Here is a 41,716-nt window from a genome sequence, read left to right as displayed (position 1 = left end):
CACCGGCGTCCGCGCCTGGCGCGCCGCCGTCCACCGCCTCCCGCCCCGCGGATCGTGACGATCGCGAAACGCCCCTCTCATCGGGGCGGGATGCGGTGGGTATATGGTCCTATAGGAATTTTGTCAAGAGGCGCGCAGATTTGCGTTTGTGATTCCGGGCCGCAGCGCAGCGGCGAGCCCGGACCATAGCCCGAAGATTCTGTGAAGTAACAAGGGCTGCGGACGCAGTGCCTGATCGCGAGTGCCGCGGCTTTGAACTCCGGCTCTGCGCTGCTGCGCAGCGCATCCCGGAATGACGAACGATGAGAAGCGGTGGAGCGGGGACGCGACGCTGCCGTGCTAGAGCTGTTCCGGTTCTGATCAAATCAGAACCGGAGCTCTAACTTTTGGTCTGACGCGTTTTCTTCACGCGAACCGGTACCCACTTCGCTCGCAAACGCTCTTAACGCGGTCCACCCGTCACATGCAGCGTTTCGCCAGTGACGTAAGAGGCGCCTTCGCTCGCAAGGAACGTGACGACCGCGGCGATTTCCTCGGCCTTGCCGACGCGACCGAGCGGCGTCGTCGCTTCGACCCATTGCCGCATCTCGCCCTGGTCGTGCCCGGCCGCCTTGATGCCTTCGGTGACGACCATGCCGGGATTGACGGCGTTGACGCGGATCTTGCGCGGCGCCAGTTCCCGCGCCAGCACCGCGGTGATCGCATCCACCGCCGCCTTGGTCGCGGTGTAGACCGCGGAATTCGGCGGCGCCAGCGTCGAGACGCCGGAGGAGATGTTGACGATGCTGCCGCCATTCGAGTTGAACTGCCGGGCGGCTTCCTGCGTCACCAGCAGCAGGCCCAGCACGTTGAGATCGAACTGACGGTGGAAATGCTCCGGCGTGATCGCATCGAGCGGCAGCATCTCGTAGACGCCGGCATTGTTCACCAGCACGTCGATCGGGCCGAGCGCCTGCACGGTGGCGTCGACCACGGCCTTGGCGGCTTGCGGATCGACGAGGTTGCCATGCACCGCGACGGCCTTGCCGCCCGCGGCGGCGATCTTCGCCACCACCGCGTCGGCGCCGTCCTTGCTGGAGGCGTAGTTGACTGCGACGGCGGCGCCTTGGGCGGCGAGCTGCAGCGCGATCTCGGCGCCGATGCCTTTCGAGGCGCCGGTCACCAGCGCCACCTTGCCTTGCAGAGTCCTGGTCATTGTCGATTGTCCCTGGTTGCGAACTGGCCGGTTCCACGAACGGCTAGTTCAATAGTTCGGAAATATGGGACTATTGAACCATGTCAAGGGACGACCTATATCTTTTTCATGGTTCAGTTCGTTCACCCCGCGCGCGGAGACATCACGCTCGAAGGCGTGCTCGCCGCGCTGGCCGACCCGATGCGGCTGCGCATCGTCAAGGTGCTGCTGGGGCAGGCCGATTGCCTGTCCTGCACCGCGGCCGCGCCGTGCCCCGACATGGCGAAATCGACGCTGTCGAACCATTTCCGCGTGCTGCGCGAGGCCGGCCTGATCCGGACCACCAAGAAGGGCGTCGAAAACCGCAACACCGTGCGCGAGGCGGACATCAATGCGAGGTTTCCCGGGTTGCTGAAGGCGATTTTGAAGCACGCGGGGGAGTGAGGGGTCTCTTCCTTCAGCCCGGATAAGCGAAGCGCCATCCGGACAGCGCTGCAGCGAGGCAACCAGTCCCGGGTATCGCTGCGCTCACCCGGCTACGTTTACTGCTCCGCTGCGCGGCTTCCCGCTGGCGCTTCAGTTCGCTCCGCAGCAGCGCTTGTATTTCTTGCCCGAACCGCAGGGGCAGGGCTCGTTGCGGCCCACTTTGCGCGTCGCGGGTGGCGGTCCCCATGCGATTTTGCGTAGGGCCTGGTCGTTGGCGAGTCGCCATTTGTTCAGCGCGATGATCCAGCCAGCGATTTTGTCCGAGACCGTCGCCGAGAGGACTTGGAGTTCGGCTGGCGCGAGCTCGGTGCCGGCGGCCGAGAGCTCGACCAGACCCATCAGCCCTTCGAACGCAGCCGTCGTCGTTTCGTCGGCGTCCCGCAGGCCGTCCCAGGCGTCCGGCCAGATCTCCACCGCCGCCCCGAAACCGTCGATCCAGACCTCCCAGACGACGTCGTTCTCGTCTATGGACGGCAGCAGCGGCCGATAGGTCTCGGGACGTTCGAAAAGCGTCGTCGCGACGGAATTGTAGTGCTCCATGATCAGGGCAAACACCCGGTTGGCGTGCGCGAGATCGTCGAACGGCGACGACTCCTCGTCACCGGCATCGCAGACCACCGGCAGCCACTCTCCGGGCTTGATCAGCTCGGGGCAGACCAGCAGCGCGGCGACGAAGCCGTCGAGTTCCTCCACCAGCATGGCGTCGGGCCCGAGAGCGCACAACTCGTCCTCAAGCTGTGCGAGGTGGCGGGGAAGCTTCTTGGGCACGGCGCTGGTTCCGAGGGCTGTGTGGGACGCTGTCGGCATCATCTGTAGCCGAGACCGAGCGAAGCGCAATCCGGGGCGGGGAGGTGTCGGAGGCTATGCCACCGCCGGGGTGGGTACGTAGCCGGGGCATGATGGTCTCCCAAGTCGGTGCAGATTATCTATGATCCATTGAGCCCCGTCATTCCGGGGCGCGCGCCTCTTGGCGCGCGAGCCCGGAATCCATAACCCCTCGCGTCAGCTATGTCGTACTACGTCTACCTCCTCGCCAGCGGCAAACACGGAACGCTGTATCTGGGCGTGACGAACGACTTGGTGCGACGTTGCTACGAGCACCGCACCAAGGCCGCGCCGGGCTTCAGCTCCCGCTATGGTATCGACAAGCTGGTCTGGTTTGAAATTTACGACGATGTCGTCAGCGCCATCACCCGTGAAAAGCAGTTGAAGAAATGGCGCCGCGACTGGAAGGTTAGGCTGATCGAGGAGGAGAATCCAGATTGGGTCGACCTCACCCTCGGTATTTCACATTGAGGCCAGGGGCTATGGATTCCGGGCTCGCGCTTCGCGCGCCCCGGAATGACGAACGATAGGTTCGTGCACGACTGCCCAACAAAAAAGCCCGGGATTGCTCCCGGGCTTCGTTGTCTCTGCGAGTGATCGGCTGGATCAGAAATCCATACCGCCCATGCCGCCGCCCGGGGGTATGCCGCCGGCGCCGGCGCCACCCTTCTTCGGCAGTTTGGCGATCATGGCTTCGGTGGTGATCAGCAAGCCTGACCCGGACGAGCGGAGCGCAATCCGGGTTTGGCACCGAACTTCTCGGCGTGACTGCCCAACTGTGCTGCTCTACTTCAGCATCGCATCGTAGTCGGCATGCGACCCGATCCAGAACCACAGCACACCATCCTCGACGTCCACCGCTAACGCACGATAGCGCAGGCCGATGCGGACGCTGTGGGTGCGGCCGATGCGCTTGAAATGCAGCGAGGGATGGCGCGGGTCGGCCTTGAGCAGGGCGAAGTTCTTGTCGGCGAGGTCGCGGATCGGCGCGGCGAGGCGGCGATAGGCCGACCAGAATTCCGGACTGGCGTGGTGTTTCACAACTCGCTGGTGCGGCCGCCGCGATGAGCGGCCAGCGCGCGCTCCGCGAGCGCGTCGAGCTTGCCGGAGGTGGCGTCACGTTCGATCCGGGCGTCGAAATGGCTGGCGTCGAAGGCGTCGAACCAAGCGCGCAACCGCGCAAGATCGCCGGGGGCGAGGGCTGCGATGGCCTTCTCGATTTCTTCGACGTCACTCATCGGCGCAGACTAGCAGTTCTCCAGTCTATCGAGAAGTGCGGTCGCGCTGCCGGTCGCGATCCCGGGGCTGCGAAGCAGCACTACGTGCTGCATCGCGCCCGGGGTGATGGAGGAAGCCCGCAAACAAAAACCCCGGCGTTTCCGCCGGGGTTCTGGATTGCGTCGTTCGCGCAGTGCGAAGGGCTTGGACTTAGAAGTCCATGCCGCCCATGCCGCCGCCGCCCGGGGGCATGCCACCGGCAGCGCCACCCTTCTTCGGCAGCTCGGCCACCATCGCTTCGGTGGTGATCAGCAGCGCGGCAACGGAGGCTGCGTTCTGGATCGCGGTGCGGACCACCTTGGTCGGGTCGATGATGCCCTTCTTGACCAGGTCGCCGTATTCGCCAGTCTGGCTGTCGAAGCCGTAGTTGTACTGGTCCTTCTCGAGCACCTTGCCGACGATCACCGAGCCGTCTTCGCCGGCGTTGATGGCGATCTGGCGGGCCGGGGCGGAGAGCGCCTTGCGCACGATCTCGACGCCGGTCTTCTGGTCGTCGTTCTGGGTCTTGATGCGCTTGAGCTGCTCGGAGGCGCGCAGCAGAGCGACGCCGCCGCCCGGGACGATGCCTTCCTCGACCGCAGCGCGGGTGGCGTGCATCGCGTCATCAACGCGATCCTTGCGCTCCTTCACTTCGATCTCGGTCGCGCCGCCGACGCGGATCACCGCGACGCCGCCGGCGAGCTTGGCCAGACGCTCCTGCAGCTTCTCGCGGTCGTAGTCCGAGGTGGTTTCCTCGATCTGCGCCTTGATCTGCGCGACGCGGGCTTCGATGTCGGCCTTCTTGCCGGCGCCGTTGACGATCGTGGTGTTTTCCTTGTCGATCATCACCTTCTTGGCCTTGCCGAGCATCTGGAGCGTGACGTTCTCCATCTTGATGCCGAGGTCTTCCGAGATCGCCTGGCCGCCGGTCAGGATCGCGATGTCCTGCAGCATGGCCTTGCGGCGATCGCCGAAGCCCGGAGCCTTGACGGCCGCGACCTTGAGGCCGCCGCGCAGGCGGTTGACGACGAGGGTGGCGAGCGCTTCGCCTTCGACGTCCTCAGCGACGATCACCAGCGGCTTGCCGGTCTGGACGACGGCTTCCAGCAGCGGCAGCAGCTCGTTGAGGTTGGAGAGCTTCTTCTCGTTGATCAGGATGTAGGCGTCGTCGAACTCAACGCGCATCTTGTCGGCGTTGGTGACGAAGTAGGGCGAGATGTAGCCGCGATCGAACTGCATGCCCTCGACCACGTCGAGTTCGGTCTCGAGCGACTTGGCTTCCTCGACGGTGATGACACCCTCGTTGCCGACCTTCTTCATCGCGTCCGACAGGAACTTGCCGATCTCGACGTCGCCATTGGCCGAAATCGTGCCGACCTGAGCGATCTCCTCGTTCGAGGTGACCTTCTTGGAGTTCTTGACGAGATCCGCAACGACCGCTTCGACCGCGAGGTCGATGCCGCGCTTCAGATCCATCGGGTTCATGCCGGCGGCGACGGCCTTGCCGCCTTCGCGGACGATCGCCTGGGCCAGCACGGTCGCGGTGGTGGTGCCGTCACCGGCGGCGTCGGCCGACTTCGAGGCGACTTCGCGCACCATCTGCGCGCCCATGTTCTCGAACTTGTCGTCGAGCTCGATCTCCTTGGCGACGGTGACGCCGTCCTTGGTGATGCGCGGAGCGCCGAACGACTTGTCGAGCACGACGTTGCGGCCCTTCGGGCCGAGCGTGACCTTCACCGCATTGGCGAGAATGTCCACGCCGCGCATCATGCGGTCGCGGGCGTCGACGCCGAATTTCACTTCTTTAGCGGACATATGTGTTTTCCTTGAAAGCTGGTTGTGGCCTGATCCTGAGGAGCCGGCCCGGCCGAAAAGCGGGGCGGCGTCTCGAAGGATGAAATTGTGAACGTTGGGTGGCTCACCCTACGAGACGCCGGCTGCGCCGGCTCCCCAGGGTGAGGACTGGGCGAAGCGTTACGCCGCCTTCTTCTTGGCGCCGCCGACGTCGGTGATGACGCCCATGATGTCGCTTTCCTTCATGATCAGCAGCTCTTTGCCGTCGATCTTGACTTCGGTGCCCGACCATTTGCCGAACAGCACCCGGTCGCCGACCTTGAGGTCGATCGGGATCAGCTTGCCGGCTTCGTCGCGGCCACCCGGGCCAACGGCGACGATTTCGCCCTGCGAAGGCTTTTCCTTGGCCGAGTCAGGAATGATGATACCGCCAGCGGTCTTCTCTTCGGCGTCGATGCGCTTGACCACGACGCGGTCGTGAAGCGGACGGAAATTCATGCAAGTCCTCCTAAGTTTCTGAGAGTTTTCAGAATTTCTGGAAATTGGCAGTCGAGCCCGGCGAGTGCCAGGACGACACTCAGGAGATAATCCGGGGACCTCGGACAGACAAGGGTGGATAGCAGAAAATTTGGCACTCGACAGGAACTTCTGCCAATTCCGCCGACCAGGATTAACGCCGCCCCGCGGCGCGGCCTCAGGATTCAGCCCGGCGTCGCTGTTAGCACTTGACGTAAGTCGCTGCTAACGCTGACATTTTCAACATAACGTTAAACTTTTAGGCTTGAGATGGGTTGGCGTGTTGCGGCAGGATTCTCATGCAAGCAGAGGAGGGTCTGACATGGCTTCGGTGGGCGGCGTTTCCAGCGACTTTCGCAAACAGGTGTTGGGCTACGGACTGACCACGGCGGAGATCGTCTACCGCCGGCCGGATCGGCACTGGCTGCTGCAAAGCTACGTCTGGCAGGATTACGACCTGTTCCCGAATTTCCCGGCGCTGAAGGAGTTTTTGAGCTTCTGGGAAAAGACCCTGGAAGGCCCGCTGTTCGCGGTCACCGTGGCGCATTCCAAATTGATCAAGCCGGCCGAACTGCGGGCGGTTGATGGGGTGTTCCGGCTGCATTGAGCGGCGATAAGCCGACCGGACGATTCTTCATCAGTGACTGTCGTCGCGTGACGAGTCTTCTTCATGCGAATCGCTACCCACTTCACTCGAAAACGCTATAGCTGGCCGACGCTCCGGAATGTGTCCATCCAACTCTCCGGTGTTAGCTCATCACCCCCACCACCGCGCCGATCAGACAGGTGGTGAGGGTGCCGGAGACGATCGACCTCAGGCCGAGCGAGGCGATCTCCTCGCGGCGTTGCGGGGCCATCGCGGTGAGGCCGCCGAGCATGATGCCGAGGCTGCCGAAATTGGCGAAGCCGCACATCGCGTACAGCATGATCAGTTTCGAACGCGGATCCAGCGCGTCGGGCGCGAGCTTGGCGAGTTCGACATAGGCGATCAGCTCGTTGAGCACGGTCTTGATGCCCATCAGCGCGCCGGCGGTGACCGCCTGCGGCCACGGCAGGCCGAGCAGCCAGCAGATCGGCGCCATCGCATAGCCCAGCAATCGCTGCAGCGAGATCGGCGCGCCGCCGATCTGTGGCAGCAGGCCGAGAGCTGCGTTGGCGAGATAGACCAGCGCCACCAGCACGATCAGCATGGCGATGATGTTGAGCAGCAGTTCGAGGCCGGCAGCGGTGCCTTTGACCACGGCGTCCATGCCGCTCTTGGCGATCGCTTCGGGATCGGCGAGCGCGGCGCCGGTCGCGCGCGGTTCGGTTTCCGGCACCATGATCAGGCTGACGAGAATCGCCGCCGGCGCGCCGAGCACCGAGGCGATCACGAAATGCGCCGCGGCGTCGGGCAGGATCGGCGCGAGCAGGGTCGCGTACAGCACCAGCACGGTGCCGGCGATGCCGGCCATGCCGCCGGTCATCACCAGAAACAGTTCGCTGCGGGTGAGCTGCGCCAGATACGGCCTGATGAACAGCGGCGCCTCGACCATGCCGAGAAACACATTGGCCGCGGTCGACAGCCCGACCGCGCCGCCGACGCCGAGCGTGCGCTCCAGAATCCACGCCATGCCGTGCACGATCGGCGGCAGGATCTTCCAGTAGAACAGCAGCGTGGTGAGCACGCTCATCACCAGCACCACGGGCAGCGCCTGGAACGCCAGGATGAAATCGGCGCCGGGCGCCCTGATGTCGAACGGCGCCTGACCGCCGCCGAGATAGCCGAACGCGAACGAGGTGCCGGCGCGCGTCGCCGCGCCGATCACCCCGACCGCGTCGTTGACGGCGCCGAAGACGTGCACGGCGCCGGGCAGCTTCAACATCAGCGCGGCGGTTGCGAGCGTCACCGCTATTCCGATCGCCGTCGTCCGCACCGAGACGCGGTCGCGGTGCTCGCCGAACGCCCAGGCGAGCATCAGCAGCGCGAAGATTCCAAAAGCAGATTGCAGTTGCAGCATCAGTCCCCCGCGCCATTATGCCGATGCGGGGCGCGGTGACCAGCACAGCTGGGGCAAATTCGATCTGCGACTTTGTGCTCAGGCCGAACTGCGTGAGACGGCGTCGCTCAGCCGGCCGCATCGCGGCGTTGTCATGCGCGCCGTGCTAGAGAGGCCGGCGCGCCGGCGGGGCGCGGCGGGACGGCAGCGGATGACGGACGATCGCTTCATTGCGACCTATCAGGTGACGAGCGAACCCGCTCGGATCGCCGAGCGCGCGCAGGCGCTCGCGATCGAGCAGAGCGTCGAATGCCCGCTCGAGGCGATCGGCGATCTGTGGGTGCGCGACGCCGTTCTCGGACGGGTGGCAGGCATCGATGAGATCGCCGAGGGTCGCTACGCGGTGCGGATTGCGCTGGCGTCGGCGACCGCGCCGGCCGAGCCCGGGCAGTTGATCAACATGCTGTTCGGCAACGCCTCGATCCAGCCCGACGTCGCGCTGACCGATGTCGAACTGCCGCCGCTCTATCTGAAAGCGTTCGGCGGCCCCAAGCTCGGCAGCGACGGCATCCGGGCGCTGGCCGGCGCGCACGGCCGGGCGCTGACCGCCTCGGCGCTGAAGCCGCAGGGCCTGTCGCCGCAGTCGCTGGCTGCGATCGCGGGACGGCTCGCGGCGGGCGGCGTCGATCTGATCAAGGACGATCACGGTCTCGCCGATCAGGCCTACAGCCCGTTCGCGGCGCGGATCGCCGCGGTCTGGCGCGCTGTGCGCAACTCCAACGATTCGAGCGGGCGGCGGACGCTCTACGCGCCGCATGTCTCCGGCTCGCTGGACGATATGCGGCGGCAGCTCGATGGCATCCGCGCGGAAGGGATTCCCGCGCTGATGATGATGCCGATGATCGTCGGGCTGTCGAACTTCCACGCCATCGCCAAAGAGGCGGAGGGGCTGGTGGTGCTGGCGCATCCGGCGCTGTCGGGCGCGACCCGGATCGCACCGCCGTTGCTGCTCGGAAGACTGTTCCGGCTGTTCGGTGCCGACGCCACGGTGTTTCCGCATCATGGCGGGCGGTTCGCCTCCACGCCGCAGACCTGCCGCGCGCTGGCCGATGCTGCGCGTGGGGCGTGGGGCGGGTTGAAACCGTGCCTGCCGGCGCCGGCAGGCGGCATCGCGATCGACCGCGTCGCCGAGCTGTTGTCATTCTACGGCGAGGACGTGATGCTGCTGATCGGCGGCAGCCTGCTCGCCGCGCGCGAGCAACTCAGCGAGCAGGCGGCAAGGTTCGCCGCGGAGGTCGCAGCCCATGGCCGATGAGACAGCCGACAACGAGGCGCCCGGCGTCCGCAAACAGCGCGCGCCCGGCCGCTGGGACGGCGTCGAGGTGATGCAGTACAAGCAGGCCGACACCGCGCCGTTTCGCGCGGTGACGCGGCAGTTGCTGTTCGCCGATCCGCAGCTCGCTTGCGAGTGGCGCTATTTCGAGGTCGACGAAGGCGGCTACTCGACGCTGGAGCGGCACGCGCATGTTCATGCGGTGATGATCCATCGCGGCCGCGGGCAATGCCTGGTGGGCGACACCATCAGCGACGTTTCGGCAGGCGATCTGGTGTTCATCCCGCCGATGAGCTGGCACCAGTTCCGCGCCAATGCCGGCGACTGTCTCGGCTTCCTCTGCGTCGTGAATGCCGCGCGCGACCGGCCGCAACTGCCGGGGCCGGACGATCTCGCCGCGCTGCGGACCAACGCAGCGGTGGCGGCCTTCATTCGCACCGGGCAGGGCTGAGCGCGACCGGCGGCCGCGCGTGCTCAGCCGCGCCCGACGAACGGCATTTTGGTCGCCATCACCGTCATGAACAGCACGTTGGCGTCGAGCGGCAGGCCCGCCATGTAGGCCACCGCGTCGCCGACCGCTTTCGCGTCCATTCGCGGCTCCTGCTTGCTCGAGCCGTCGGGCTGCAGCACGCCGGGGCCACTGACCATGCGGTCGGTCATCGGCGTGGCGGCGTTGCCGATATCGATCTGGCCGACCGCGATATCATAGGCGCGGCCGTCGAGATTGGACGACTTGGTGAGCCCGGAGATGGCGTGCTTGGTCGAGGTGTAGGCCGCCGAGAACGGTCGCGGCGCGTGCGCCGAGATCGAGCCGTTGTTGATGATGCGGCCGCCGCGCGGCGACTGATCCTTCATGATGCGGAAGGCGTGCTGCGTGCATAGAAACGGCGCGGTGAGGTTGGTGTCGACCACGGCCTGCCACTGCGCCAGCGACAAATCCTCGAACGGCACCGGCGGCGCGCCCATGCCGGCGTTGTTGAACAACAGATCGAGCCGGCCGTAGCTCGCGACCGTTTTGTCGAACAGCGCTGCGATCGAGGCGGGATCGGCCATGTCGGCCTGCACGGGAAGGCTGTCGCCGATGCCGTCGCCGAGCTTCTGCGTCTCCTGCAGCAGTTCGAGCCTGCGGCCGGCGAGCACCACCGTGAAGCCGATCTGCATCAGCGCCAGCGATGCGGCGCGGCCGACGCCGGTGCCGGCCCCGGTGACGATTGCGATCTTCCTGGTGGCGTTGGCCATCTCGTTCCATCCCGTTTGCTGTTGCGGCGTAGCCCGCAAGACAGAGTCCGGCTCTGCGATCGGCGGGCGCGCAATCTTATCGATCGAGCTTGCGAACCATATAACACGCGTCCGCGTCGTAGCTCTTCAGTTTTGCATCGAGCTTCGGATCGCGGGCGATCACGAAGCCCTGACGCTGCCAGAACGGCAACGTTCCGCCGATCGCGACGATCGAGATGTTGTCGGCCAGCGTCGCTGCATGGCGCACCAGCGTCGCGAGAATCGCCGCCGCCGCGCCGCCGCGGCGCGCCGATGGCAACACCGCGATGTCGTGGATGTAATAGGTCGAGGCCGGGGCGGGGATGCTGCCGAGCAGCGTGTTGAGCGCCGGCGGTTCGGCGGTGCGCCACGGGTGGCTGACGATGTAGCCGGCGACGCCGTCATCGCCTTCGAGTACGGAGCAGCCGGCGGGATGCAGCGCGAGGCGCTCGGCGAAGACGGCGGCGTCTTCCGGATGCGCGAGATGGACCTGCGCGGCGACGGTGTTGACCGCGGCGAGGTCGGCGGGAGCCATCGGACGCCAGCGGATCGCGGCGTCATGTCGTCGAGGATCGGTAGAGCGGGGTGTTTCGGTCATCATCGCATACAGAAGTTGAGTTTGGATTCCGGGCTCGACTACGCGCGCCCCGGAATGAGGTGTGAGGTGGGCGCAGCGCTGCGTCCGCAGCGCGGCGTCAGGCCTGATTTTTGTACGGCGGTTTTGGGATGTTCTTGTGGGCGGCGCGAAGCGCGGCGGACCAGCGCGAGCGCAGGTCGTGGAAATACGGCTCGCCGGCCTCGATACGATGGTGGAGATCGGGGTCGCAGACGTCGGTGCGGACGACGAGTACGTCGATCGGCAGCCCGACGCCGAGATTCGAGCGCATCGTCGAATCCATCGAGATCAGGCTGGTCTTCAGCGCCTCGTAGAGTTCGACGTCGTAAGTAATCGCACGGTCGAGCACCGGCTTGCCGTATTTGTGCTCGCCGATCTGCAGATAGGGCGTGTCGATGGTGCATTCGATGAAATTGCCGGCCGGGTAGATCATGAACAGGCGCATCCGCTCGCCCTTGATCTGGCCGCCGAACAGGAACGACACCTCGTAGTTGATCTCCTCGGCCTTCAGCGCCTGCGCCTCGGTGGCGTTAACGTGGCGGATCACGCGGCCGATGCGCTGCGCCGCCTGAAACATCGTCGGCGAGTCGAGCAGCGTTTCACGGACGCCGGTCTCCGGATCCTCGAGGCCTTCGGTCAGCGTCGACAGCACCGACTGGCTGATCGAGAGATTGCCGGCGCTGGCGATCGCCATCACCCGGTCGCCCGGCCGGCTGAAGACGTGCAGCTTGCGGAAGGTCGAGATGTTGTCGAGCCCGGCATTGGTCCTGGTGTCGGCCACCATCACCAGGCCGTCCTGGACCAAAACTCCGCAGCAATAGGTCATCTCGTCCTCGAACCAAGTTGTCTGACAGGGGAATGCGGGCGCACGCGGCCGCTGATCGGCCGGACCGGGACAGTAGCGCTTTTCCGGTTCTGATAGAATCAGAACCGGAGCTCCAATTTTTTCTGACGCGTTTTCTTGACGCGAACCGGCATCCACTTCGCTCGAAAACGCTATAGCCGATTGACCGGCTCCGTCCAGCCCCTCCGGAACGCGCGCGGCGCGACCAAACCGCCGCAGACAGCGCCCACAGCGCTATTGCGACTGGAACTGCCGCCCGGCCTGATCGACCCTGACGGCGACCGTCAGCGTCTCGAGCCCACCGCCATAGCGGGTGCCGCGAACCGGCGCCGCGCCGAGATAATCCAGCCCGATCGCGACGCGGGCGTGGGCGTCGGTGGAGCAGATGCCGTTGGCGGGATCGAATCCGACCCAGCCGAGTGACGGGACATAGGCCTCCGCCCAGGCATGGCCGGCCCGCTGATGCACCTCGCCGTCTGCGCGCAGGAAGTGTCCGGAGACGAACCGCGCCGGCACGCCGGCGGCGCGCGCGCAGGCGATGAACACATGCGCGTAATCCTGACAGACGCCGCGGCGCAGCGCGAAGGCTTCCGCTGCGGTGGTGCCGGAATGGGTCGGATCGCCGTCGAACGTCATGTGGTCGTTCATCCGCGACATCAGCGCGTGCAGGAAGCTGATGACGTCGCCCTCGGCGCCGCCGGTCTCGCGGGTGAAGGCCGCCATCGCCGGGCTGAGCTCGGTGAGGTCGGTGGTGCGCAGGAACAGCTGCGGCGGAAACCGCTCGTCGGTGCCGCGCATCACGCCGCCGGTGTCGTTGGTCTCGATCAGGCCCTCGGCCGTGATGGTGAGGTCCTCGGTCGCCCCGATCGTCAGCACGTGGGTGATGTTGCCGAACGCGTCGTGATGCATGTCGAGCTTGGCGTCGGACGAGATGTCGATCTGCCAGTCCGCGACATACTGGCCGTCATGGCTGCCGGGCGTCATCCGCAGCACCTGGATCACACCGGTGGCGGCGGGCTCATAGCGATAGGTGGTGATATGGGAAATTCGCAGGCGCATAGGGCTGGCATTCCGGTCGTCGCGGCGCGGAGGCGCGGCGGACTATATCAGGCTCGGGCGCGACGGCGTTTGGTCGAATCGCGGTTGTGCGCGCATTTTTTGGGCGTGCATGATCCGCTCCGGAACCGGGAGTTGCGTGTCCGGGTCATGCTTTAGATCAGATATTGCTTGGCGACGATCTCGCCCAGGCGGGTGTTGTCGGCCAGGAACTCCTGGATGAATTCGTGCACGCCGCGCTGGAAGATGTCTTCCATGTCGGAATGCTCGAGCCGGTTGCGGATGCCCCGCGCATGGCGCTGCGCCGGACCCTGGCGGCCATAGGCGACGCCGATCTGATCCAGATTGCGGACCAGGTTGCCGTAGCAGGACGCCAGCGAGCGCGGCAGGCTGTCATTGAGGATCAACAGATCGGCGATCAGCCACGGCTTCAGCGTCTGGCGATACACCCAGTGATAGGCGGTCAGCGCCGAGACCGAGCGCAGGATCGACGACCACTGATAGTAATCGAGCGGGCCGCCGACATGCTCCTCCTCGGGCAGGAGCAAGTGATATTTGACGTCGAGGATCCGCGCGGTGTTGTCGGCGCGTTCGAGATGCACGCCGAGCCGCGAGAACCAATAGGCGTCGTTGCGCAGCATGGTGCGATAGGCCGAGCCGTCGAACCGCAGCGAGGTTTCCTGCACGAAGCGCAGGAAGCCGGAGAGCTGTTCGCGGGTCTTGGCGCCCTTGCCCCAGTTCTCCTGCAGCTCGATCCAGGCGCTGTTGATGGTCGCCCACATCTCGCTGGTCAGCGCGGTGCGCACCGAGCGCGCGTTGAGTCGCGCGGCCTCGATGCAGTTGAGGATCGACGACGGATTGGACGGCGCGAACGACAGAAACTCGACGACGTTGGTCTCGTTGGCCTCGTCGTAGTGATTGTAGAAGCTGGCGGCGACGCCGGCGGTCAGCAGCGCGGAGTCCCACTCGTTGCCCTGGCCCGAATAGGTGTTCGGCAATGCGGTGACGCGCAGCGTCGCATCGATGGTGCGCGCCAGATACTCCGCGCGTTCGACATAGCGGGCGAGCCAGAACAGGTTTTCAGCGGTGCGCGACAGCATGGCGGCTTTTCTCAGGCAGAATTCAATGCTTCGCCATCAAACCACAATCGTCATTCCGGGGCGCGCGCATCGCGCGTGAATCCGGAATGACGGCTGTGCTGGTGGCATGACGTACTTCAAGAATCGATCTCGTGGCAAAACTACTCATCCAGAATCCACGTGTCCTTGGTGCCGCCGCCCTGGCTGGAATTCACCACCAGCGAGCCTTCCTGCAGGGCGACGCGGGTGAGGCCGCCGGGGACGATGGTGACGCGGTCGCGGCCAGTGAGCACGAACGGCCGCAGGTCGACATGGCGGGGCGCGAGGCCGGCTTCGGTGCAGGTCGGGCAGGTCGACAGCGCCAGCGTCGGCTGGGCGATGAAGCCTTCCGGCTCGCGCTTCAACTTGTCGCGGAACGCCTCGATCGTCGCCTTGGTCGCGGCCGGGCCGATCAACATGCCGTAGCCGCCGGAGCCGTGGACTTCCTTGACCACCAACTCGGACAGATGATCGAGCACGTAAGCGAGGTCGGCCGGCTCGCGGCAGCGCCATGTCGGGACGTTCTTCAGGATCGGCTCCTCGCCGAGATAGAACCTCACGATGTCCGGCATGTAACTGTAGACCGCCTTGTCGTCGGCGATGCCGGTGCCGACGGCGTTGGCCAGCGTGACGTTGCCGGCGCGATAGGCCGACATCAGCCCCGGCACGCCGAGCGCGGAATCCGGCCGGAAGGTCAGAGGATCGATGAAATCGTCATCGACCCGGCGATAGATCACGTCGACCCGCTTCAGGCCCTCGGTGGTGCGCATGAACACCTCGTCGTTCTTGACGACGAGATCGCGACCCTCGACCAGTTCGACGCCGAGCTTGTCGGCCAGAAACGAATGCTCGTAATAGGCCGAGTTGTAGACGCCGGGCGTCATCAGCGCGACCGTGGGTTCCGACGAGGAGTGCGCCGGCGCGACCGAGCGCAGCGCCGTCAGCAGCTCGTCGGGATAGCGCTCGACCGGCGCGATGCGGTGTCGCGAGAACAGATCCGGAAACAGCCGCATCATGACTTCGCGGTTTTCCAGCATGTAGGACACGCCGGACGGCGTCCGGGCGTTGTCCTCGAGCACGTAGAAATTCTCGTCGTCGACCCGGACGATGTCGATGCCGGCGATGTGCACGTAAACGTCGTGCGGCACCGCCTGGCCGTTCATCTCGGGCCGGAACACCGGATTCTGAAAGATCAGGTCCTGCGGGATGATGCCGGCGCGCAGAATGTCGCGTCCGTGATAGATGTCGCGCAGGAACATGTTGAGGGCGCGCACCCGCTGCTTCAGCCCGAGTTCCATCAGCGCCCATTCGCGCGCGGAGAGAATGCGCGGGATCACGTCGAACGGGATCAGCCGCTCCTGGGCCTCGGCATCGCCATAGACCGCGAAGGTGATGCCGATCCGCCGGAACAGCAATTCGGCTTCCTGGCGCCGAAAGGTGAGGGCCTCGGGTGGCGTCTCGCTCAGCCACCGGGAAAGTTCCTGATAGGCCGGACGGAGCTCGCCGCCGGGCCCATTCATCTCATCGAACGCAACTGCCATGTAGCCAGACTGATTCCAGAGGTCTTTGCACGAGAGTGCAGCACGGAACACGGTGGTAGCAAGGGCCGGGCCAGCGCGATATGGATGGAGTGGACGGATTTATGCGGCCGGTCCGGTATGCTGCCCGAAAAACGGGCGGAGCGCTGCATATTTGAGCGTCAGTCAGCGACATCAGACGGCCGGGTCACCGGTCGGGAGGGACAAGGGAAGTCATGCGCGACATCGTTACGGCGGGTATCCTGGTGATCGGCGACGAGATCCTGTCCGGCCGCACCAAGGACAAGAACATCGGCTTCATAGCCGAATACCTTACCAATATCGCCATCGACCTGCGCGAAGTCCGCGTTGTCGCGGACGATGAGGATGCGATCATCGAGGCGCTCGACGCGCTGCGCAACCGCTACACTTATGTTTTCACGACCGGCGGGATCGGCCCGACCCATGACGACATCACCGCCGACTGCGTGGCGAAGGCGTTCGGCGTCGGCATCGGCTATCATCCGGAGGTGTTGGCTCGATTCCGCGAGCGGTTCTCCGAGGCCGAACTCAACGAGGCGCGGCTGCGGATGACGCGGATTCCCGACGGCGCCGAGCTGATCCAGAGCGCGACCATCATCGCGCCGGGCTTCAAGATCGGCAATGTCATCGTGATGGCCGGCGTACCGTCGATCATGCAGGCGATGATGGACATCGTCGCGCCGAAATTGAAGTCCGGAGTGAAGATGCTGTCCGAATCGATCCAGGCCAACGCGCGCGAAGGCGACATCGGCGGGCCGCTGCGGGCGATCGCGGAGGCGCATCCGGACACGATGATCGGCAGCTACCCGTTCCTCGACGAAGAGCGCAAGCCGAACACCAATCTGGTGGTCCGCTCGCGTGACTCGGAGAAGCTGCAGCAGGCGATGGGCGCGGTGAAGCAGATGCTGGCGGAGTTGAATCTGACCAAATAGCCGCGGTCCGGGGAGGGGCGATGGACAGGGAATCGGTGTTCTGGAGGATCGCGGATGGACGATTGCCTCCACCGCCCTGCGCCGAGACTCTGGGGATCGAGTTTCTCCGCGTCACCCCTGAATCCGGCAGTATCGAGGTGAAGTTCGAGGCGACGTCCGCGTTTCTCAACCTCGCGGGCCACGTCCAGGGCGGCTTTCTCGCCGCGATGCTCGACGACACGATGGGGCCGGCGCTGGTGGCCACGCTCGACCCCGGCGAATTCGCACCGACCGTCAGCCTGAATGTGCAATTTCACCGCCCGGCGCGGGTTGGGGCGTTGAAAGGGATTGGCCGCGTGCTATTGCGGGGCAAGGAAGTCTGTCAGCTCAGCGGCGAATTGCTGCAGGATGACAAAGTGGTGGCGACGGGGACCGCGACAGCGGTGATTCGCAGGATGGGGACACAGACGGCATGGGCAGCGGCGCAGAAGCCAGCGTAGCGGAGCGGCGGCCGTTTCCGGTCTCCTGGGATCAGTTTCACCGCGACTGCCGGGCGCTGACCTGGCGGCTGAACGCCGTCGGGCCGTTTCATGCGGTGGTCGCGATCACCCGCGGCGGACTGGTGCCGGCGGCGATCGTCGCGCGCGAACTCGGGCTGCGGGTGATCGATACGATCTGCGTGGCGAGCTACGCCCACGACAAGCAGGGCGAGCTGCAGGTGTTGAAGGGCGTCTCCGAACAGACCGCCGCGCTCGGCGGCGGCACCGGCAAGGGGTTGCTGATCGTCGACGATCTGGTCGACACCGGCAAGACCGGCCGGATGGTGCGCGACCTGCTGCCCGACGCGCATTTCGCCACCGTTTACGCCAAGCCCAAGGGCAAGCCGCTGGTCGACACCTTCATCACCGAAGTGTCGCAGGACACCTGGATCTTCTTCCCCTGGGATACCGGCCTGAGTTTTCAGCCGCCGCTGAAGGACGGCGCGGCGTAGACGCCCGCCATGCCGCTGCAGAACCGCGTGACGCCGTTCGGCGAGATCGTCGCGGCGCCGCAGCGGGGCCTGTTCACCGGCAATCGCGGCATCATTCATGATCCGGCGACCCGGACGCTGCTGAAGCGACGCTGGTCGAATCCGGCCTGGATCATCTGCGTCTGCGACTTCCGCGGTCGCCGCCGCGACGTGATGGCGACGCGGAGCTGGACCGAGCTGTTCTTTCTGGATGAAGCGACCGCTTTGGCGGCGGGACATCGGCCGTGCTTTTATTGCCGCCGCGACGACGCGCAGGCCTTTGCCGCGGCGTGGGCGAAGGGCAACGGACTTCCGCGCATCACCGCGAAGCAGATCGACGCGACGTTACATCACGAGCGGCTCGGCGCCCGCGCAAAGCGGCTGCATCCGTTGCCGTGTGCGGTCGAGCAGTTGCCGGACGGCGCGATGGTGGCGGCGCGCGGCGGCGCTGGATCACCTGCGGGCGGCGAGGGGCTGTCCGGCGGTCCGCCCGACTGCTGGTTGATCTGGCAGGGTCGAGCGCTGCGCTGGTCGTTGGAGGGCTATCAAGCCGTCCGCCAGCCGCTGGTCGATACCTTGTTACTTACTCCGCCATCGACCCTGTGCGCGCTCGACGCGGGCTATCGACCTGTGGTGCATCCGACGTCGCGCACAAACTGACCACGTCATTCCGGGATGCGCGCCTTGGCGCGCAGGCCCGGAATCCCGAGGTTCAGGGCATCTCGGGATTCCGGGTTCGCGCTGCGCGCGCCCCGGAATGACGGACGATCGGGGATGACGATGCTGGATGTTCGGCGCGCGACTACCCGAACTTCTTCCGCGCCAACTCCGCACCCGCGCCCAGCGCCGCCAGCTTGGCTTCGGCGATGTCGCGGCGCATCGGGGCCATGCCGCAGTTGGTGGTGGCGACGATGTTGCTCTTCGGCACGTGCTTCATCACCGCTTCGATGGTGGCGCAGACGTCGTCGGCGGTCTCGACCGCGTCGCTGGCGACGTCGATGACGCCGGCCTGCACGATCTTGCCCTTGAGCAGCGACAGCAATTCCAGCGGAACCTTGGAGTTGCGGCACTCGACCGCGACCTGCTGGATCGCGCTTCTGTCGATCGCCGGGAAGATGTCCTCGTATTGCCGCCACTCGGCCCCGAGGGTTTCCTTCCAGTCGGTATTGGCCTTGATACCGTAGCCGTAGCAGATGTGCACGGCGGTGGCGCAAGTGAGCCCTTCGGCGGCGCGCTCCAGCGCCTTGACGCCCCAGTCGGCCGCCTCGCTCATGTAGACGTTGAACGCCGGTTCGTCGAACTGGATCATGTCGATGCCGTCAGCGGCCAGCGCCTTGGCTTCCTCGTTCAGCAGCTCGGCGAAGGCGAACGCCATCTTGACGCGGTCGCCGTAGTATTGATCCGCGATGGTGTCGATGATGGTCATCGGACCGGGCAACGTGAATTTGATCCGATGCGTGGTGTGAGCGCGCGCAGCCTGCGCCTCGAAGGCGTGGACGCGGCCCTTCAGCCGCAAGGGCGCAACCACCTGCGGCACCATCGCCTTATAGCGATCGTTGCGGATGCCCATCTCGACCTTGTGGGCGAAATCGATGCCCTCGACCGCCTCGAGAAAGCCGTGGACGAAATGCTGCCGCGCCTGCTCGCCGTCGGTGACGATATCGACGCCGGAATCTTCCTGCAGCTTCAGCGCCAGGATGGTCGCGTCGCGCTTGGCGCGGGAGAGTTCGTCGCCGCTGGATTTCCATGGCGCCCATAATGTGTTGGGCTCGGCCAGCCATTCCGGCTTCGGCAAGGAGCCTGCGATCGTGGTCGGAAACAGCATCTGACCTCTCCCCGGGGCATGTCGTTGCAGTTCTGTCTGCCATGTCCGCGCTCCGGCGTACAGCAGCGCGACACCGAGGTGACAAGCCCGGCGCAGCCGGGCTAGGATGGGCAAAACAACCCGTGAAGGGAGTCCGCATGATCGAGCTGTATTACGCGCCGACGCCGAACGGCTGGAAAATCTCGATCATGCTGGAGGAATGCGGTCTGCCCTACAGGGTGGCGCCGATGCAACTCGGCCGCGGCGACCAGCACAAGCCGGACTATCTGAAGCTCAGCCCCAACGGGCGGATGCCGGCGATCGTCGACCACGCGCCGCAGGACGGCGGCGGGCCGCTGTCGATCTTCGAAAGCGGCGCGATCCTGATCTATCTCGCGGAGAAATCTGGCCGGTTCATGTCGGCCGCTGCACGGCCGCGGTCCGAGGTGACGCAGTGGCTGATGTGGCAGATGGCGGGCCTCGGTCCGATGCTCGGCCAAAACGGCCATTTCCTGCTGTATGCGCCGGAGAAGATCCCTTACGCGATCGAGCGCTACACCCGCGAGGCGAAGCGACTCTACGGCGTGCTCGACGCGCGGCTGGCCGAGCGCGACTATATCGCGGGGGACTATTCGATCGCCGACATGGCGTGCTTCCCCTGGATCATGACCCACAAGGCGCAGGGGCTGACGCTCGACGACTATCCGCATGTGAAACGCTGGTACGCGCTGCTCAGGGCGCGGCCGAAGCTGCAGGCCGGGCTGGCGCTCGGCAAGGAGGAGCGCAAGCCGATGGACGAACAGGCCCGCAAGCTGCTGTTCGGCGTCGACGCTCCGGCGCACGCGGACGCACAGGGTGCGCAGCAGCAGTGAGACATGCATGTACCTTACGTTCGTCATTCCGGGGCGCGCCGAAGGCGCGAACCCGGAATCCCGAGGTGTCCTGAACCTCTGGAGTCCGGGTTCGCCGCTGCGCGGCGCCCCGGAATGACGGGTCGAGAGTTTTGAACAAGTAACAACAACAAACGGAAACCCCGCCATGCTCGAATTCTTCTTCGACTGTTCCAGTCCCTGGACCTATCTCGCCTTTCACAACATCCAGCCGCTGGCCAAGGAGGCGGGGGTCGAGATCAGTTGGCGGCCGATCCTGGTCGGGGGCATCTTCAATTCGGTCAATCCGAGCGTCTATGAATCCCGCAAGACGCCGGTGCCGTTGAAGGCGCGCTACATGCTGAAGGATCTCGGCGACTGGTCGCGCTCGGCAGGTCTCGCGATCAAAATGCCGCCCTCGGTGTTTCCGGTGAACAGCGTCAAGGCGATGCGCGGCTGCCTGGCGCTGCTGCGCGACAGGCCGGACGCGATGGCGCCGTTCGCGACCGCGGTGTTCGAAGCCTATTGGGGCGATGATCAGGACATTTCCAACGACGAGGTCCTGAGCGCGATCTGCAAGCGCGTCGGCGTCGATTCGCAGGCGTTGTTCGCGGCGATTTCCGAGCCCGCGATCAAGGATCAGCTCAAGGCCAACACCGACGAGGTGATGGCGCGCGGCGGCTTCGGATCGCCGACCATCTTCGTCGACACCACCGACATGTATTTCGGCAACGACCGGCTGCCGCTGGTGCGCGAGGCCTTGGCGCGTCGCAAATCCAGCACATCGGCGAGCGCCGCCTGATGCCAAAGGCGGTGGTGTGCCGCGAACTCGGTCCGCCCGAGGTGTTGCGGTTGGAAGAGATCGAACGCAAGCCGTTGCAGGCGGGTGAGGCGCGGGTCGCGATCCGCGCCGCGGGCATCAACTTTCCCGACATTCTGATGTGCGCGGGCGAGTATCAGCTCAAGCCCGAACTGCCGTTCATTCCCGGCGTCGAGGCGGCCGGCGACGTGATCGAGATCGGCGAGGGCGTCACCAACGCCAAGGTCGGCGACCGGGTGATCGTCAAGCTGCGGTTCGGCGCCTATGCGGAGGAGGTCGCGGTGGCGGCGTCTCAACTGACGCCGATGCCGCCGAATTTCGACTACGCGGAGGCCGCGACGTTTCTCGCCGGCCACGGCACCGCCTGGCACGGGCTGGTGGATCGCGGACATCTGCAAAAGGGTGAAGTGCTGCTGGTGCATGGCGCCGGCGGCGGCGTCGGCCTTGCCGCGGTCGAACTCGGCAAATATCTCGGCGCCACCGTGATCGCGGCGGCGTCCTCCGAGGAGAAGCTCGAGGTGGCGCGCGCGCGCGGCGCCGATCATGGCGTCCTCTACAGCCGCGAGCCGTTTCGCGATGCCGTGAAGCGTATCACCGGTGGCCGCGGCGCCGATGTGGTGTTCGATCCGGTCGGGGGCGAAATCTTCGAGGACAGCGTGCGTTGTATCAATTGGGGCGCGCGGCTGCTGATCGTCGGCTTCACCGGCGGCATCGGGCTCGCGCGCACCAACCTGATCCTGATGAAGGGCGCGAGCGTCGTCGGCGTGCGCGCTGGCGAGGCGGTGCGGCGCGACCCCGCCCTCGGCGAGCGGCGCATCGCCGGACTGCTCGATCTCGCCGCGCAAGGCAAGATCCGTCCGAACGTGTCGCATCGGCTGCCGCTCGCGCAATGGGCGAGTGGGATGCGGCTGTTGATCGAACGCCGCGCCATTGGCCGGGTCGCGCTGCTGCCGTAGCGGCCCGATACCCCCAGGAAAATTTCGCTTGGCGCGCTGCCTCCTTTGTGGACTATGCGGCCTCAAAACCGCGAGGATTGAATGAGCGCTGAAGTCGAACGCGACGCGTATATGAAGATGGTCGGCACCGAGATCGGGGTGTCGGAATGGCATGTTCTCGACCAGAAGCGGATCGATGCATTCGCCGACTGCACCGAGGACTGGCAATTCATCCACGTCGATCCCGAGCGCGCGGCGCGCGAGACACCGTTCGGCGCCTCGATCGCGCACGGCTTTCTGACGCTGTCGATGCTGAGCGTGTTCTCCTACGAGGCGATGCCGCGCATCAAGGGCGTGACGATGGGCGTCAATTACGGCTTCGACCGGTTGCGGTTCATCTCGCCGGTGAAGGCCGGCTCGCGGGTTCGCGGCCGCTTCATGCTGGCGGAAGCTACTCTGCGCAAGCCGAACGAGTTGCTGTCGCGTACCAGCGTCAACGTCGAAATCGAGGGCGAGAAGCGCTCGGCGCTGGTCGCCGACTGGCTCGGCCTGATCTACTTCGCGTAACACTTCAGGACATCACATCATGACAATCAGGTTCGACGGACGCGTCGCCATCGTCACCGGCGCGGGCAACGGTTTGGGACGCGCACATGCGCTCGGCCTCGCGGCGCGCGGCGCCAAGGTGGTGGTCAACGATTTCGGCGGCGCGCGCGACGGCACCGGCGGCTCGATGACGGCGGCGGAGACCGTGGTCGAGGAGATCCGCAAGGCCGGCGGCGTCGCGATGGCCGACGGCGCCGACGTCTCGAATTACGAGCAAGTCCGGGCGATGGTCGAGAAGGCCACCAAGGAGTGGGGCAGCGTCGATCTGATGGTCGCCAATGCCGGCATCCTGCGCGACAAATCGTTCGGCAAGATGGAGCTGAGCGATTTCCAGAAGGTGATCGACGTGCATCTCGCCGGCACGTTCTACTGCTGCAAGGCGGTGTGGGACGGGATGCGCGAGCGCAACTACGGCCGCATCGTGCTGACGACGTCGTCGTCCGGCATGTTCGGCAATTTCGGTCAGGCCAATTATGGCGCGGCGAAAGCCGGCATCGTCGGGCTGATGAACGTGCTCGCCCAGGAAGGCCGCAAGACCGACATCCGCGTCAACACGGTGTCGCCGACCGCGGCCACGCGGATGACCGAGGAACTGCTGCCGCCGCAGGCGCTGGCGCTGATGAAGCCCGAGGCGATCACGCCGGCGGTGCTCTACATGCTCGGCGACAATGCGCCGACCCGCACCATCATGGGCGCGGGTGCGGGCTCGTTCGCGGTGATCAAGATCATCGAGACCGAAGGCGTCAATCTGGCTGAGGACGAGTGGACGCCCGACGCGATCGCCGCGCATTTCGCCGAGATCAGCGACGCCTCGAAGGCCCAGGCGCTCGAAGGCGCGTTCCAGCAGACGCAGAAATACGTCGCCCAGGCCGCGGCGCGGCTCGGTATCAAGATGTGAGGTGAGGGGGCGCGGCCGCGGCCGCGCTTCGCGTTCGGCCGCAGCTTCTCGCCTCGTCATTCCGGGGGGCGCCATCAGGCGCGAACCCGGAATCCAGAAGTTCAGGGCATCTCGGGATTCCGGGTTCGCGACCTGCGGTCGCGCCCCGGAATGACGTCGTTGCGGAGGGGGCATCTTTCGCAATGATGGGTTGCGCGGCAGGCCCGATTGGCCGATTGCTGAGAGCAATTCAATCGCGCCCGGGTGACTCGTGACCGACGCTTCCACCATCGACGTCGCCGTGATCGGCGCCGGACCTGCGGGCCTGATGGCGGCGGAGGTGGCGGCGCAAGGCGGCGCGCGCGTGACCGTGTTCGACGGCATGAGCTCGGCAGCGCGGAAATTCCTGCTCGCCGGCCGCGGCGGTCTCAATCTCACTCACAGCGAACCGCTGGCCGATGTCCTCGCACGCTACGGCGCTGCGCAGCAGCGGCTGCGGCCGGCGATCGAAGCGTTTCCGCCGGATGCGCTACGCGCCTGGGCGGAGGAGCTCGGTCAGCCGACTTTCGTCGGCTCCAGCGGCCGGGTGTTTCCGGTGGCGATGAAGGCCTCGCCGCTGCTGCGCGCCTGGCTGCGGCGGCTGGATGCGCAGGGCGTGCAACTGAAGCTGCGGCATCGCTGGACCGGCTGGGACGATCACGGCCGATTACTGTTCGACACGTTCGACGGGCCGCGCGCCATCGCAGCGCGTGCGACTGTGCTGGCGCTCGGCGGCGCGAGCTGGCCGAAGCTCGGCTCCGATGGCGGCTTCGTCGATCTGCTGGCGGCGAAAGGCATCGCGATCGCGCCGCTGAAGCCGGCAAATTGCGGCTTCACGGTCGATTGGTCGGAGCTGTTCGCCGAGAAGTATCAAGGAACGCCGCTGAAAAACATCGCCCTGTCATTCGGCGGGCGCGTCATTCGCGGTGAGGCGATTGTCACCAAGACCGGCCTCGAAGGCGGCGCGGTCTACGCGCTGTCGGCCGGCTTGCGCGATGCGATCCTCGCGGATGGCGAGGCGACGCTGATGATCGCGCTGCGGCCGGATCTTTCAGCCGACGAACTGGCGTTGCGACTGGCGAAGCCGAAGGGCAAGCAGTCGCTGTCGACGTTTCTGCGCAAGGCGGCGGGGCTTCCGCCGGCCGGGATCGGGGTGCTGCAGGAGGCCGCGCACCGGCAGGGATTGTCATTGGCGTCACTGCCGCCGGCCGAATGCGCCGCGCTGATCAACGCCGTGCCGGTGCGTCTCACCGGCGTCGCGCCGATCGCGCGGGCGATCTCGACGGCGGGCGGCGTCGCCTTCGCCGAATTGGACGACACCTCCATGCTGCGCAAATTGCCCGGCGTGTTCGCGGCGGGCGAGATGCTGGATTGGGAAGCGCCGACCGGCGGCTATCTGCTGACAGCCTGTTTCGCGACGGGGGCCGCAGCGGGCCGCGGCGCGCTGGCGTGTCTGGGGAGAAAATCTACTGACTAAGTGTTCGTCATTCCGGGTTCGCTTCCTGCACAAGCGCCCTGGAATGACGGACTGAAAGACTGTTACTTCAGTCTGCCCCGCGCTGCGACGGGCAGCGTTCCCAAAATTTCGTCGCCGCGGACCATCACCACCTCGTCGACCATGTTGACGACGACGCAGACGTGGTTCGGCACGATGCGGACGACGTCGCCGATGGCGGGGCGGGAGTTGCTGCGCGACAGATCGAGAAAGCCGTGCTCCTCGGCGAAGCGCGCGATCCGGGCTTCTGGATGGTCGAGGATCAGGCCGAAGCCGTCGAGGCCGCCGCCTGGGTCCGAGGTCAGCGTTTTCGAGCCGGCGTCGAGGATGCCGCGCTCAGGGGCGGCGCGGCTGACCACGGTGGAGTAGATCGTCAACGCGCAATCGTCCCAGCTCGCGACGCCGGCCGCAACCTGCATCCTGTCGTTGTAGATGTAAGTACCGGGACGATGCTCGGTCGCCCCCGCGAGCTGGCCGAGATTTCTCAGGTTCGGCGAGCCGCCGGTCGAGACCATCGCGGCTTCGAGGCCGTGCGCGCGGATTCCGGCCAGCGCCTCGTCGAAAAAGCGCTGCGCCTGCGGCCAGCCGGTCTCGGTCGGATACAGCATGAAGCCCTTGAAAATCAGCCCTTCGGACGCGGCGATGGATCGCGCCAGCGCGATCGCTTCGGCGGGCGTCTCGACTCCGGCGCGGGCGCGGCCGGTGTCGCATTCGACCACGACGCCGAGCGGGCGGCCGGCGCGCGCGGCCGCGGCCGGCAGGCCGGCGATCACCACCTCGTTGTCGGCGGCAACGACCATCTCGGCGCGCGCGTGCAGCGCGCCGAGCCGCGCCATCTTCTCCTCGCCGATCAGATTGTAGCTGATCAGGATATCGTCGATGCCGGCGTCGGCCATCACCTCGGCCTCGCTGATCTTCTGGCAGGTGATGCCTTTGGCGCCGGCGGCGATCTGCATCTGGGCGAGCAGCGGGGATTTGTGGGTCTTGATATGCGGCCGGTTGGCGACGCCGGCCGCATCGCAGAGCGCCTGCACCCGCGCGATATTGCGCTCGACGCGGTCCATGTCGATCACCAGCGCGGGCGTGCCGATGTCGCGGGCGATCCTGGCGGCGAGCGGCGTGGTCATCGGCAGGCTCCTTGCGTTCAGCTCACGCGCTTTCGATCTCGTCGCGCAGCATCTCCAACTCCAGCCAGCGGTGCTCGGCGTCGTGCAGGGCCTCGTGCGCCTTGGCCATCGCGGCGGAAGCCTTGTCGAACTTGGCGCGGTCGCGGGCGTAGAGTTGCGGGTCGTCGAGTTCGCCCTGCAATTTGGCGATTTCGGCTTCGAGCTTGGCGATGGTCTTCGGCAGAGTTTCGAGGGCGTGCTTCTCGTTGAAGCTGAGTTTTCGCTTGGGCGACGGCGATGCGGGTGCAGCGGGCGAGGGCGCGGCGGATTTCGCAGCGCTCGCCTCGGCCGCCGCCTTTGCCGGGGCACGGGTGAGGTCGGCGCCGCGCTGTTTCAGCATGTCCGAATAGCCGCCGGCATATTCGATCCAGCGGCCGTCGCCGTCCGGCGCGATCACAGAGGTCACGACGCGATCGAGGAAGTCGCGGTCATGGCTGATCAGGATGACGGTGCCGTCATAATCGCCGAGCATTTCCTCGAGCACGTCGAGCGTCTCGAGATCGAGGTCGTTGGTCGGCTCGTCCAGCACCAAGAGGTTCGACGGCTTCGCCAGCGCGCGCGCCAGCATCAGCCGGCCGCGCTCGCCGCCGGACAGCGCCTCCAGCGGCGTGCGCGCCTGCTCCTGCTTGAACAGGAAGTCCTTCATGTAGCCGATGACGTGGCGCGGCTTGCCGCCGACCATCACCTGATCGCCGCGGCCGCCGGTCAGCGCTTCGGCGAGCGAGGTTTTCGCGTCCAGGCTGTCGCGGTGCTGATCGAGCGTGGCGATTTCGAGATTGGTGCCGAGCCGGATGCTGCCGCTGTCGGGCGGAAGCTGGCCGGTCAACAGGCTGATCAGCGTGGTCTTGCCGGCGCCGTTGGGGCCGACGATGCCGATGCGGTCGCCGCGATTGACCCGGATCGAGAAGTTGTCGACGATCGGGCGATCGCCCCAGGCCTTGTTGATGCTCTTCGCCTCGATCACCAGCTTGCCGGACTTGTCGGCCTCGGCGGCGGCGAGGTTGGCGCTGCCGGTGGGCCCGCGATAGTCGCGGCGCGATGCGCGCAGCTCGTGCAGACCGGCGAGCCGTTTGACGTTGCGCTTGCGGCGGCCGGAGACGCCGTAGCGCAGCCAGTGCTCTTCGGCGACGATCTTGCGGTCGAGCTTGTGCTGATCGCGCTCTTCTTCCGCCAGCACCTCGTCGCGCCAGGATTCGAAGGCGGCGAAACCGCGGTCGATCTGGCGGATCATGCCGCGATCGAGCCAGGCGGTGGCGCGCGACAAATTGGCGAGGAAGCGACGGTCGTGGCTGATCATCACGATCGCGCTCTTGCGTTGCGCCAGATCGCTTTCCAGCCATTCGATCGTCAGCAAATCGAGGTGGTTGGTCGGCTCGTCGATCAGGAGAATGTCCGGATCGGGCGCCAGCATCCGCGCCAGCGCGGCGCGGCGCGCTTCGCCGCCGGACAGATGGGCGGGGTCCTCGTCGCCGTGCAGTCCGAGCTGCTCCAGCAGATAGGATGCCTGATAGTGCTCGTCGCCGGGCGCGAGGCCGGCCTCGACATAGGCCAGCGTGGTTTTGAAGCCGGCGAAGTCCGGCTCCTGCGGCAGATAGCGGATGGTCGCGCCCGGCTGCACGAAGCGGCTGCCGCGGTCGGACTCGATCAGGCCGGCGACGATCTTCAGCAGCGTTGATTTGCCGGAGCCGTTGCGGCCGATCAGGCAGAGGCGATCGCCGGCCGACACGCTCAGTTCGACGCCGTCGAACAGCGGTGCGCCGCCGAAGGTCAGCGCGATGTCTTTCAACTGGATCAGCGGCGGGGCCATCGGGCGTCCATCAATTCTGTTGTTGCGCCGGCGGCGACGCGCGGCGGCGGGCGATCCGGCGGATCGTGGTGTCGAGTGCGGCGAGAAACGTCGAGCGGTCCCTCGGGGAGAACGCCCGCGGGCCGCCGGTCACTTCGCCCGACGAGCGCAGGTCGGTCATCAGATTGCGCACCGCCAGCGTCATGCCGATCGACTCCTCGGAGAACGGCTTGCCGTTCGGCGCGAGCACCTCGGCTCCCGCCTTGACGCAGCGGCTCGCCAGCGGAACGTCGGCGGTGACGACGATATCGCCCGGCTGGACGCGTTCCGCAATCCAGTCGTCGGCGGCGTCCATCCCGGAACCGGCGGCGATCCGCTCGATCAAGGGATGCGCCGGCACGCGGATGAAGGCGCCGGCGACCACGCTGACCGGCAGGCCGTGGCGCTCCGCGACCTTGTAGATTTCGTCCTTCACCGGACAGGCGTCGGCGTCGACATAGATGCGGGTGGGCGCGGGTTCGGTCATGCGGTCTCGGTCGGTGGCAGGGCGCGGCGAACGGCTTTACGCCCGCTGCGGCGCTGGCGTAGCATCGCCGGGCACGATCGCCAACAAGATCGAACAAACCGGGAGAAACCATGACCGCACGGCTCGAGCCTTATCGCGTCAGCGCCTACAACACCGCCAAACAATCCGAAAACAAGATGCACGACGACACCGTGGCGCAGCGGTTCGGCTTTTCCGGCGGGCTGGTGCCCGGCGTCGAGGTGATGGCCTATATGGTGCATCTGCCGATCGCGCGCTGGGGCCGGGATTTCCTCGAGCGCGGGCTGATCGAGGCGCGGTTCGTCAAGCCGGTCTATGACGGCGAAACCGCGATCGTCGGCGGCAGCGAGCAGGGCGGCGCGCTGGCGATCGAGGTCGAAAGCGGCGGCGCGCTGTGCGCCACCGGGTCCGCCGCGCTGCCGGAGCGCGCGCCGGCGTTCGATCTTCGCGATTATCCCGAGACCGCGCCGGTTGCGACCCGGCCGCCGATCGGTCCCGGGGTGTTCGCGGCCGGGCAATGGCTCGGCACCAAGCCGGTGGTGTGGGGCGGCGAGGCGCTGCGCAACTATCTCGCCGAAGTGCGCGAGGCCGATCCGATCTTCGTAAAGAACAACCTGGTGCATCCCGGCGCCCTGCAGCGCATCATGAACCGGGTGCTGGTCGACAACGTCGTACTCGGGCCGTGGATCCATGTCGGGTCCAGGATGCAGCTACTCGCGGCCGCGAGCGGCGACGACACGCTGGCGGCGCGCGCCAGGGTCACCGCGAACTACGACAAGAAGGGCCACCGCTTCGTCGAGCTCGACGCGCTGATCGTTGCCGGCGGCACGACGCCGGTTGCGCACTGCCACCATATCGCGATCATTCAGCCGCGCGAGCAGGCGGCCGCCTGAGACCGCGCTTATTCCGCCACGCGGACGGACGGGCGGCGCGACGTCGCATCTGTCGGATTCGATTTTTCAAGATAGAAAGAGAAGGAACAAGATAGAAGGGGAGTTGCACAACAGCCAGGGGCGCTGGGCCAGCGAGACGGCCGACTGAAACCAACAAAAACAATCCGGAGGAAACAATGCGATTCTTGAAATACGCGGCGGCGCTGACGCTGGCCGCTCCGCTGCTGTTCGGCGCGTCCGCTTTCGCGCAACAGGGGCCGCTGAAGATCGGCCTGCTCAGCGACTTCCAGTCGGTGTATTCCGACATCGGCGGCGCCGGCAACGCCGAAGCCGCCAAGATGGCGATCGAGGAGATTGGCGGCACGATGTTCGGTCAGCCGATCGAATTCCTCAGCGCCGACGTCCAGAACAAGCCCGACATCGCCGCGTCGCTGGCGCGGAAATGGTACGAGAACGAGGGCGTCGACATGATCGTCGATCTGCCGACCTCTGCCACCGCGCTCGCCGCGATGGAGATGTCGAAGCGGTTCGAGAAGATCATGATCGTCACCGACGCGGCGTCGTCGGACATCACCGGCAAGTCCTGCTCGCCTTACACCGCGCACTGGACCTACGACACCTACTCGAATGCGCATACCGTGGGCTCGGCGATCGTCAAGAATGGCGGCGATAGCTGGTTCTTCATCACCGCCGACTATCTGTTCGGCCATTCGATCGAACGCGACACCGGCGAGGTGGTGAAGGCGGCCGGCGGCAAAGTGGTCGGCAATGCGCGGCATCCGTTGAACAACGCCGACTTCTCGTCGTTCCTGCTGCAGGCGCAGTCGTCCAAGGCCAAGATCATCGGCATGGCCAATGGCGGCGGCGACACCATCAACACCATCAAGCAGGCGGCGGAGTTCGGCATTGTCGCCGGCGGCCAGAAGCTCGCCGGCATCGTGATGTTCATCTCCGACATCCACAGCCTCGGGCTGAAGATGGCGAACGGGCTGATCATCACCGAAGCCTATTACTGGGACCTCAACGACCGCACCCGCGCCTTCGGCAACAAGTACTTCGAGCGGATGAAGCGAATGCCGACGATGAACCAGGCCGCGACCTACAGCGCCACGCTGCATTATCTCAAGGCGGTGAAGGCGGCCGGCACCAAGGACACCAAGACGGTGCTGGCGAAGATGCGCGAAATGCCTGTGCGCGACGCCTTCACCGACAACGGCTTCCTGCGCGAGGACGGCCGCATGGTGCACTCGATGTTCCTGTTCGAGGTGAAGAAGCCGGAAGAATCCAAGGCGCCGTGGGACTACTATAAGGTGCTCGCCGAAGTCCCCGGCGACCAGGCGTTCCGTCCGATGAAGGACGGCGGCTGCCCGCACGTGAAGAAGGACTGACGACACACAGCGATCGATCGCCGGGCTTGACCCGGCGATCGATCTTCTTCGCATGATGCAGGCGCGCTACGCGCGCGATGGATCTGCGGGTCGAGCCCGCGGATGACGGCTGTGGAGGTGGAGGGGCCTTACGCCAAGAGCGGTGACTCCTCCATCCGCCTTCGCTTCGCTCAGGCACCCTCTCCCTCAATGGGAGAGGGGAGCACGCTCAAGCCGCCTGCGTCGCCTTGGCGTCCTTGATCGCCCGCCAGACCTTCTCGGAGGTCAGCGGCATGTCGAGATGGGTCACGCCGAAATCTCGCAGGGCGTCGAGCGCGGCATTGACCACGGTGGACATGCTACCCGCGCAGCCGGCTTCGCCGCAGCCCTTGGTGCCGAGCGGATTGTTGGTGGTCGGCACCGGATGGTCGCCGATCGTCATCGCCGGAATATCCTCGGCGCGCGGCAGGGCGTAATCCTGCAGCGAGCCGGTGATCGGCTGGCCGTCGGCGTCGTAGCTCACTTTCTCCATCAGCGCCTGGCCGATGCCCTGCGCCACGCCGCCGTGCAACTGGCCCGCGACGATCATCGGATTGACCACGACGCCGAAATCATTGACCGCGACGTAGCGCACCACCTGGGTGACGCCGGTGTCGGGATCGATCTCGACCTCGGCGACGTGGCAGCCGTTCGGGAAGGTCGACGGCACTTCCTTGACGGTGTGATCGACGTCGAGCGACGACGGCGCGCCGTCGGGCATCTTGCTGTCGCGCAGCCGCTGCGCCAGCTCGATGATGCCGATGCTGCGGTCGGTGCCGGCGACGGTGAATCGCCCGCCCGAAAATTCGATATCGGCTTCCGAGGTTTCCAGCAGATGTGACGCCGCGGCCTTGCCCTTGGCGATGACCTGCGCGGCGGCCTCGACGATCGCCATGCCGCTCGCGGTGATCGAGCGCGAGCCGCCGGTGCCGTTGCCGGTGTGGACGAGATCGCTGTCGCCCTGTTCGAGCGTGACGCTCTCGAACGGCACGCCGAGTTGGGCGCTCATCACCTGCGCGAACGGCGTGGCGTGGCCCTGGCCGTAGTCGAGCGTGCCGGTGATCAGCCTCACGCGGCCGTCGGCTTCGAACACGATCTTGCCGAGTTCGCTGTTCGGCGGCGCGGTGACTTCGAGATAGGAGCCGACCGCGATGCCGCGCAGCCTGCCGCGCTTGCGGCTGTCCTTCTTGCGCTTCGAAAAGCCGGCGTAGTCCGCCAGCTCCAGCGCGTGCGCGAACACGCCGGCGAAGTCGCCGCAATCATAGGTGACGCCCGAACAGGCCTTGAACGGCATTTGCGAGGGCTTGATGAAGTTGCGCTTGCGCAATGTCAGCCGGTCTATGCTCATCTCATCGGCCGCGCGGTCGATCAGCCGTTCGAGATAGTAATTGGCCTCGGGACGCCCGGCGCCGCGATACGCGCCCATCAGCGTGACGTTGGTGAGCACGCATTTGATGTCGACCGAAAGCAGCGGCGTGCGATAGACGCTGCCGATATTCTTGCCGATGTTGAGCGACAGCGGCAGCGGCGCAACGCCGGTGATATAGGCGCCGAGATTGCCGGTGCCGGAGATGCGGATCGCCAGGAACTTGCCGGCGGCGTCGAGCGCAAGCTCGGCGTGGATCTGCTGGCCGCGGCCGTGGCTGTCGGACAGGAACGCGGTCGAGCGCTCGTCGGTCCACTTCACTGGACGTCCGAGCGCCTTCGCCGCGTGCAGGATGCAGATATATTCGGGATAGTTGATGTTCTTCATCCCGAACGAACCGCCGACATGGCCTGTGAGCAGGCGGACCTTGTCGGTGGGCACGCCGAGCAATTTGGCGAGGCCGTTGCGGTTGCCGGCGACGCCCTGGGTCGGCACCTGAATGGTGTAGCGGCCGTCGTTCCTGTCGTAGCAGGCGAGGCCTGCGCGCGGCTCCATCGACACCACCGCGACGCGGCTGTTCTCGATGTCGAGCCTGGTGACATGCGCGGCCGAAGCGAAGGCGGCGTTCACGGCCTCGGCGTCGCCGAAGTGATAATCGAGCGCGACGTTGTTTTCGATGTGATCGTAGAGCTGCGGCGCGCCGGGCTTGGTCGCTTCGTCGGCCTCGGTGACGGCGGGCAGCGGCTCGATGTCGAGCTCGACGGCCTCCGCAGCGTCACGCGCCTGCGCCAAAGTGTCGGCGACCACGCACGCCACCGGATCGCCGACGAAGCGGACCTTGTCGGTGGCCAGCGCGTGGCGGTTGGTCTGATGCAGCGGCGTGCCGTCACGATTCTTGAGCGGCAGGCCGCAGGTGAACGGGGCGTAATTGGCGCTGGCGAGGTCCGCGCCGGTGAACACGCCGCGGACGCCCGCCATGCCGCGCGCCGCCTCCGCGTCGATTCCGCGAAGCACGCCATGGGCGTGCGGACTGCGGACCATCACCGCAAACAGCTGACCGGGCAGGTTGAAATCGTCGGTGTAGTGTCCCTTGCCGCGAACCAGCGTGTCGTCTTCCTTGCGCCGGACCGGCTGCCCGACGCCGAATTTTTGCAGTGCGATAGCGGTGTCGAGCGACGCGTTCGAGGTCTGGTCCTGCATCAGGTTCGGTCCCGCGCCTGGAAAGGATGATGCGAAAAGCCCCGTGGCGCGGCCGTTTTCGCGGAGTTTACGCGAGCAAGAAGACTGATCTCCAAATCGTCATCCAGCTGTAGCTTGTTGTTTGGGCATGATCTTTTCCGAAAACCGGCGTCCACTTTTCGGGATTATGCTGGAAGGACTGCGACGTCCCCAGATAATTGAGTGGCGCCAGTCCGACAACGCACGATACGGCATGCGGGCCGTGCGGATGGGTTGCGCCACGGCTGTGCGCTGCTAAACTTTCTGTGAGCATGATTTCGACGTCGGCCGGACGGGCCACGAAAGACCGAATTGATGAATGAGGAGACGCGGCTTCGGAGCGGCCTTGCGCCGTGCGAAGCTCCGCACCACGCGCATGTTGCGATCGCCGAGGATGAGCACGGTTCGATGGCGCCGCACGGCGGCGTCTATGCTGCGCTCGATCTCGGCACCAACAACTGCCGGCTGCTGGTCGCGCGGCCGGCGGGCGACAGCTTTCGCGTGGTGGACTCGTTCTCGCGGATCATCCGGCTCGGCGAGGGCGTGTCCGTCACCGGACGGATCAGCGACGCCGCGATTGCGCGGGCGATCTCCGCCCTGGCGATCTGCCAGGACAAGATCAGGCAGCGCAAGGCGAAGCGGCTGCGGCTGATTGCGACCGAGGCCTGCCGGGCTGCCGTCAATGCCGACGAGTTTTGTGACAAGGTCGCCCACGCCACCGGCATTCGGCTGGAGATCATCGACCGTGAGACCGAGGCCCGGCTCGCCGCGATCGGCTGCTCGCCGCTGGTCGATCCGACCGGCCGCGGCGCGGTGCTGTTCGATATCGGCGGCGGCTCCAGCGAGCTGGTGCGGCTCGCGCGCGATCCGGCGCGGCCCGACCTGGCGCCGCGGATCAAGGCGTGGATGTCGATCCCGCTCGGGGTGGTGACCCTGGCCGAGCAGTTCGGCGGCAAGGTGGTGACGCCGCAGACCTATGCGGCGATGATCGACGAGGTCACGGCGCATGTCGCGCCGTTTGCCGCCGAGCACGGCGGCGACCTCGGCGGCCTGCATCTGCTTGGCACCTCCGGCACGGTGACGACGCTGGCGGGGCTTTATCTCGATCTGATCCGCTACGACCGCCGCCGCGTCGACGGGATCTGGATGAGCGACGACGAACTGACGATGACGATCGACCGGCTGCGCAGCATGAGCTATCACGACCGCGCCCAGAACCATTGCATCGGCACGGAACGGGCCGATCTGGTGCTGGCGGGCTGCGCGATCCTCGACGCCGTGCGCGCCGCGTTCCCGCTGCCGCGGCTGCGGGTCGCCGACAGGGGCCTGCGCGAAGGCATGCTGGTCGAGATGATGCGCGAGGACGGCGTGCTCGGCGCCGCCTGAACCGTGGTTTCACTGGTCTTTCCGCACCGGTCTGCTAAGCACGCGGCGCGAACAAATAGGCAGGACCATGGCCAAAGACACCACAGGACGGATGCGCGTCACCGTCAAAAGCGCCGGCAGAATGAAGCTGTCGTCGAAGCTATGGCTCGAGCGCCAGCTCAATGACCCTTACGTCGCGCAGGCCAAGCGCGACGGCTATCGCTCGCGCGCCGCCTACAAGCTGCTCGAGATCGACGACAAGTATCATTTCCTCAAATCGGGTCTCGCCGTGGCCGACCTCGGCGCGGCGCCCGGCGGCTGGAGCCAGATCGCCGCCAAGCGGGTCGGCGCTGCGGACGGCCGCGGCAAGGTGATCGCGATCGATCTGCTGGAGATGGGGGAGATCCCCGGCGTGACTTTCGCGCAGCTCGATTTTCTCGACGACGCCGCGCCGGATCGGCTTCGCGAGATGCTCGGCGGCGGCGCCGACGTGGTGATGAGCGACATGGCTGCGAACACCACCGGGCATCGCAAGACCGATCAGCTTCGTATCGTCGGTCTGGTCGAGAGCGCCGCGCAGTTCGCGAGCGAAGTGCTGAAGCCCGGCGGCACCTTCGTCGCCAAGGTGTTTCAGAGCGGCGCCGACGCGACGCTGATGACGCAGCTCAAGCGCGACTTCGCCACGGTGAAGCACGTCAAGCCGGCGGCCAGCCGCAAGGATTCATCGGAGCGCTACGTGCTGGCGATGGGATTTCGCGGTGTGCCAATCGTGGCCCCTGAAACAGTCGATGAGTGACGGCGACGGGCGACGAAGCCGTCGAGCAGGATGAGTTACCTTCGAATCGTCGTCCAGCTCCAGTTTGTTGTCGGCGCGTGATGTTTTCCGAGATCCGACGCTCACTTCTCGGTATCATGCTGTAGTGTTGGGAATTACTTGCAGACATTGCAGTTAATTAATGAGTCAATTTCAGCGTCTGGTATCAATTTACAGAGTTGATGACCTCAATTCCAATACGGTCGGTCGATTCTCATTCACGAATCGGCGACAGGCATGGATATCCCGACTCCGATGTGCCGAGGGTGCGGCGTTGATCGCGAACTGGTTGCGGTCGAGCACGCGAACGCAAAGTTCGACGTGCCGCATTTCCGGTGCCCGATCTGCAGCGATGTGCTGCGCCTGGCGGTCCGGCACAGCAAGCCGAACGACAGGGGCAGGGAGGCTCTGAGCTAGCACGGGACGGAATATCCGGGCCCTGTCCGGGCGGACGAACCATCCGGTCGTGATCGTCTGCCGGCGCTAACCCAATCTCTGATCGCGCGCATCCTGGGTTTCTTCGCTCGCCGTCTTGGCCGCGGCGCCGGCCGCGGCTTTTTTGCTCGAGATTTCGATCGCCTTCCGCCCCGAAATCTCACTGCCGGCGTCGTCCGGCATCCGCCAGAAGAAATACGCCGACAGCGCCGCCATCACCGCGACCACGATAAAGGCCGGGGCGAAATCATCGGCGCTGAGCGTGGTGGTGTGACGCCACGCCATGGTGGTCTCGACCGAGAACGCGCCGATCGCGACGCCGGCCGAGATCGCCAGTTGCTGGCCGACGCTGACCAGCGTAGTGGCGCGGCTCATCTGTGCGCTCTGAACCTCGGCATAAGCCACGGTATTGATGGCGGTGAACTGCAGCGAGCGGAAGAAGCCGCCGACCAGCAGGATGATCATGATCAGCAGCAGCGGCGTCGCCGGCGTGAACAGCGCGCAGGCGGCGAGAAACACCGAGCTGATCAGCGCGTTGATGGTCATGATGTTGCGGAAGCCGAAGGTGCGGATGATCCGCGCCGCCAGCGGTTTCATGCCCATCGCGCCGGCCGAGGAGGCGAAGGTGACGAGGCCGGACTGGAACGGCGTCAGCCCGAAGCCGATCTGCATCAACAGCGGCAGCAGGAACGGCAGCGCGCCGATTCCGAGCCTGAACAGGAAACCGCCGATCATGCTGGCCCGCAGCGTCGTCAGCCGCATCAGCGAGAAATCCAGCACCGGCGAGGCGGTGCGGCGGGCGTGCAGCAGATAGAGCGTCATCGAGATCGCGCCGACCGCGATCAGTCCGGTCACGATCGGCCAAGGCAGCAGACCGAGCCCGGCGACCGACAGGCCGAAGGCGATCCCGGCGAGCCCGATTCCGGCCAGCACCAGCCCGTAGAGATCGAAGCGTTCCGGATTCTCGCTGCGGATCGGGTCGATGTAGCGTTGCGCGAAGAAGATGCCGACAAGGCCGATCGGGATGTTGATCAGGAAGATCCAGTGCCACGAGAAATAGGTGGTGATGAAGCCGCCGAGCGGTGGCCCGATCACCGGCCCGATCAGCGCGGGCAAGGTCATCCACGCCATCGCGCTGACCAGCGCGCTCTTGTCGATCGAGCGCAGCAGCACCAGCCGTCCGACCGGAGTCATCATCGCGCCGCCCAGCCCCTGCAGGATGCGGGCGGCGACAAAATCGGTGATCGAACTCGACAGCGCGCAGCCGATCGAGCCGACCATGAACACCGCGATTGCGGCCGAGAATACGGTCCGGGCGCCGAACCGGTCGGCGGTCCAGCCCGAGGCCGGGATGAACACCGCGAGCGACAGCAGATAGGAGGTGATCGCGAGCTTCAGCGTCAGCGGCGAGGTGCCGATATCGGCCGCGATCGCCGGCAGCGAGGTGGCGATCACGGTGGCGTCCATGTTCTCCATGAACAACGCGGCGGCCACGATCAGCGGGATCAGTCGTTCTTTGTTCATGCGGGATTTCGGCCGGGGCGGGAGCCCCGCGTGTACCATCCGGTCGCAGCTCCCGCTATTGCGGACGGCCTCTCAGCACCTAAATCTTGCGTGACCGGCGCGCATCCGAAAGCCCTTTGCCGGAGCCCACGTCTTGAGGGAGTTCCGCCGATGATCTACCTGCTTGCCGCTTTCCTGCCGCCGCTCGGCCTGCTGCTCAACGGCCAGCCGCTGTCGGCCGTGTTCAATCTGGTGCTGCTGGTGGTTTGCGTCATTCTCGGCCTGATCTTCCAGCCGCTGCTGCTGCTGCCGTCGCTGCACGCTTTGATCGCGGTCCGGATGGAGCGGGAAAAGCGGATGCACCGCGAGGTGGTCGAGGCGATCCGCGAGCACGGCGCGCCGCCGGCCTACCGGCGCTGAGTGGCGAGCGAGGCGGTTCGCAACCGATTTGGTGATGTGCTATAATTCGGCTCGATGACCCTCGCTTTGCGCCTTCCGCCTCAACTGGCTTCCGATCTCGAACGGAAGTATTTCTGGTGGGAGCCGATCGGAGCCGTGCCGCGCTCCGAGGCGCGCCTGTTGGCGCAGGCGATGAGCTTTGCAACCTTCGCCGAAGGCCTCGAGCTCGAGCGGAATTTGGGCTCCGACGCGCTGGCTGACGCCATGCTGAGCGCCGAGCCCGGTTGGATCGACCCGCGGTCGTGGGAGTTCTGGCGCGGTCGCCTGCAGCGCGCGACGGGGCGGGCATTGCCGGAAAACGCCTCCCGAGAGAGCATTCGATGCTGAGGACCTTTGAGCCCAAGCTCGAAGTTCTGCCCGAGCCGCAACGCCAAATCTGGCAGGTGCTGCGCGCAGCCCGGGACACGATCGTGGAAATCCCTGATGTTCCCGTGGTTTTCGGCTCGCTCGCGGCCGGTTGAGCAATGTCTGGGGGGCGGATTGGGCCGGACAGGCTTTGCCCCTTTGATTCGTCATACCGCCATGCTATCGACCACCGCCAACCCTACCGACGGGCTCGATTCGACGGCGCTGCTGCTGTGGCGCCGAACGCGGCTCCCGTCTCCCGAGTTTGAACGCGGCGCAACCGGCCGCTGAACGGAGTTGGCAATGGCTTCATTGAACGGATCTCAGCAATTTCGCGAAGCCTACACGTTCGACGACGTGTTGCTGAAGCCAGGCCCCTCCGACGTGATGCCGTCCGAGGTCGACATCCGGTCCCGCATCACCCGGGCGATCCCGTTGAATGTCCCGATCATCGCCTCGGCGATGGACACCGTGACCGAGGCGCGGATGGCGATCGCGATGGCGCAGGTCGGCGGCATCGGCGTCATTCATCGCAACTTCGATCCCGAGGGCCAGGCCGCGCAGGTCCGCCAGGTCAAGAAATTCGAATCCGGCATGGTGGTCAATCCGCTGACCATCGGCCCCGACGCCAAGCTCGCCGACGCGCTGGCGCTGATGAACCAATACGGCTTCTCCGGCATCCCGGTGGTGACCGGCGCCGAGGGCCGCGGCCCGGGCAAGCTGATCGGCATCCTGACCAACCGCGACGTGCGCTTTGCGACCGACCCGTCGCAGAAGGTCTCGGAACTGATGACGCACGAGAACCTCGTGACGGTGCGCGAGGGCGTCAGCCAGGACGAGGCCAAGCGGATGCTGCACAAGCACCGCATCGAGAAGCTGCTGGTGGTCGACGATCAATATCGCTGCGTCGGCCTGATCACCGTCAAGGACATGGAGAAGGCGGTCGCGCATCCGCTGGCCAGCAAGGACGCGCAGGGCCGCCTCCGCGTCGCCGCCGCCACCACCGTCGGCGAAGGCGGCTTTGAACGCACCGAGGCCCTGATCGAGGCCGGCGTCGACGTCATCGTGGTCGACACCGCGCACGGCCATTCGGCCCGCGTGCTCGAGGCGGTGAACCGGATCAAGCGGCTCTCCAACGCGGTTCAGGTCGTGGCCGGCAACATCGCGACACGCGATGGCGCGCAGGCGCTGATCGACGCCGGCGCCGACGCCATCAAGGTCGGCATCGGCCCGGGCTCGATCTGCACCACGCGGATGGTCGCCGGCGTCGGCGTGCCGCAGCTCACCGCGATCATGGACGCGGTCGAGGCGGCGAAAAAGGCCGATATCCCGGTGATCGCCGACGGCGGCATCAAATATTCCGGCGACCTCGCCAAGGCGCTCGCCGCTGGCGCCGACATCGCCATGGTCGGCTCGCTGCTCGCCGGCACCGACGAAACCCCCGGCGAAGTGTTCTTGTGGCAGGGCCGCTCCTACAAGGCCTATCGCGGCATGGGCTCGGTCGGCGCGATGTCGCGCGGCTCGGCCGACCGCTACTTCCAGCAGGACATCAAGGACACGCTGAAGCTGGTGCCGGAAGGCATCGAGGGCCAGGTGCCCTACAAGGGTCCGGTCGGCAATGTCGTCCATCAGCTCGCCGGTGGTCTGCGCGCCGCGATGGGTTACGTCGGCGCCCGCACGCTCACAGAACTTCACGACAAGGCCGATTTCGTCCGCATCACCGGCGCCGGCCTGCGCGAAAGCCACGTCCACGACGTCGTCATCACCCGCGAGAGCCCGAACTATCCGGGCGGGGTGTGAGCTGAATTGGCGGTCATTGCGGGGCGCGCGTGAAACGCGCGAAACCGGAATCCCGAAGTTGTTATCAAGAGAGATACCGGGTTCGCTCACTCGTGAGCGCCCCGGAATGACGAACGCGGACTGGGTCGGCGCCGTCAAAGCGCCGCCGGCGTGAATCATGCCCGCCGCAGTTGGCGAATGCGATAGCCTCGCTTAAAGTCGCGCCAATCGTTCCCAATCAACAACAACCAACAACAACAAGGAAACAGCATGTCCAAGGGTCAGCGTATCGTTCTTGCCTCGCGTCCGACTGGGGAGCCGACGGCGGCGAATTTCCGTCTCGAGGAGTTTGACGTGCCGGCGCCGGGCGAGGGGCAGGTGCTGCTGCGCACGATCTGGCTGTCGCTCGACCCTTATATGCGCGGCCGCATGAGCGACGGACCGTCTTATGCCCAGCCGGTGCCTGTCGGCGGCGTGATGGAAGGCGGCACGGTCTGCGAGGTGCTCGATTCCAACAGCCCGGGCTTCGCCAAGGGCGATATCGTCCTGGCGCATGCCGGCTGGCAGACCCACGCGCTCGCCGATCCGAAGCCGCTGCGCAAGATCGATCCGTCGCTCGGGCCGATCTCGACCGCAGTGGGCGTGCTCGGGATGCCGGGCATGACGGCCTACACCGGGCTGCTGGACATCGGCCAGCCGAAGGAAGGCGAGACCGTCGTGGTCGCCGCGGCCTCCGGCGCGGTCGGCTCCGCGGTCGGACAGATCGCGAAAATCAAGGGCGCGCGCGCGGTCGGCATCGCCGGCGGCAAGGCGAAATGCGACTACGTCAAGAACGAGCTCGGCTTCGATGACTGCCTCGACCACCGCGATCCGGACCTCGCCGCCAAGCTGAAGGCGGCGTGTCCGAAAGGGATCGACGTGTATTTCGAGAATGTCGGCGGCGAGGTGTTCGAGGCGGTGTTTCCGTTGCTCAACGCTTTCGCCCGCATTCCGGTGTGCGGCCTGATCGCGCAGTACAACGCCTTCGAAGCGCCGCCGACGCCGAAATGGGCGGGCGCGATGATGCGTCATGTGCTGACCAAGCGGCTCACCATCCGCGGCTTCATCGTCAGCGATTTCGCGGGACGGCGTCAGGAGTTCTTGCGGGATATGTCGGAGTGGGTCCGCGACGGCAAGGTGAAGTATCGCGAGTTCGTCACCGAGGGCGTCGAGAGCGCGCCGTCAGCGTTCATCGGCCTGCTGAAGGGCGCCAATTTCGGCAAGCAACTCGTTCGCATCGGGCCGGATCGCGCGTAACCGCGTTCCGCTACATCACGCGATAGCGGATCGCGGTGGCGTCGCGCGGAGCCTCGGGCTTGTTCGGCGACGTTACGCGGTCCGCGAGATGCCACGGGCCGAACACCGCGGTGCGGCTCGGGTTGGCGGCGAGCCTCAGTTTGAACAGATGCTGGCCCTCGC

Annotated in this window: 44 protein-coding genes (1 of these 44 cut by a window edge); 24 read left to right on the top strand and 20 right to left on the bottom strand. The window is 66.0% G+C overall.

Annotation, left to right across the window (positions count from 1 at the left end; all coding sequences use genetic code 11):
• Positions 1–442: 442 nt before the first annotated feature.
• Entirely contained in the window at positions 443–1,195 is a 753-nt protein-coding gene (locus BMY71_RS18155; RefSeq protein WP_092685581.1) for an SDR family NAD(P)-dependent oxidoreductase, read from the bottom strand.
• A 108-nt stretch (positions 1,196–1,303) separates the two neighbouring features.
• On the opposite strand from BMY71_RS18155, the gene BMY71_RS18150 reads away from it, so the two are divergent.
• A complete protein-coding gene (locus BMY71_RS18150; RefSeq protein ID WP_092685579.1) occupies positions 1,304–1,618 on the top strand; it encodes an ArsR/SmtB family transcription factor in 315 nt (104 codons plus the stop codon).
• A gap of 132 nt (positions 1,619–1,750) precedes the next feature.
• Here BMY71_RS18150 and BMY71_RS18145 read toward each other — a convergent pair whose 3' ends face one another.
• Positions 1,751–2,428, bottom strand: a complete 678-nt coding sequence (locus BMY71_RS18145; protein WP_244526098.1) for a UPF0149 family protein — start codon at positions 2,426–2,428, stop codon at positions 1,751–1,753.
• Positions 2,429–2,668: 240 nt separating this feature from the next.
• Here BMY71_RS18145 and BMY71_RS18140 point away from each other — a divergent pair, with 240 nt between their 5' ends.
• A complete protein-coding gene (locus BMY71_RS18140) occupies positions 2,669–2,956 on the top strand; it encodes a GIY-YIG nuclease family protein (RefSeq protein ID WP_092685577.1) in 288 nt (95 codons plus the stop codon).
• Between the two features lie 315 nt (positions 2,957–3,271).
• On the opposite strand, the gene BMY71_RS18135 is transcribed toward BMY71_RS18140, so the two are convergent.
• From BMY71_RS18135 to BMY71_RS18120, 4 genes are all read right to left on the bottom strand, one after another.
• Positions 3,272–3,526, bottom strand: a complete 255-nt coding sequence (locus BMY71_RS18135) for a ParE family toxin-like protein (RefSeq protein ID WP_092685575.1) — start codon at positions 3,524–3,526, stop codon at positions 3,272–3,274.
• Positions 3,523–3,723 carry a hypothetical protein gene (locus BMY71_RS18130; protein WP_092685573.1) on the bottom strand — a complete coding sequence of 67 codons (201 nt, stop codon included), beginning with the start codon at positions 3,721–3,723 and terminating at the stop codon, positions 3,523–3,525. Before BMY71_RS18130 ends, BMY71_RS18135 begins: the two co-directional genes overlap by 4 nt.
• Before the next feature lie 190 nt (positions 3,724–3,913).
• A complete protein-coding gene (gene groL / locus BMY71_RS18125; protein ID WP_011502644.1) occupies positions 3,914–5,557 on the bottom strand; it encodes a chaperonin GroEL in 1,644 nt (547 codons plus the stop codon).
• Between the two features lie 159 nt (positions 5,558–5,716).
• Positions 5,717–6,034, bottom strand: coding sequence for a co-chaperone GroES (locus tag BMY71_RS18120; RefSeq protein WP_011502645.1), 318 nt, complete (start codon positions 6,032–6,034; stop codon positions 5,717–5,719).
• A gap of 340 nt (positions 6,035–6,374) precedes the next feature.
• On the opposite strand from BMY71_RS18120, the gene BMY71_RS18115 reads away from it, so the two are divergent.
• Positions 6,375–6,659 (top strand): usg protein, encoded by a 285-nt coding sequence (locus BMY71_RS18115; protein WP_092685571.1) that lies wholly within the window; start codon positions 6,375–6,377, stop codon positions 6,657–6,659.
• Between the two features lie 142 nt (positions 6,660–6,801).
• On the opposite strand, the gene BMY71_RS18110 is transcribed toward BMY71_RS18115, so the two are convergent.
• Positions 6,802–8,052, bottom strand: coding sequence for a NupC/NupG family nucleoside CNT transporter (locus BMY71_RS18110; RefSeq protein WP_092685569.1), 1,251 nt, complete (start codon positions 8,050–8,052; stop codon positions 6,802–6,804).
• Between the two features lie 190 nt (positions 8,053–8,242).
• On the opposite strand from BMY71_RS18110, the gene BMY71_RS18105 reads away from it, so the two are divergent.
• A complete protein-coding gene (locus BMY71_RS18105) occupies positions 8,243–9,346 on the top strand; it encodes a RuBisCO large subunit C-terminal-like domain-containing protein (RefSeq protein WP_092685613.1) in 1,104 nt (367 codons plus the stop codon).
• Positions 9,336–9,815 carry a cupin domain-containing protein gene (locus tag BMY71_RS18100; RefSeq protein WP_092685567.1) on the top strand — a complete coding sequence of 160 codons (480 nt, stop codon included), beginning with the start codon at positions 9,336–9,338 and terminating at the stop codon, positions 9,813–9,815. The genes BMY71_RS18105 and BMY71_RS18100 overlap by 11 nt, the downstream gene beginning before the upstream one ends.
• A 23-nt stretch (positions 9,816–9,838) precedes the next feature.
• Here the strand turns inward: BMY71_RS18100 and BMY71_RS18095 are convergent, their stop codons facing one another.
• From BMY71_RS18095 to BMY71_RS18070, 6 genes are all read right to left on the bottom strand, one after another.
• A complete protein-coding gene (locus tag BMY71_RS18095; RefSeq protein ID WP_092685565.1) occupies positions 9,839–10,603 on the bottom strand; it encodes an SDR family oxidoreductase in 765 nt (254 codons plus the stop codon).
• Positions 10,604–10,679: 76 nt separating this feature from the next.
• Complete coding sequence (locus tag BMY71_RS18090; RefSeq protein ID WP_092685563.1) at positions 10,680–11,222, bottom strand: GNAT family N-acetyltransferase; 543 nt, start codon at positions 11,220–11,222, stop codon at positions 10,680–10,682.
• A 94-nt stretch (positions 11,223–11,316) separates the two neighbouring features.
• On the bottom strand, positions 11,317–12,063 hold the full coding sequence (locus tag BMY71_RS18085) for a proteasome-type protease (protein WP_092685561.1): 747 nt from the start codon (positions 12,061–12,063) through the stop codon (positions 11,317–11,319).
• Positions 12,064–12,315: 252 nt separating this feature from the next.
• On the bottom strand, positions 12,316–13,140 hold the full coding sequence (locus BMY71_RS18080; protein ID WP_092685559.1) for a transglutaminase family protein: 825 nt from the start codon (positions 13,138–13,140) through the stop codon (positions 12,316–12,318).
• A gap of 152 nt (positions 13,141–13,292) precedes the next feature.
• Positions 13,293–14,237: an alpha-E domain-containing protein gene (locus tag BMY71_RS18075; RefSeq protein ID WP_011502656.1), complete on the bottom strand. Its 945-nt coding sequence runs from the start codon at positions 14,235–14,237 to the stop codon at positions 13,293–13,295.
• 140 nt (positions 14,238–14,377) lie between these two features.
• Positions 14,378–15,796, bottom strand: a complete 1,419-nt coding sequence (locus tag BMY71_RS18070; RefSeq protein ID WP_041805278.1) for a circularly permuted type 2 ATP-grasp protein — start codon at positions 15,794–15,796, stop codon at positions 14,378–14,380.
• Positions 15,797–16,008: 212 nt separating this feature from the next.
• On the opposite strand from BMY71_RS18070, the gene BMY71_RS18065 reads away from it, so the two are divergent.
• The 4 genes from BMY71_RS18065 to BMY71_RS18050 are packed head-to-tail and all read left to right on the top strand — an operon-like array spanning position 16,009 to position 18,394.
• The gene (locus tag BMY71_RS18065; protein ID WP_092685557.1) at positions 16,009–16,746 is read left to right on the top strand and encodes a competence/damage-inducible protein A; all 738 of its coding nucleotides are present in this window, start codon (positions 16,009–16,011) and stop codon (positions 16,744–16,746) included.
• Between the two features lie 20 nt (positions 16,747–16,766).
• A complete protein-coding gene (locus BMY71_RS18060) occupies positions 16,767–17,225 on the top strand; it encodes a PaaI family thioesterase (RefSeq protein WP_092685555.1) in 459 nt (152 codons plus the stop codon).
• Positions 17,198–17,716 carry a xanthine phosphoribosyltransferase gene (gpt, locus tag BMY71_RS18055; protein WP_011502660.1) on the top strand — a complete coding sequence of 173 codons (519 nt, stop codon included), beginning with the start codon at positions 17,198–17,200 and terminating at the stop codon, positions 17,714–17,716. The genes BMY71_RS18060 and gpt overlap by 28 nt, the downstream gene beginning before the upstream one ends.
• Before the next feature lie 9 nt (positions 17,717–17,725).
• Positions 17,726–18,394 (top strand): hypothetical protein, encoded by a 669-nt coding sequence (locus tag BMY71_RS18050; RefSeq protein ID WP_092685553.1) that lies wholly within the window; start codon positions 17,726–17,728, stop codon positions 18,392–18,394.
• 142 nt (positions 18,395–18,536) lie between these two features.
• Here the strand turns inward: BMY71_RS18050 and BMY71_RS18045 are convergent, their stop codons facing one another.
• Complete coding sequence (locus BMY71_RS18045) at positions 18,537–19,559, bottom strand: methionine synthase (protein WP_092685551.1); 1,023 nt, start codon at positions 19,557–19,559, stop codon at positions 18,537–18,539.
• Between the two features lie 137 nt (positions 19,560–19,696).
• Here BMY71_RS18045 and BMY71_RS18040 point away from each other — a divergent pair, with 137 nt between their 5' ends.
• From BMY71_RS18040 to BMY71_RS18015, 6 genes are all read left to right on the top strand, one after another.
• The gene (locus BMY71_RS18040) at positions 19,697–20,410 is read left to right on the top strand and encodes a glutathione S-transferase N-terminal domain-containing protein (protein ID WP_092685549.1); all 714 of its coding nucleotides are present in this window, start codon (positions 19,697–19,699) and stop codon (positions 20,408–20,410) included.
• Between the two features lie 166 nt (positions 20,411–20,576).
• On the top strand, positions 20,577–21,209 hold the full coding sequence (locus BMY71_RS18035; protein ID WP_092685547.1) for a 2-hydroxychromene-2-carboxylate isomerase: 633 nt from the start codon (positions 20,577–20,579) through the stop codon (positions 21,207–21,209).
• A complete protein-coding gene (locus BMY71_RS18030) occupies positions 21,209–22,183 on the top strand; it encodes an NADPH:quinone oxidoreductase family protein (RefSeq protein ID WP_092685545.1) in 975 nt (324 codons plus the stop codon). The genes BMY71_RS18035 and BMY71_RS18030 overlap by 1 nt, the downstream gene beginning before the upstream one ends.
• A gap of 81 nt (positions 22,184–22,264) precedes the next feature.
• Complete coding sequence (locus BMY71_RS18025) at positions 22,265–22,729, top strand: MaoC family dehydratase (RefSeq protein ID WP_092685543.1); 465 nt, start codon at positions 22,265–22,267, stop codon at positions 22,727–22,729.
• A 19-nt stretch (positions 22,730–22,748) separates the two neighbouring features.
• The gene (locus BMY71_RS18020) at positions 22,749–23,666 is read left to right on the top strand and encodes an SDR family NAD(P)-dependent oxidoreductase (protein WP_092685541.1); all 918 of its coding nucleotides are present in this window, start codon (positions 22,749–22,751) and stop codon (positions 23,664–23,666) included.
• A gap of 250 nt (positions 23,667–23,916) precedes the next feature.
• A complete protein-coding gene (locus BMY71_RS18015) occupies positions 23,917–25,161 on the top strand; it encodes a BaiN/RdsA family NAD(P)/FAD-dependent oxidoreductase (protein ID WP_092685539.1) in 1,245 nt (414 codons plus the stop codon).
• A gap of 62 nt (positions 25,162–25,223) precedes the next feature.
• On the opposite strand, the gene BMY71_RS18010 is transcribed toward BMY71_RS18015, so the two are convergent.
• Genes BMY71_RS18010 through BMY71_RS18000 form a run of 3 tightly spaced genes read right to left on the bottom strand, consistent with a single transcriptional unit; the run spans position 25,224 to position 28,657 of the window.
• Positions 25,224–26,306 carry an alanine racemase gene (locus tag BMY71_RS18010; protein ID WP_092685537.1) on the bottom strand — a complete coding sequence of 361 codons (1,083 nt, stop codon included), beginning with the start codon at positions 26,304–26,306 and terminating at the stop codon, positions 25,224–25,226.
• Between the two features lie 22 nt (positions 26,307–26,328).
• Positions 26,329–28,152, bottom strand: coding sequence for an ABC-F family ATP-binding cassette domain-containing protein (locus tag BMY71_RS18005; RefSeq protein ID WP_092685535.1), 1,824 nt, complete (start codon positions 28,150–28,152; stop codon positions 26,329–26,331).
• Between the two features lie 10 nt (positions 28,153–28,162).
• The gene (locus tag BMY71_RS18000) at positions 28,163–28,657 is read right to left on the bottom strand and encodes a YaiI/YqxD family protein (RefSeq protein WP_092685533.1); all 495 of its coding nucleotides are present in this window, start codon (positions 28,655–28,657) and stop codon (positions 28,163–28,165) included.
• A gap of 110 nt (positions 28,658–28,767) precedes the next feature.
• Between BMY71_RS18000 and BMY71_RS17995 the strand changes: the two genes are divergently transcribed.
• Positions 28,768–29,568 carry a hypothetical protein gene (locus BMY71_RS17995; protein ID WP_092685531.1) on the top strand — a complete coding sequence of 267 codons (801 nt, stop codon included), beginning with the start codon at positions 28,768–28,770 and terminating at the stop codon, positions 29,566–29,568.
• Between the two features lie 176 nt (positions 29,569–29,744).
• Entirely contained in the window at positions 29,745–30,956 is a 1,212-nt protein-coding gene (locus BMY71_RS17990; RefSeq protein ID WP_092685529.1) for an ABC transporter substrate-binding protein, read from the top strand.
• Between the two features lie 208 nt (positions 30,957–31,164).
• Here the strand turns inward: BMY71_RS17990 and BMY71_RS17985 are convergent, their stop codons facing one another.
• On the bottom strand, positions 31,165–33,540 hold the full coding sequence (locus BMY71_RS17985; protein WP_092685527.1) for a xanthine dehydrogenase family protein molybdopterin-binding subunit: 2,376 nt from the start codon (positions 33,538–33,540) through the stop codon (positions 31,165–31,167).
• Positions 33,541–33,873: 333 nt separating this feature from the next.
• Here BMY71_RS17985 and BMY71_RS17980 point away from each other — a divergent pair, with 333 nt between their 5' ends.
• Both BMY71_RS17980 and BMY71_RS17975 read left to right on the top strand, forming a co-directional pair.
• Positions 33,874–34,944 carry a Ppx/GppA phosphatase family protein gene (locus tag BMY71_RS17980; protein WP_092685611.1) on the top strand — a complete coding sequence of 357 codons (1,071 nt, stop codon included), beginning with the start codon at positions 33,874–33,876 and terminating at the stop codon, positions 34,942–34,944.
• 67 nt (positions 34,945–35,011) lie between these two features.
• Positions 35,012–35,719 carry an RlmE family RNA methyltransferase gene (locus BMY71_RS17975; RefSeq protein ID WP_092685525.1) on the top strand — a complete coding sequence of 236 codons (708 nt, stop codon included), beginning with the start codon at positions 35,012–35,014 and terminating at the stop codon, positions 35,717–35,719.
• A gap of 501 nt (positions 35,720–36,220) precedes the next feature.
• Here the strand turns inward: BMY71_RS17975 and BMY71_RS17965 are convergent.
• On the bottom strand, positions 36,221–37,696 hold the full coding sequence (locus BMY71_RS17965) for an MFS transporter (protein WP_041805280.1): 1,476 nt from the start codon (positions 37,694–37,696) through the stop codon (positions 36,221–36,223).
• A 150-nt stretch (positions 37,697–37,846) separates the two neighbouring features.
• On the opposite strand from BMY71_RS17965, the gene BMY71_RS17960 reads away from it, so the two are divergent.
• The 5 genes from BMY71_RS17960 (at position 37,847) to BMY71_RS17945 (ending at position 41,554) form a co-directional block, all read left to right on the top strand.
• Complete coding sequence (locus BMY71_RS17960; RefSeq protein ID WP_011502678.1) at positions 37,847–38,095, top strand: hypothetical protein; 249 nt, start codon at positions 37,847–37,849, stop codon at positions 38,093–38,095.
• 54 nt (positions 38,096–38,149) lie between these two features.
• On the top strand, positions 38,150–38,461 hold the full coding sequence (locus BMY71_RS17955; protein ID WP_092685522.1) for a hypothetical protein: 312 nt from the start codon (positions 38,150–38,152) through the stop codon (positions 38,459–38,461).
• Entirely contained in the window at positions 38,455–38,595 is a 141-nt protein-coding gene (locus tag BMY71_RS24985; RefSeq protein ID WP_175557709.1) for a hypothetical protein, read from the top strand. The genes BMY71_RS17955 and BMY71_RS24985 overlap by 7 nt, the downstream gene beginning before the upstream one ends.
• A 187-nt stretch (positions 38,596–38,782) precedes the next feature.
• On the top strand, positions 38,783–40,279 hold the full coding sequence (gene guaB / locus BMY71_RS17950; RefSeq protein ID WP_011502681.1) for an IMP dehydrogenase: 1,497 nt from the start codon (positions 38,783–38,785) through the stop codon (positions 40,277–40,279).
• A gap of 249 nt (positions 40,280–40,528) precedes the next feature.
• Positions 40,529–41,554 carry an NADP-dependent oxidoreductase gene (locus BMY71_RS17945; protein WP_092685520.1) on the top strand — a complete coding sequence of 342 codons (1,026 nt, stop codon included), beginning with the start codon at positions 40,529–40,531 and terminating at the stop codon, positions 41,552–41,554.
• A gap of 10 nt (positions 41,555–41,564) precedes the next feature.
• Here the strand turns inward: BMY71_RS17945 and BMY71_RS17940 are convergent, their stop codons facing one another.
• A protein-coding gene (locus tag BMY71_RS17940) for an acriflavin resistance protein (RefSeq protein WP_244526097.1) crosses the window boundary here: on the bottom strand, positions 41,565–41,716 show its 3' portion. Its footprint extends 538 nt past the window's final position; 152 of the gene's 690 nt are visible here — the last part of the coding sequence; the start codon falls outside the window, past its right edge; it ends in the stop codon at positions 41,565–41,567.

Origin of the sequence: Rhodopseudomonas pseudopalustris (assembly GCF_900110435.1) — a bacterium.
Taxonomy (GTDB): domain Bacteria; phylum Pseudomonadota; class Alphaproteobacteria; order Rhizobiales; family Xanthobacteraceae; genus Rhodopseudomonas; species Rhodopseudomonas pseudopalustris.
The sequence above is the reverse complement of the archived record's forward strand: the minus strand, read 5'-3'. Positions and strand labels throughout refer to the sequence as shown.

Coding starts and splice junctions, on each gene's coding strand:
- BMY71_RS18155 (WP_092685581.1), bottom strand. CDS start 1,195: ATGACCAGGACTCTGCAAGGCAAGGTGGCGCTGGTGACCGGCGCCTCG.
- BMY71_RS18150 (WP_092685579.1), top strand. CDS start 1,304: ATGGTTCAGTTCGTTCACCCCGCGCGCGGAGACATCACGCTCGAAGGC.
- BMY71_RS18140 (WP_092685577.1), top strand. CDS start 2,669: ATGTCGTACTACGTCTACCTCCTCGCCAGCGGCAAACACGGAACGCTG.
- BMY71_RS18130 (WP_092685573.1), bottom strand. CDS start 3,723: ATGAGTGACGTCGAAGAAATCGAGAAGGCCATCGCAGCCCTCGCCCCC.
- groL (WP_011502644.1), bottom strand. CDS start 5,557: ATGTCCGCTAAAGAAGTGAAATTCGGCGTCGACGCCCGCGACCGCATG.
- BMY71_RS18120 (WP_011502645.1), bottom strand. CDS start 6,034: ATGAATTTCCGTCCGCTTCACGACCGCGTCGTGGTCAAGCGCATCGAC.
- BMY71_RS18115 (WP_092685571.1), top strand. CDS start 6,375: ATGGCTTCGGTGGGCGGCGTTTCCAGCGACTTTCGCAAACAGGTGTTG.
- BMY71_RS18110 (WP_092685569.1), bottom strand. CDS start 8,052: ATGCTGCAACTGCAATCTGCTTTTGGAATCTTCGCGCTGCTGATGCTC.
- BMY71_RS18105 (WP_092685613.1), top strand. CDS start 8,243: ATGACGGACGATCGCTTCATTGCGACCTATCAGGTGACGAGCGAACCC.
- BMY71_RS18100 (WP_092685567.1), top strand. CDS start 9,336: ATGGCCGATGAGACAGCCGACAACGAGGCGCCCGGCGTCCGCAAACAG.
- BMY71_RS18095 (WP_092685565.1), bottom strand. CDS start 10,603: ATGGCCAACGCCACCAGGAAGATCGCAATCGTCACCGGGGCCGGCACC.
- BMY71_RS18090 (WP_092685563.1), bottom strand. CDS start 11,222: ATGATGACCGAAACACCCCGCTCTACCGATCCTCGACGACATGACGCC.
- BMY71_RS18085 (WP_092685561.1), bottom strand. CDS start 12,063: ATGACCTATTGCTGCGGAGTTTTGGTCCAGGACGGCCTGGTGATGGTG.
- BMY71_RS18080 (WP_092685559.1), bottom strand. CDS start 13,140: ATGCGCCTGCGAATTTCCCATATCACCACCTATCGCTATGAGCCCGCC.
- BMY71_RS18075 (WP_011502656.1), bottom strand. CDS start 14,237: ATGCTGTCGCGCACCGCTGAAAACCTGTTCTGGCTCGCCCGCTATGTC.
- BMY71_RS18070 (WP_041805278.1), bottom strand. CDS start 15,796: ATGGCAGTTGCGTTCGATGAGATGAATGGGCCCGGCGGCGAGCTCCGT.
- BMY71_RS18065 (WP_092685557.1), top strand. CDS start 16,009: ATGCGCGACATCGTTACGGCGGGTATCCTGGTGATCGGCGACGAGATC.
- BMY71_RS18060 (WP_092685555.1), top strand. CDS start 16,767: ATGGACAGGGAATCGGTGTTCTGGAGGATCGCGGATGGACGATTGCCT.
- gpt (WP_011502660.1), top strand. CDS start 17,198: ATGGGCAGCGGCGCAGAAGCCAGCGTAGCGGAGCGGCGGCCGTTTCCG.
- BMY71_RS18050 (WP_092685553.1), top strand. CDS start 17,726: ATGCCGCTGCAGAACCGCGTGACGCCGTTCGGCGAGATCGTCGCGGCG.
- BMY71_RS18045 (WP_092685551.1), bottom strand. CDS start 19,559: ATGCTGTTTCCGACCACGATCGCAGGCTCCTTGCCGAAGCCGGAATGG.
- BMY71_RS18040 (WP_092685549.1), top strand. CDS start 19,697: ATGATCGAGCTGTATTACGCGCCGACGCCGAACGGCTGGAAAATCTCG.
- BMY71_RS18035 (WP_092685547.1), top strand. CDS start 20,577: ATGCTCGAATTCTTCTTCGACTGTTCCAGTCCCTGGACCTATCTCGCC.
- BMY71_RS18030 (WP_092685545.1), top strand. CDS start 21,209: ATGCCAAAGGCGGTGGTGTGCCGCGAACTCGGTCCGCCCGAGGTGTTG.
- BMY71_RS18025 (WP_092685543.1), top strand. CDS start 22,265: ATGAGCGCTGAAGTCGAACGCGACGCGTATATGAAGATGGTCGGCACC.
- BMY71_RS18020 (WP_092685541.1), top strand. CDS start 22,749: ATGACAATCAGGTTCGACGGACGCGTCGCCATCGTCACCGGCGCGGGC.
- BMY71_RS18010 (WP_092685537.1), bottom strand. CDS start 26,306: ATGACCACGCCGCTCGCCGCCAGGATCGCCCGCGACATCGGCACGCCC.
- BMY71_RS18005 (WP_092685535.1), bottom strand. CDS start 28,152: ATGGCCCCGCCGCTGATCCAGTTGAAAGACATCGCGCTGACCTTCGGC.
- BMY71_RS18000 (WP_092685533.1), bottom strand. CDS start 28,657: ATGACCGAACCCGCGCCCACCCGCATCTATGTCGACGCCGACGCCTGT.
- BMY71_RS17995 (WP_092685531.1), top strand. CDS start 28,768: ATGACCGCACGGCTCGAGCCTTATCGCGTCAGCGCCTACAACACCGCC.
- BMY71_RS17990 (WP_092685529.1), top strand. CDS start 29,745: ATGCGATTCTTGAAATACGCGGCGGCGCTGACGCTGGCCGCTCCGCTG.
- BMY71_RS17985 (WP_092685527.1), bottom strand. CDS start 33,540: ATGCAGGACCAGACCTCGAACGCGTCGCTCGACACCGCTATCGCACTG.
- BMY71_RS17980 (WP_092685611.1), top strand. CDS start 33,874: ATGAATGAGGAGACGCGGCTTCGGAGCGGCCTTGCGCCGTGCGAAGCT.
- BMY71_RS17975 (WP_092685525.1), top strand. CDS start 35,012: ATGGCCAAAGACACCACAGGACGGATGCGCGTCACCGTCAAAAGCGCC.
- BMY71_RS17965 (WP_041805280.1), bottom strand. CDS start 37,696: ATGAACAAAGAACGACTGATCCCGCTGATCGTGGCCGCCGCGTTGTTC.
- BMY71_RS17960 (WP_011502678.1), top strand. CDS start 37,847: ATGATCTACCTGCTTGCCGCTTTCCTGCCGCCGCTCGGCCTGCTGCTC.
- BMY71_RS17955 (WP_092685522.1), top strand. CDS start 38,150: ATGACCCTCGCTTTGCGCCTTCCGCCTCAACTGGCTTCCGATCTCGAA.
- BMY71_RS24985 (WP_175557709.1), top strand. CDS start 38,455: ATGCTGAGGACCTTTGAGCCCAAGCTCGAAGTTCTGCCCGAGCCGCAA.
- guaB (WP_011502681.1), top strand. CDS start 38,783: ATGGCTTCATTGAACGGATCTCAGCAATTTCGCGAAGCCTACACGTTC.
- BMY71_RS17945 (WP_092685520.1), top strand. CDS start 40,529: ATGTCCAAGGGTCAGCGTATCGTTCTTGCCTCGCGTCCGACTGGGGAG.